Genomic DNA, 57,671 nt, shown 5'->3' with positions numbered 1-57,671 from the left:
CACGAATTCCGTAAGGATTCAAATCGATTCGCATACTCTGATTGAGCGCATCTACCGCATATTTTGAAGCACAATACACATTGCCATTCGGGTACACTTCCTTTCCCGCAATCGAACCAATGTTAATGATATGTCCAGATTCTTTAGCAATCATTTTTGGAATAATCGCTTTAGAAACATACAGCAATCCTTTGACGTTGATATCTATCATAGCGTCCCAATCGTCCATATCCCCATTTTGGATGGAGTCAAGACCGTGGGCATTTCCAGCGTTATTTACCAAAATGTCAATATCCGCAAAGGCTTCGGGTAAAGACCCAATGCTTTCAAAAACCGCTTTTTTATCGCGAACATCAAAACACAAATGCTGAACAGCAGTAAAGGCGCTCAATTCTTTTTCCAAGGCTTCCAATCGGTCTTTTCTTCGGCCACAAAGCACAATTTTAAAGTTGTTTTGAGCCAGTAGTATGGCGGTTGCTTTTCCGATACCGCTGGTAGCACCAGTGATTAAGGCAGTTTTTATCATAAAATATAAGTTGATAAGAGTTTAAGAATTTTTAGGAACAGTAACAAAGGGAATTATCAGGAGACAAAGTCCCGCTATCCGCTATATCTTTTTTTATAAACCTGACAGGTTTTTAACACCTGTCAGGTTTATAAAAAAAGGATGCCGCTCCTATCGGGGTTAAAAGGCAACAAATTACCTTTTTGGTATCATTTATACTACCACTAAGGTACTTCGTTACCCATACTTTCTGTCCAAATCGCAAACCAATCTTCTTGCGACAATTGTAATTCAGTAGCTTTCATCAACGACTGAATACGCGCCACATTTACCGTTCCAGCAATTGGAACAATATGAGCAGGGTGTTTTAAAATCCAAGCCAATAAAATCGTATCGGCACCAATTTCATATTTAGAAACCAGCGTCGCCAATAATTTACGCAAGCGGAAAGTTTGCATATTTTCTTGACGAAAAACACTTCCTAGCGGATTCCAAGACAACGGACGAATTTGGTGCAATTGCATATAATCCAAGCTGCCGTCAAGCATCGGCTGATAATCCGTAGCCGAAAATTGAATTTGGTTAAACGAAATCGGAGTTTTTTGTCGAATCAATTCCGTTTGTGAACTGGTAAAATTCGACACTCCAAAATCAATAATTTTTCCTTCGGATTTTAACTTTTCAACCGCTTCAGCAATTTCGTCGGCTTGCATCAACGGACTTGGTCGGTGCAATAAAAGGACATCAAGGTAGTCTGTCTTTAGGTTTTTCAAAGAATTTTCTACAGACCAAATAATGTAGTCTTTCGAATAATCGTAATGCTTAATGGTGTTGTTTCTTTTTTCAGCCAGCATTTGAATGCCACATTTCGAAATCAATTGAATTTGCTCTCTTTTAATTTTTGAATTCGAAAGTGCTTTTCCAAACTGAGCTTCAGTGGTATAACTGCCATAAATATCGGCGTGGTCAAAAGTGGTTATTTTGTTTTCAAAACAGATGTGGATGAGATTTTCCATCTCTTTTGTTTTGAGATTTTTGTCCCAAACGCCCCAATTCATCGCACCAGCAATAATAGGGGATAATGAAGATTTAGTCATGCTTAAAATGTGATTAAATTGTAATTTAACTTTGGAAATAAAGTAATTTTTTCAAAGTTCTTAAAATTTAATAGATAGTATCATAATTCTTACTTAAAATTCGGGAATCTTCCGAACTTTTAACCATTTTTTAACACCAAACGTCTAAAAAAAAATTCAATTTGCACCATCAAAACAAGGGACAAATATCAAAGAGAATAAAAACTAAACAATGGAAGAAAATACAACAACTTTAGACATTAGAGCAATCAATGAGAAAATAGAAAGGGAGAGTGCTTTTATAGATTTGCTTACAATGGAAATGAACAAAGTTATTGTGGGACAAAAACATATGGTAGAGCGATTGCTAATCGGGCTTTTAGGTCAAGGACACATTCTGTTAGAAGGAGTGCCAGGATTAGCCAAAACATTAGCCATCAATACCCTATCACAAGCCGTTCAAGGTTCTTTTAGCAGAATTCAATTTACCCCAGATTTATTGCCTGCCGATGTTATTGGAACAATGATTTATAACATCAAGCAAAATGAATTCTCTATTAAAAAAGGACCCATTTTTGCCAATTTTGTGCTTGCCGATGAGATTAACCGTGCACCTGCAAAAGTACAATCAGCTTTGCTAGAAGCGATGCAGGAAAAGCAAGTAACCATTGGTGATACTACCTTCAAATTAGACAAACCCTTTTTGGTATTAGCCACACAAAACCCAATTGAGCAAGAAGGAACCTACCAGTTGCCAGAAGCTCAAGTGGACCGTTTTATGCTTAAAACAGTAATTGACTATCCTAAAATGGAAGACGAACGCTATGTAATTCGTCAAAATTTAAAAGGAAGCTACGAAAAAGTAAATCCAGTAGTCTCTGTCGAACAAATTTTACGTGCTCAAGAAGCGGTTCGTGAAGTGTATATGGACGAAAAAATAGAAAAATATATCTTGGATATCATTTTTGCAACGCGTTACCCTGAAAAATATAAACTAGCCGATTTGAAACCTTTGATTGGTTTTGGAGCTTCGCCTCGTGGAAGTATCAATTTGGCCAATGCTGCTAAATGTTATGCGTTTATCAAACGTCGTGGCTATGTAATTCCAGAAGATGTTCGCGCAGTGGTTCACGATGTATTGCGTCACCGTATCGGTGTAACCTACGAAGCCGAAGCTGAAAATGTAACTTCGGTAGACATCATCAACAAAATCGTAAACGAAATCGAAGTACCCTAAAAAGTGACTAGTAACTAGTGATTAGTAATTAGCTTTTACTATTCACTAATTACTAATCACTAATCACTTAATAAATGGATACAAAAGAGCTTTTAAAAAAAGTACGAAAAATAGAAATCAAAACCAGACGATTGAGTGATCATATCTTCTCTGGTGAGTATCATACCTCTTTCAAAGGCCGCGGAATGACGTTTAGCGAAGTGCGTCAATACCAATATGGTGACGATATTCGCGCTATCGATTGGAATGTAACTGCCCGTTACAACGAAGCCCACGTAAAAGTTTTTGAAGAAGAACGCGAATTGACGATGATGTTAATGGTCGATATTTCGGGTTCTGAAAATTTTGGCTCTACAAGTCAGTTCAAGAAAGAAATTGTCATTGAAATTGCCGCTACTATGGCTTTTTCAGCCACTCAAAACAATGACAAAATAGGTTTGATTTTGTTTTCTGACGAAATAGAATTGTACATTCCACCCAAAAAAGGACGTTCTCACGTTTTGCGTCTGATACGTGAACTAATCGAATTTGAGCCTAAAAGCCATAAAACGGATATTGCTCAAGCCTTGAAATTTCTATCAAGCACTCAAAAAAAGAAAGCGATTGTGTTTATGATTTCTGATTTTATGTGTGAAAACTACGAGCAAACCCTGAAGATTGCTTCCAAAAAGCACGATATTACTGGAATACGAGTGTACGATATTCGCGAAGAAAAAATGCCCAATTTAGGAATGGTGACGATGCTCGATGCCGAAACAGGACGAACTCAATTGATAAATACTGGTTCAAAAACAGTTCGAATGAATTATGAAAAACATTATCAAGATAAAGTAAATTATTTCAAAGAATCTTTTCGTAAGTCAGGCTCAGGAGTAGTTAATACAAGAGTCGATGAAAGTTATGTGACCAAATTATTAAGTTACTTTAAATCTCGTTAAACTAGCTTTTTCAGTCTTTTAAATCGTTGAAAAAGTTAAAGTTAAAAACCAATGAAAATTAAACTTTACCTATTATTTATTGTTCTATCGACTTCTCTTTTTGCTCAGCAAAAACAAGTACTGACGTCTATAGACACCACCAAAAATAAAATTGGTGCCGAGTTTAAATTGACCCTAAAGACCACCGTAAAGGCCACTTCTAAGGTTACTTTTCCTAACCTAAAAAATGTAGGACCACTTGAAGTAATCGAATCTTATCCAATTGACACCGTTAAAAAAAATGATCAATTGGAGTTGGTCAAAAAATATGGTTTGACTCAGTTTGATTCTGGAAAATACACGATTCCTTCGGTTAAAATTTTAATTGATAAAAAGCCTTTTTTCTCGGATTCTATTAAAGTGGAAGTAGCCAATGTTGCTGTTGATACTTTGAAACAAAAAATGTACGATATCAAAGGCATCATCAAAGCGCAAGATTCGTGGGGCAATTGGTGGTTGTACCTTTTGATAGCTCTTGTTATCATTGGGGCAGTAGCCTATTGGTACTTCAAAATTCGTAAAAAAACAGTGGTATCAGAAGTTGTCGTTTACAAAACGCCTATCGAAAAAGCCACGAGTTTATTGAATACTTTAGAGCAAAAAGAGCTTTGGCAAAAAGGCGATGTAAAAGCGTATTATAGCGAATTGACGGATATTGCTAGAAATTATATTGAAGAAGCCATTGCCATTCCAGCGATGGAAAGTACCACAGCGGAATTAGTTGCGGGATTAAAAGCGGCTTCTCAGAAAAAGAAAATGAAGTTATCTCAAGAAACGATTGAGAATTTAGAGCGTGTTTTAAAACAAGCGGATTTGGTAAAATTTGCCAAATCAAAACCCCTAGATTTCGAAATTACCGAAGATAGAAACAAAATTCAGAAAGCCATTTTAACCTTAGATAATGCAATACCTGTTGTAGTTGAATCTGAAGAGGAAAATGTGTTGAACGAAGCACAAAAACAAAAACAATTGCAACTGCAATTAGAAAAAGAACGCAAAGCTAAAATTAGGACTTATGTTGGTGTTGGTGTAGGAATCGTAGTTGGAGTATTCTTGTTTTTTGTAGTGACCAAAGGACTTATGTACACGGTACACTCTATTATCGGACATCAAACCAAAGAATTATTGGAAGGAGAATGGGTGAAAAGTCAATACGGAAACCCAGGTGTAATCATTGAAACTCCAGAAGTATTGACGCGTGTCGATTTGAAAAAAGCATTACCAAAAGAAGGTTTGGCCTTAATTAAAGATATGCAATCCTTTGGTTATGGAAGCTTTTTAGGAGATTTCTATTTGATGGTGTCTACTTATAGTTTCAAACAAGAAAATGCCCTTGATTTGTCAAAAGCCCTCGAAGGTTCTATAAAAATGATGGAATTACAAGGCGCTCAAAATATGCTCGTTAAACAAGAGGATTTTGAAACTCCTGAAGGATTAAAGGGTATTAAAGGGTACGGAACATTCTCCAAAGTTGACGATAAATCCAATAGCAGTACTAAATTGTATTATGAGATATTATTGTTTAGTCAAAATGGCGGATTGCAACAAATTATGATTTTGCACGAAGAAGGAGATGAGTACGCTATAAAAATAGCAGAACGTATATTGAATTCTGTTGAATTAAAACTAACAAGGAACTAATGGAAAAAATCACTTTTTTAAATCCTGAGTTTTTTTGGTTGTTCTTGTTACTACCAGTAGTTATTGCTTGGTTGTTTTGGAAAAAGAACCAGCAAGTGGCCTCGCTTAAAGTGAGTTCTACAGCAGGTTTTCAAGGCAAAAAATCATTTTGGGTGTTGTTGAAACCGTACTTAAGTGTGTTTAGAATTTTGGCTTTAGCGTCGCTGATTATCGCAATGGCAAGACCAAGAACAGTCGATGTAAGCAATAGAACCAAAACCACCAAAGGAATTGATATTGTTATGGCAATAGACGTTTCAGGAAGTATGTTGGCCAAAGATTTAAAGCCCAACCGAATGGAAGCCCTAAAACGTGTGGCAGCCAGTTTCGTTGACGAAAGACCCAATGACCGTATTGGATTGGTAGTGTATGCTGCCGAATCCTACACTAAAACTCCTGTGACTAGTGATAAAGCGATTGTTCAAGAAGCTATCAAAAGCATAAAATACGACAACGTTTTGCAAGACGGAACTGGAATTGGAATGGGATTGGCGACAGCTGTAAACCGTTTGAAAGACAGCAAAGCTAAAAGTAAAGTCATTATTCTCTTGACCGATGGTGTAAACAATGCTGGTTTTATTGAACCAGAAACCGCTTCAGATATTGCCAGACAATACGGAATCAAAGTCTACACTATCGGAATTGGAACAAACGGAATGGCAATGTTTCCTTATGCAATCGCACCGAATGGAGGCTTTTTGTTCCAAATGATGAAAGTAGAAATCGACGAGCAATTGATGAAAAACATAGCCCGAAAAACCGATGGTAAATATTTTAGAGCGACGAGTAATGACAAACTAGCACAGATTTACAACGAAATCAACAAACTCGAAACCACAGAAATAGAAGAGTTAAAATTCTATGACTATGATGAAAAGTTCAGATTTTTTGTGTTGCTAGCAGGACTATTGTTGCTCATTGAAGTTGGTTTGAGAAATACAGTGTACAGAAGTTTTATTTAAAATATTGATTTAAATAAAACAAAAATCAATTTTTAAAACTCCAAATTCCAATGGATGGGATTTATTTCGGAGTAGTTACACTCCCAATTGGAATTTGGGATTTAATTTTTGGAATTTAAATAAAAAATGGAATTAGACGAAAAAAAATATTTATACCTACTCATCTTATTGCCTCTTTTGGTAGTGGTTTTCTTGTACAATTTGTATTGGAAAAGAAAAAAACAACGCGAATTTGGTTCGGTTGAAATGGTGCAAAAGTTGAGTCCAGATAGCTCTAGTTTTAAATCGGTATTGAAACTAATTGTTTTAGTATTGGCTTTTGCATCCTTGATTTTAGGCTTGGTGAATCCTAAAATTGGCACCAAAATGGAAACGGTGAAGCGTGAAGGTATTGATATTGTTTTCGCGGTCGATGTTTCTAAAAGTATGCTGGCAGAGGATATCGCGCCAAGTCGTTTAGAAAAAAGTAAGCAAATTGTATCGCAAATCATCAACCAACTCGGCAGTGACCGCATTGGTATTGTTGCTTATGCTGGAAGTGCTTTTCCAGTGTTGCCAATCACCTCAGATTACGGTGTGGCGAAAATGTTTTTACAAAGTATGAATACCGACATTGTTTCGTCTCAAGGAACTTCTTTGGACGAAGCGATTAAATTATCGGCTACTTATTTTGATGAAAAAAGCAAAACAAGCAAGTTGATGATTATGATTTCGGATGGAGAAGACCATTCTGAAGGATCCGAAAGCGCCGCCGAAGAAGCCAATAAAATTGGGATGAAAATCATTACGATTGGTGTTGGTACTGAGAAGGGTGGTACGATTCCTTTGCGCCGAAACGGTGTGATTGAAAGCTATAAAAGAGATAAAGACAATCAAATCGTTATCACAAAGTTGAATCCAGAAAGCTTAAAAAGCATTGCAAAGGCGACGAATGGAAATTATGTAAACGGCGCCAATACTAAAGAAGTGTTAGAGTTTGTAAAAAACACTTTGGATAAAATCCAAAAAACAGAATTCGAAGCGACTGAAATGGCAGAGTATCAATCTCAATTTCAATGGTTTTTAGCCATTGGTTTTCTGCTGCTTTTGGTAGATGTTTTTCTGTTAGAACGCAAAACAAGTTGGGTGAAAAAATTGAATTTGTTTAACGAGAAATAAAGTTTTCTAACCTCCCAATGTGAAGTTGATAAATGTACTTGAAAGTGATAAAATACAAAATTACAAATGATTAAAAAATATTTCATATTCCTTTTCTTGTTTTCCCTTTTGGGGCTAGGAGGTCTATTTGCTCAACAAAAAGACAAAGCATTACCAAAAGCGAATGAAGAATTTGCAGAAAAAAAGTTTGTAGAAGCGGAAGCAAATTATAGAGTTTCACAATCTAAATTCCCTAACCGAACGGTAGCTCCTTACAATTTAGGAAATGCAATTTACAAGCAAAATCAAAATGCCGAAGCACAATACGCCTATGTTGAAGCATTACGCAAAGCAAAAATAAAATCTCAAAAGCACAAAATATTGCACAATTTGGGCAATACTTTTATGAAAGATAAAAATTATGAAGCCGCAGTTGATGCCTACAAAAACGCTTTACGTTCTAATCCCGAAGACGAGGAAACACGTTACAATTATGCTTTGGCCAAAAAAATGCTAAAAGACAATCCACCGAAAAACGATAAGGATAATAAAAAAGACAAAGACAAGGATAAAGATAAGAAGGACGACAAGAAAGACGGCGATAAAGACAAAGACAAAAAAGACGATAAAGGCGATCAGGACAAAAAACAAGATCCTAATCAAAACGAGCAAAAAAACAGCAAAAATCAAGACCAAAAAGGACAACCCAAACCCAAACCTGGAGACATTTCTAAAGATCGTTTAGAAAACCTTTTGGATGCTGTAAACAACGAAGAAAAGAAAATTCAAGATAAAGTAAAAGCCAAACAAGGCCAAGGAAAACCAGTTCAAACCGAAAAAGATTGGTAATTCAAAAACCGCATTTTAAAATGAAAAAATTTATTGCAGTTGCACTTTTTATAATTGCTAACCCACTTCTGGCTCAAGTTCAGTTCGAGACACGAGTGAGTAAAAACACTTTGGCACTAAACGAACGCCTTCGTGTTGACTTTATTATGAATGTAGATGGTGATAATTTTATTCAACCTTCTTTCGATGGTTTCCGAATCATCGCTGGACCTAGCCAACAAGTGAGTCAATCGTGGGTGAACGGAAGAAGTTCTTTTGAAAAAGTCTATTCTTATTTTTTGGTACCCGCTAAAAAAGGAGCTTTAGTGATTAAACAAGCCGCCATTGAGTTCAATGGCCAGGTATACAAAACTTCTCCTGTAAAGATTACTGTGACCAATGCTGTACAACAAAGTCAAGAAGAGAATGACGGCCAAATTTCTGCCGATAATAATTTGTATTTAGTAGCCGATGTTTCTAAAACCAATCCGTATATAAACGAGCCAATTACCGTTGTATATAAATTGTATTTCAGCTACAATATCGGAATTGGGGTAAATTGGGAAGAAAAGAGTAAACCAAAATACAATGATTTTTGGAGCCAAAATATTGATATCAAGCAATTGGTTCCTGAAGAGGGAATGTTTAGAGGGGAACGTTTTAGGTATGTAGTCCTTCGCAAAACAGTTTTGTATCCTCAAAAATCAGGGAAATTAGTGATAGAGCCACTTTCATTAGATATACCTGTTCAATTGCCTACCAATAGAAGAGATATGTTTGGGCAATTTATTGTAAAAGATGTAACTAAGAATGTAACTACAGGAGCAAAAACTATTGCGGTGAAAGGATTGCCAGAATCGGGTAAGCCAGCAGATTTTTCAGGTGCCGTGGGAAGTTTTGATTTTAAAGTTACGCCAAGCAAAACAACGCTTCACAATGGAGAAAGTTTAGAATTGGTAGTTAGCGCCGCTGGAAAAGGAAATCTTAAATTATTTACCTTGCCTAAACCAGTTGTTCCAAACGCACTAGAAATGTATGATCCTGTTCATACGGAATCCGTAAATACGCCACTTTCTGGAATGGCAGGTAAAATTTCGGATAGTTATACCATTATTCCGCAGTTCAAAGGAACCTATCCGATTAAGCCTATGCAGTTCTCTTATTTTGATTTGAATTCGGGCAGCTACAAAACGATTACTTCACCAGAAATTTTAGTGACTGTTTTAGATGGTCCGACTGCTACAGACAGTACCGCAGTGGCGAGCACGGCTAAAAATAAAATCAGCAATTTGGAGCAATTCAAGTTCATTAAGCTTAAAACAGAACTTGAAGATGTTCACGGAAAGGATTTCTTAGGCTCCAATAGCTTTTATGCGTTGTTATTACTTCCTTTTGGAATAATTCCTTTGATTGTGATTTTCAAAAAGAAAAAGGAAGCCATAGATAGCGATGTCTTTGGTAACCGAATCAAAATGAATAATAAATTGGCTAAAAAATATTTGTCGGAAGCCAAAAAACAAATTGCGAACAAAGAGTTGTTCTATGTGGCACTCGAAAAAGCGATGCATAATTTCTTAAAAGCCAAATTACACATCGAAACCTCAGAAATGAGTAAGGATAACATTCAAGAGTTGTTGTTGTCTAGAAAAGCCAATCCTGAAGCTGTAAACGATTTTATTACCTTGACAGAAAATTGTGAGATTGCTCGTTATGCGCCTTCTTCTAGTGCTTCAATTCAACAGGATTTTGATAAAGCTGTCGAAATTATTTCGGGATTAGAAAAACAAATTGTGTGAACCACAAAGAACAGAAGTGTAATCAAGAAAAATTAAATGAGCACTTTAAAATAGTGGTCTTAGTGCTTTCTTTGTGATCTTTGTGTTTAAAATTAAATCAACAAATGAAAAATATAGTTTATTTATTATTGTTTATAACCAGTGTTTTAACTGCTCAAAATGGTTTTGAATCAGGGAATGCATTGTACAAAAAAGGGCAGTATGAACAAGCCATTCAGGCCTATGAATCGGTGGTGCAAACGGATAAAAAAGAATCGGCTGATTTGTATTTCAATTTGGGTAATTGTTATTACAAGCTCAATCAGGTAGCGCCAGCGATTTATAATTATGAAAAAGCTTTGGTCTTAAAACCTAATGATACAGAAATTCTAAACAATTTGAAATTTGCCCAAAAGAAAACCATTGATGAGATTAAAGTGGTTCCCAAAGTAGGTTTTGAGAAACTAGTACACGATTTTACCGCTTTCTTTCATTATGATACTTGGGGATGGATTGCGATTGGTTTTGCTGTGGTAGTGCTATTACTTTTTTTAGGGTATTACTTTACTCAAACTTCTTTAGCGAAACGAGTTTTTTTCTTTGGGATGTTTTTTGGATTGCTACTCGTTTTGATAAGCGTTTTTGCGGGTTATTTTGAACAAAGTCATTTTAAAAATGATCGACCAGCCATTCTTTTTGCTGCTATGACGGAAGTCAAAAGCGAGCCGCAGAACTCCAGCCCAGCTGTTATAATGCTTCACGAAGGCGCCAAAGTCTATGTGTTGGAAAATTTAGAGCAATGGAGAAAAGTGCAACTTACCGATGGGACTGAGGGGTGGCTCAATGCTAGTGCGATAAAAGAAGTAAAGTAATTAATGATTATATACAAAAGCGCCCTTGAAATTCAATATTCCAAGGGCGCTTTTGTATACTTTAAATAAAGAATCTTATTTTTTAGCTTTATCGTATAGCTTTTCTAGTGAAGGAAAAATAAAAGCAGAAGTTTTTTGTATCGGATTAAAAAATAGTGATTTATCCAAGGTCTCTTTTTTAGCTAAGAAATTATGGTAATTGATTTTTTCGAAAATGGTCAAAAATACACTGATAATTAGTACAAATTTCAACACTCGAAATACGCCACCACCTACTTTATTGATCCAACCTAGATAAGCAAAATCGGCTAGACCTGTAAAAAATTTACTAAGCATATAGATACCCACGACCACCACAATGAAGGTGAGTATAAAAGCCACTATTTGTATTGTATACGGATTCCATTTTACAATACTTGAGATTATGGATGCCATAAGTGCTGAGAATTTTACCGCTACGTAAATTCCAATTAACAAAGAAACTAAAGAAGCCAATTCGGCAAAAAGTCCGTTTTGAATGCCTTTGAACAAGGCATACGCCAATAAACCACCGATTAAAAGATCAAAAAAAGTCATATTTTTAGGGTAAAAATTAAAACGGCAAATATAAAAGAAATAGGCGATACCGTAACTCAATTTTCAAGTGCTTATCTTTGCCGAAAATTATTTAGCATTAAATGATGGTATTTGTTCTCAAATCCTAATTTTTTTAATCCTAATTCCTAAATTTTAAATAATGTCTAGAGATATACAGTTAAAAGAACGTTGGGAACGCTTGGTTTCCTTATTGTCAGATCGATTTTCGCAAGGTGAAGATTTGGATTTAGACGCTATAATTTACCTTATCGGGGTTCAGGAGTTGGGGCAAGTGCACCGCGAGTTTAAGAAAGATGAAAAGGTAAACCTGATGCACATTGCTATTTGCAGATTGCTGGAACCTTATGGATTTTATGAATTCGATTTTTTTGATGAAGAAGGTTGGCCACATTACAAAGTCAAGGAAGAGTTACCACCTTTGAAAGCCGGTGAACAAACCGTTTTGATGAAAGAAGCCATTGTGAATTATTTTGTAGAACGCGAGGTGATTGAATAAATGTACCCTAAAAAGCAATTGGCTTCTCTTTAGCCCCGATTACTATGATATATACAAACTAAAAATTTATTTATTTTTTAGTTTAAAAAAAAGACATAACAAGCCTTCGAATAAGAATTACACGAAGGTTTGTTGTGCCTTTCATAAGTTATTTTTATTCGTAAACATCATAAATTTATCAAGATAGGTTTCTTTNATGTTTGTGATAAATAGACTTTATTAACTCTTTTATTACTTGATATTTATCGACTGATTTTACTTTTTTTTGATGATAATAAAAATTGCTGCGTGCCATATTGGTTTGCTTTAAAAGTAAATTCAAATCAAACTCATGCCTTAATTCCATTATGGCTTGCGCTTTCTGGCTTTCTCTTCTGCTTGAATTAAGGCTTGCAACTTTTTTAGCAATTCGTTCTCACAACGCAATGCTTCATTCTCTAATAGAAGTTCTTCTTCCCTAGTTAAGGGTTTGTCTGATTTTCGCTTTTTTCTTTTATTGGTGTCCATAAATGTTGGTCTGCCTCTAGTTTTTGGTTGTAAGCCTACTAAGCCAAAAGTAGTGAAATCCTTCTTCCATTTAACAATAATACTAGTGTCAGGTATATTAAACTTAACACTGGCGGCTCTCAAAGACAATGAGTTGTTATTAATTGCTTTTAATACTTTCAATTTAAAAGCAACCGAATAACTTTGGTTTTTTCTTGGCAGTAAACCAATACTGCCATATTGCTTATAAAATCGAACCCATTTACGAATATTAGACTCATTTAGACCTTTTTGATTAGAAACATAATTACACGAATAATGTTTTTCTAATACTAATTTTACGCATTCAAGTTTAAATGCAGCATCATATCTGACTTTTCTTTCCATAAAAATACCCCCAAATAGTGTCTAACTTTTTGGGGGCAGTCTACAAGTGCTTTGAAAGGGTTTTTCTTTTACAGATAGATTGGTTAATCGTTTAACTGATTAACTGTTTAAACTTTGTGCGGTTAAGTTTTTTACCACCAAGAAACACGAAGAAGTCACGAAGCTACACAAAGGAATACTCTTGAAATTTGCGTCCTTTGCGTAAATCTTTGCGAACATTGCGGTTAAATTTTCACCACAAAGCAAAACAAAGAAGTCACGAAGCTACACAAAGTAAAAGAGTTTTATTTTATAGGAATCAGCTAAAAACTTCTATGTCCTTATTTGTCTTATATGGTTTAAAACACGGAGCTTATTCTCAAAAAAACTTCTTTGACTTAAATGTTTTTTCTTATAAACTTCTTGCGGTTAAATTTTTTCGGTGTCTTTTATGGCTTTTTCGTTTTTGTAATCAATCCATGCCTGTCCTTTGACTTTTCTCATAATGCTATCAAAATAGCGCATAAAGAAAACATTATAAACTGCTTTTGATAGATTGTTAAGTCTTCTAGGAAAGGCTCTTAAACTCATTGAAAATCCAGGAGTCAAGTATTTCATATAGTGCCAATAGCCTTCAGGCATATAAAGCATTTCACCATGATTCAGGGTTGTAATTAGTCCTTGTGCCTTTTTTAAAGCTGGAAATTTTTCAAAATCAGGATTGTCAAAATCGATGTCTTCTCTAGCTATAAGTGCATGAGGGACTTTGTATAGAAAGGGAGTTTGGTCTGGAGCAAAAAGCATGCATTGTTTTTTTCCATGAAAATGAAAATGTAAAATATTGGAATAATCAATATCGTAATGCATAAACACCTTAGAATTTTCTCCTCCAAAAAACAACATGGGCAATTGTTTTACTAAACGTAGCCCTATTTTAGGCCATTTAAAGTCATTTTGAAGCACAGGGACTTCTTTCATTAAGTCGTATAGAAAAATGCGATAATTTGTGGGTTTTGATTGTAAAAGGTCGATGTAGTCGGCCATTTTCATAGTGGCGTGCGCTGCGTTGAAGCCATCCTTATGAGAAACTGGACGATCATCATACAATGGAACAATTTTGTCGCCAGCAATAGTTTTGATGTAATTGAGGTTCCACTTTTCGTAAGCGGGCCAGTCTTTGGTCAATTTTTGGATTACTAAGGGTTTTTGTTTTTTAATGTAGTGCTTATAAAAATCCTCTTTTGAAATAGTTTCAACACGTTCAATTTCAGTAAGATTCAGTTTCATAGAAGGAAATTAAAAATTAAAAAAAAAGCTCTTAGTTTTTTGGACTAAGAGCAAAGTTAATAAAGCTTTAATTTATGGTAAAATATTTTCTACTTATTCTTACTACTAGCTTCTACATTTCTTTCGATAGTATGACCTGGTCTAGACCATTTTGGTTTTTCTCCAAGTGCATTATACTGAGAGTCTTCTGCTTCTACCGTTTCAGGTTGCATGATTTTTATAAATGGTTTTTGCGGTTGCAATCCTAACATTTCAAACATTTTCATGTCTTCGTTCACATCGGGATTTGGTGTAGTTAGCAATTTATCTCCAGCAAAAATAGAGTTTGCTCCAGCAAAGAAGCACAAAGCTTGTCCTTCTCTACTCATATTCATTCTTCCAGCAGATAAACGAACTTGGGTTTCTGGCATTACGATTCTTGTTGTGGCAACCATTCGAATCATTTCCCAAATTTCAACCGGTTTCTCTTCCTCCATTGGAGTTCCTTCAACGGCAACTAAAGCATTGATTGGCACAGATTCTGGTTGTGGATTTAAAGTAGAAAGTGATACCAACATTCCTGCACGATCTTCGATACTTTCTCCCATTCCAATAATTCCTCCACTACAAACGGTAACATTTGTTTTTCGAACATTTTCTATAGTTTGTAAACGATCTTCAAAACCACGTGTAGAGATAACTTCTTTATAGTATTCTTCAGAAGTGTCTAAATTATGGTTGTAAGCATACAAACCAGCTTCGGCTAATCTTTTGGCTTGATTTTCTGTAAGCATACCCAAAGTACAGCATACTTCCATATCCAGTTTGTTGATGGTACGAACCATTTCTAGTACTTGATCAAATTCAGGACCGTCTTTTACATTTCGCCAAGCGGCTCCCATACAAACTCTTGAAGATCCTCCAGATTTTGCTCTTAAAGCTTGTGCTTTTACTTGGCTTACAGACATCAAATCATTTCCTTCAATTTCTGTATGGTATCTTGCTGCTTGTGGACAGTATCCGCAATCCTCAGGACATCCTCCAGTTTTTATAGATAGCAAAGTAGAAACTTGTACGACATTCGGGTCATGGTTTGTTCTGTGAATAGATGCTGCTTCATAAAGCAAATCCATTAATGGTTTATTATATATCGCAATGATTTCTTCTCTGGTCCAATTGTGTTTTGTACTGCTCATAGGTGCATTTTTAGTGCCACAAAAGTAATCAATTTGTTTTGAAGTAACAATCTAGGCAGGCTAAAAGCGGTATTATTTGGCGAGAAGTTAGTCCGTTACCAATCTATTGTTCCAATATAATAGAAGTAGCATTGTTACTACAACGGTTGAGGCAATTCCTTCAAATAACAAACAAATACTATAGGTCATCACAGAAGGATTTCCGCCAAAAAGAAATGTTTTAGAGAGTGATTGTACGTATTGATCTCCTCCTTGCAAATAGCTAAAAACAATCAATCCTATAATGCTGAGGAAAACGCCAATTAGTGAAGTTTTCATGGCTGATTTTGCATTGTTAGCCAAAAATACTTCCCCATCGTGAATGTTCATCATAATTGATCGATTCACACCATACAATACAAAAAGAGTGTTGAATAAACGCAGGTAGAAAACATCCGATAGGCCAACTAAGTTCATCAACAAAAAATAAATGGCAATACCCAAAAAAATGAGAAAGCCGTTCTGAAATTCTTTTGAAATTTTCATAATGTAGTTTTTTAAGTTAGAGTTTAGTATATTGAAAATGAATTCAATAGCCATAAAGTTACTCAAAAAAACTACTGTAATTTTATTTTAAGAAAGATTAACTTTTGTTAATCGTCTGATGGGTAGCGATGTATTCTCTTGTTGTGTTTTCATCAAGTGCTAATTGCGCTTTTAGAAAATCAATGTTTTGAAATTTCTGTTCAGAACGCAAACGATGCAAAATGGAAATTTTAACGGATTGATTGTATAAATCTTTGTTGAAATCTAAGAAATGAACTTCTATGCTTTGTTTTTCGCCTCCTACTGTCGGATTGGTTCCAATGTTCATCATTCCATAAACCAGTTCTTCGTTTATGAAACTGCTTACAACGTATACTCCGTTTTTTGGAATTAATTTAAAATCTTCTGCTATGGCAATATTTGCTGTAGGGAAGCCAAGGGTTCTACCTAGCTGTTTTCCTTGAATAACCTGACCTGAAATAGGATAAGGATATTCTAAATAGGCGTTGGCTAACTCTATTTCACCTTCTAAGATGGCAGTTCTTATCTTGGTTGAACTAACAGAAATTGCATTGATTTCTTGAGCTGTGATTTGTTCAACTTCGAAGTTATACGTTTTACCATAGGTAATCAAGTCATTAATATCGGCGGTTCTATTTCTGCCAAAACGATGGTCATATCCAATAATGATTTTTTGAATATTGAAACGATTGACTAAAAAATCTCTAACAAATTCCTCGGCAGTTAATTGTGAAAAGGTTGTGTCAAAAGGATGAATGATCAAATTTTCGATACCTAAGTGCTCCAATAATTCTATTTTTTCAGCAATAGTGTTTAACAATTTTATACCCGATTTTTCTTGGAGTACCATTCTTGGATGTGGAAAAAAAGTAAGTACTACACTTTCGTAGTTTCCATTCATCGTACCTTGTGTTACTTTTTTCAAAATGGTTTTGTGCCCAAAATGAACGCCGTCAAAAGTGCCTAAAGTTAGAATCGTTTTTTTGGTAGCAACAAATTCGTTTATGGAGTGAAAAATCTTCAAAATGACTAATTTATAAAGCTGCAAATTTATACTATCTATTTTGAAAAGCGGCAATGTTAAAGCATGATTTTGAAATAAGATAGAAAGGATTTTTGATTCTATTTATCGCTCAAGATTACTATTTTTTTGAATTAATTGGATTAGAGCATAACAAGATTTTTTAATTGTTTTGTTTAGTAGGATTTTTTTACTTTGGGTTATAGGGAATATTTTTGTTAAAATTGTTTACTTTTTTCAAAAAAATACACAACAATTTGCAATGTTTCTATTCGAAAGGTAGTGGGTATAAAAATAAAAATAGTAACTTTAATGTCTCAAAACCATCATTTAATGAAAAAAAAGATACTTTTTTTGGTTTTATTTTGTGTTTCAACTCTTGTTCAAGCTCAAGATAAAGTTTTTTGGAAACGTGTTTCGACGGCTGCAATTTCTAGTAGAACATTAGCCACAGATCAAAGATCCAATGAAGGGTTGTATGAATTGAATGTTGAAAATTTGAAGGCAACTTTGGCAATAACCAAAGGAAAAAAAGAAGAAGTAGCTAAAGAAATAATTAGTTTTCCTAATGCTGATGGTACAATGGAACGTTTTTTAATTTGGGAAACTTCCAATTTTGATCCTATTTTGCAAGCTAAATTCCCAACGGTTCAATCGTTTAGCGGAAAAGGAATTACAGACCCTAATGCCACAATTTATTTCAGTACTTCAGAAAAAGGGATACAAACTATGGTTTTGCGAAGCAATGGCCAACCAGCTGAGTTTATGGAACCGATAAAAGGGGAGACTCAAAAATATGTTTTGTACCGATCGGATAAAAAAGCCAAAGGAGAATTGCCTTTGAATTGTACCACTGATGAAAAAGAAATAGCATCTAATTTATCTGAAAAAGCGTTTAATACAAAATCTAGTGATCGTGTTTTTCGTACGATGCGTTTGGCCTTGTCTTGTACTGGTGAGTATACTGCTTATCACGGAAAAAGTGTCCAAGGTGCTTTGGCGGCTATGAATGCTACAATGACTAGAGTCAATGGGGTTTTTAATAGGGATTTGGCTTTAAAATTGATTATTATCGCTGATTACGACAAAGTTATTTTTACTGATGCTGCCACAGATCCTTATACAGCGGTAACTGGAGGTAAAGCGCCTACTGCTTGGAATCAAGAACTTCAAACTACTTTGACGAATACTATTGGTGAAGGAAGTTATGATATAGGTCATTTGTTTGGCGCTTCTGGAGGAGGAGGAAATGCTGGTTGTATAGGTTGTGTGTGTGATACAGGTAAAGGAAGTGCTTATACTTCTCCATCGAATGATAAACCCGAGGGAGATACTTTTGATATTGATTTTGTTGCACATGAGTTTGGGCATCAATTGGGGGCTACCCACACTTTTTCGCATGAAATTGAAGATACGGGAACTAATGTTGAACCTGGAAGTGGTTCAACCATTATGGGGTATGCAGGTATTACAGATTATGATGTTCAATCCAATTCGGATGATTATTTTGCTTATGCTAGTATTGCTCAAATTCAACAAAATTTAGCTCCGAAAGAATGTCCAGTTCCAACAGCTATAACCAATGCTGTATTTGGCGTAAATGCGGGATCAGATTATACCATTCCTAAAAGTACTCCATTTGTATTGAAAGGAACTACAAGTGGAACTGTCAACGGTTCTTTTACCTATGTTTGGGAACAAAATGATTCAGCAGTCACAACAGCTGGGGCGAATAGTATAGCTATTCCAGATAAGGCTGATGGTCCATTATTTCGTTCTTTTCCTCCAACAGCCTCGTTGACTCGTTATTTTCCAGCTTATAATAACGTTTTGATTAATAGATTCAATAGTACATGGGAATCCTTAAGCAGTATTGCAAGAACAATGACATTTGTCTTTACTGCTAGAGATAATGCTGCTTTAGGTTCGGGTCAAACAGCTTCTGATGAGATGTTGGTAACTGTGAGTGGTACTGCAGGCCCCTTTGAAGTAACTTCTCAAGCGAGTACCGACTTAAGTTGGACTCAAGGGGCTACGCAAACCGTTACTTGGAATGTAAATGATACTAATATATTATCTGGTGCAGCCAATGTGAACATTAAATTGTCTACTGATGGAGGTCTTACGTTTCCAATTACCTTGGTTAGTAACACGCCAAACGATGGTTCGCAATCAATTGTAGTGCCTAATGTAACTGCTTTGAAATGTAGGATTTTGGTAGAGCCTACCAATTCTATTTTTTATTCAATGAATCCTACTCCATTTGCTATTGGATATACTACTGTTTCTGCTTGTAATACCTATACTTTTACAACTCCAATTACTATTCCTGATGGGGTAAGTAGTTATACGACAAGACAAATTGTAGTTCCTGCAGATTTGGGTAGTATCATTAATGTTGATGTTGAGGTTGCATTGTCTCACACTTATATGTCTGATGTAGAATTGGAAATTGTAAGTCCACAGAATACGACGGTGCGATTGCTGCAAAGGGTTTGCGGTAGTTCAACAATTCCACTTACTTTAAAAATTGATGACAGTGGAAATGTTGTGGATTGTGCCAATAGTGCTTTCCAAATCATCACACCAACTGATTTATTGAGTGGTTTTAACTCCCAAGAGCCAGCTGGGACATGGACTTTACGAGTTAGAGATGCTTATGTCAATGATAGTGGAACAATTAGTTCGGCTTCAGTGACGATTTGTACTCAAAAAGCAACTTTGGGAACAGAGCAATTGGGTATTGCCGATTTTAAATTATTCCCTAATCCTTCGGATGGTAATTTTAAAATTGAATTTTCTAGTGTGACTAGTTCGCCAGTTGTGGTTTCGGTAGTGGATGTGTTAGGGCGAAAAGTATTCCAAAAACAATACGAAAACGCGTCTAATTTTAGTGAAACTTTAGATTTGAAAAAGATAATGGCAGGAGTTTATGTAGTCACTGTTGAAGATGGTGACAGAAAAGAAGTGAAAAAAATAGTTGTTCAATAACTGTTATTTAGGTCTTTATAAAAACAGAAAAGGGAAACAAAATAATGTTTCCCTTTTTTTATTTTCCATTGAAGCTATTCATCGTATTGTTAAGTCCAGCGGTGCCAAACGATTTGATAATTTCGGTGCTTATTTCTAATCGTTCAGGAAGCGCTGCTTTTTCTTGTTCGTCCCATTCGCCCAAAACATAATCTACTTGTTGGCCTTTTTTGAATTGGTCGCTTATGCCAAAACGGAAACGCGTATAATTTTGGGTATTTAGAACAAGGTTGATGTTTTTTAATCCGTTGTGGCCGCCATCGCTTCCTTTGCCTTTGATACGAATAGTTCCAAAGGAAAGATTAAGGTCGTCCGTAATTACCAAAATGTTTTCTAGTGGAATGTTTACTTGGTCCATCCAGTATTTTACGGCTTTGCCACTCAAATTCATATAGGTATTGGGTTTCAAAAGCAAGAAAGTTCGCCCTTTGAACTTGTATTCTGCCAAAGCCCCAAGTTTTACGGTTTGAAAATCTAGACTTTCTTTTTTAGCCAAAAAGTCGAGTACTTTGAAACCGATGTTGTGACGGGTATTGACATATTCGGCGCCAATGTTGCCTAATCCTACTATTAAAAACTTTTTACTCACTTTCTCAATATTTTTTTTGGTGTTTGTGAACCACCAGTTTTATTATGCTTTGTATCACTGCTTTTTTAGTGATGGAAACAAAACTTGAATCTATTTTATGATGCTGCAAAAATAGTGTATTTGGTGCAGAAGTTAAATTGAAAGTCTATAATTGTTATGGAAAGGAGTCGTGTAGTGTAGCCCTGATGGGAGCGGCATCCTTTGCTGACGGGGTTCGGCAGTAAAGATATAGCGGACAGCAGGAGGATTCGTGATTGATAGAAGAGAGGTGTGCTTCTTATTTGAATCATAGAATCTGAAACAAGTTCAGATTAAAACAAGTTCAGAATAAAAAAAAGCGCCAGTTGTGTAACTGACGCTTTGATATAATGATTGAAAAAAATTATTTTTTCTTTCCTTTTGCAGGAGCTTTTGCTGCTTTTGCTGCTTCTTGAGCTGCTTTCATAGCCGCACGAGAGATCTTCACTTGACAAATTACTGTATTGTCTGGGTGCATGATTTTGAAGTTTGGTGTAGGTACTTTAGTAACGTACAATTTGTTACCCATTTCAAGTGGAGTAATGTCAGCTTCAACAAAATCTGGAAGATTTTTTGGTAATGCTTTTACTTTTAATTTACGGTTGTTCATACGTAAATCACCACCAGCCATAACACCTTTAGAGTTACCAATAACTTTTACAGGTACTTCCATTGTAATTTCTTTATCCTCGTGGATTTGGAAAAAGTCAATGTGTAAAATTTTGTCAGATACTGGGTGTACTTGAATGTCTTGTAACACAGCATTGAAAGATTTACCATTTCCAAGTTCAATCACAACTGTGTGTGCGTTTGGAGTGTAAACCAAGTTTTTGAATGCAATAACTTCTGCTGAGAAATGCACTGCTTGATTTCCTCCGTATAATACGCAAGGAACCAATCCAGCATTACGTAAGGCTTTAGTTGACACTTTGCCCACGCTTTCTCTTTCTGATCCTTTAATTGTAATCGATTTCATTGTAAATATTTAAATAGTTATTAATTAAACTCTTCTTTATAGTCCTTAGTGGTAAGTTTTTAGTTCTTAGAAGTCGACTAATCACTAAGGACTAATCACTCGGAACTAAAAAATTTACATTATAAACTTCCCACTAATGGAATTGTTGTGGTGCACCATGTGCATTACTTCTGCAAAAAGTGGTGCACAACTCAACACTTTTATTTTATTAGATTCTTTTCTTAAAGGAATAGAATCTGAAACGATTAACTCGCTTAATTTTGAATTCTCAATTTTTTCGTAAGCCTCTCCTGATAAAATGGCATGAGTACAAATGGCTCTTACGCTCAAAGCACCTTTTTCGATCATCAAATCGGCTGCTTTTGCCAGTGTTCCTCCAGTGTCAATCATGTCGTCTACTAGAATTACATTTCTTCCTTTTACTTCACCAATCAATTCCATTGTGTCAATTACGTTAGCCATTTTTCTTTGTTTGTAACAAATAACAACGTCTGATTCTAGGAATTTAGAATACGCATAAGCTCTTTTTGAACCTCCCATATCTGGAGAAGCGATGGTCAAGTTTTCTAATCCTAGACTTTTTACATAAGGTAAAAAGATTGTAGAAGCGAATAAATGATCTACTGGTTTTTCAAAGAAACCTTGAATTTGATCTGCGTGCAAATCCATGGTCATAATTCGGGTTGCCCCTGCAGCATCTAATAAATTAGCTACTAGTTTGGCTCCAATTGGAACTCTTGGTTTGTCTTTTCGGTCTTGTCTTGCCCAACCAAAATAAGGAATTACTGCTGTAATGTGTCTTGCTGAAGCTCTTTTGGCTGCGTCAATCATCATTAATAATTCCATCAAATTGTCTGCCGTTGGGAATGTAGAACAAACAATAAATACACGTAATCCTCTAATTGACTCTTCGTAAGAAGGTTGAAATTCTCCGTCGCTGTACTTAGCTAGGGTAACTTTTCCCAAAGGAATTCCGTAATTTTTTGCAATTTGCTCTGCAAGATATACACTTTGTGAACAAGCAAAAATTTTAGCTTCAGGTTCTAGGTGTGACATTTAATTTGTTGTTTAATTCCGATGGTTACTACAATTGATCTTAAAAAAAATATTTAAAAGGTTATTGTATTTACCTCGGGTGTAGTTAGTTAGTGTGTGTCGTTTTAACGAGGTGCAAATTTAGAAAATTTATTCAAGACTGAAAGGAAAAATTTAAGTATTTTTAGTTGAACATTTAATTTTATTTTTTACATTTGCACCGTGTTAAAGAAAAAAGATATTTAGCTACCACTAATTATCTCTTTATTGCGAGAAATAACTGTTGTTATTTCAGTCTGCTAAGCCCGGATGGCGGAATTGGTAGACGCGCTGGTCTCAAACACCTGTGGGAAACCGTGCCGGTTCGACTCCGGCTCCGGGTACAGAACCGCTTCGAAAGAAGCGGTTTTTTTGTTTCTAGACTTTTTTCTAAATAAAACACAATCAACCTTCTAAATTTTACAGCCAATCGCTATTTTAACTCCTTTTTTTGTTGTAAACTTGTAAGTGTAATAAAAACACTTAAAAAATGAAACAAGTTCTCACTTTAGGAATAGTACTGTTGTTTTTCACTTCGTTTACGGTGAAATCCAGTCCTCATATTTTGGTCAACGCTGATAAAACTATCGAAGTAGCGTTTGAGTTGTCTCCTGAAAAAACAGCTATTTATCGGGTTTTCTATAAAAATAAATTGGTAATCAATACCTCGCAATTAGGCATTATCCGTGAAGATGCCAATTTTTACTCGGATTTAAAAGTTGTTGCAATTTCTAGGGCTAAAAAAGTAAATGATCATTATACCATGCTTCAGGGCAAACGAAATGAAATTTCTTATTCGGCCAATCAATACATTGTAAGTCTTGTAAATGGCAAAGGCGAACCGATGGAGATCATTTTTCAACTTTCGAAAGATGGCGTGGCTTTTCGTTATTATTTTCCTTCCCATTCTAAGGATATTAAAAAAATAATTGAAGAAAAAACGACCTACAATTTCGATTCTACTACCAAATCTTGGTTGCAACCTATGGCCAAGGCCAAGACGGGATGGAAAGAAACCAACCCATCTTACGAGGAACATTATGCCATGGGAGTCCCTGTACTTACTCAACCAGAGATAGGCGAGGGATGGGTGTATCCAGCACTTTTTGAAACTAATGCTGCATGGGTGTTACTTTCAGAAACTGGACTACACGATAAATACTGTGGTTCAAGATTGGTTTATAACGACAATGCACAGGCATTGCAGGTTACTTTTCCACAAAAACAAGAAGTTTTTCCTAATGGTGCGCTACAACCTGAATCTGTTTTGCCTTGGCGCACCCCTTGGCGTCTCATAACTATTGGTACTTTAAGCACAATTACCGAAAGTACTTTGGGAACCGATCTGGCCGAACCAGCTATCAAAATGGACACTTCTTTCATAAAAGGAGGACTAGCTTCATGGAGTTGGGTGCTATTGAAAGACGAATCGGTTAATTATGCTATTACGCGTCAGTTTATAGATTATGCGGCGAGTATGAATTGGCCTTACTGTTTGATAGATGCTGATTGGGATACCCGAATTGGCGTTGATAAACTCAAAGAATTGGTTGAATATGGAAAAACCAAGAAAGTAAAATTACTAGTTTGGTACAATTCTTCTGGGAGTTGGAACGGAACAGAATACCATCCTAAAAGTAAACTCTTGACGCCAGAAAGTAGAGCCGCTGAATTTGGAAGGTTGAAAGAAATAGGCATTGCGGGAGTCAAAATAGATTTCTTTGGAGGCGACGGCCAATCGATGATTGCTTATTATCACGAACTACTGAAAGCTACAGCTAAATACCAGTTGTTGGTTAATTTTCACGGAGCTACACTTCCTAGAGGTTGGCAGCGTACCTATCCTCACTTGTTGACTACTGAGGCCATCAAAGGGGAGGAGTTTATTACTTTTGGACAACCCGATGCCGACAAACAGCCGACACATTGTGCTACCATTCCGTTTACACGTAATGTTTTTGACCCTATGGATTTTACTCCCATGGTACTCGATGCGATACCTGGAATCACGCGTAAAACAACTCCTGCCTTTGAACTGGCACTTCCTGTTTTGTTCTTGTCGGGAATCCAACACATAGCCGAAATTCCTGAAGGAATGGCCAAAATGCCTAGTTATGTTGTAGATTATTTAAAAGATATACCAACGAATTGGGAGGACTCCAAATTTATTGAAGGCTATCCTGGAAAGTATATCGTAATGGCAAGAAAGAAAAATAACATCTGGCATATTGTGGGCATCAATGCCGAAAACGTAGCTAAAACAATAACAATCGATTTGTCATTCGTAACCCAAACAAACGGCTTTTTAATTACTGATGGTGAGAATGGTTTTGAAAAGCTTCCTGTTACTAAGGCAAAGCCACTTTCGGTAACCATACAACCCAACGGCGGATTTGTGGTAAAAATATAATCGCAATGAGGATTGTATAATTTATGATAAAACAAATTTGGTTGGTTTTTCTTCAGGATCTTTGCTAATGTTCTTATGAACATCCTTTTGATTTTGAATAAGAACCAACCAATTTTTCTTTAAAATAGTAACGAACTTCTTCGATAGGAATTAGAATTTAAATCAATAAAAAACCCCGAAAGTATAACTCTCGGGGTACTAACTAATACCATAATTACAAGCAATAACCAGTTGACTTATTTATGTGTAGAAAAATTCAATCTATAATTAGTTAGGGTTTTTTTTGATAGGTTGTTCTGATTTCGATGATTGTATTTACTAAATAGATGTATTCAAAAAATCAACTTTACTTATCGAACCCAGATTATTTATTTTATTATTTAACCGAAAACTTAAAAGTGGTTTTTGTTTTATAGTTTTCCCCAGGATTTAAGACTGTTGTTGGGAAATCTTTTTGATTCGGCGAATCTGGATAATGTTGTGTTTCCAAGCAAAATCCAGTTCTATGTGCATAGGTACCGCCGTTTCTCATTGGCAAAGTTCCATCCAAAAAGTTACCAGAGTAGAACTGAATTCCAGGTTGGTCTGTGTACACTTCTAATACTCTTCCGCTTGTAGCATGATAAGCTGAGGCTACTAATCGTTCTCCTTTGTTTTGGTTGTTCAAGACCCAGCAATGGTCATAACCCAATCCGTTTTTCAATTGTTCGTCTTTGGCTTCTATTGCTGCACCAACCAATTTCGGTTTTCTAAAGTCAAATGGAGTATTGGTAACATCCGTCAACTGTCCAGTTGGAATCAAAGTTGCAGCTACAGGAACCAATTTGTCTGCATCAATCATGATTTCGTGGTCTAAAATAGGTTTAGAAAAATCAGCAGACAGATTGAAATACGAATGTTGTGTTAGGTTTACGATCGTTTTTTTATCGGTAGTGGCTTCATACAAAACATCCAAAGCATTGTCTTTATTCAAAGTATAGGTTACAAAAACCGTCAAGTTGCCAGGATAACCTTCTTCCATGTCTTTGGCTACATACTTCAATTTTAGCGAAGCAGTATCGCCTCCTTTGGCTTCTTCGGCAGTCCAAACCACTCGGTGAAATCCTTCAGGACCTCCGTGCAAGGCATTTGGGGTGTTGTTGATCGCCAAGGAATATTGTTTTCCATCCAAAGTAAATTTACCTTTTGCAATACGGTTGCCATATCTTCCGATAAGTGCTCCAAAATACGGATTAGGCTTCATGTATTGTTCCAATGAGTTAAAACCAAGTACCACTTCCTCGGATTTCCCCGCTTTGTTAGGCACTTTTAGAGAAGAAATAATCCCACCAAAAGTGATGATGTCAACTTCCATTCCTTTTTGGTTTTTCAATGTATAGCGGTCTATTTGTACCCCTTTATCTGTTTTACCATACATTGTTTTGGCTATAGATACAGCATCTGTAGCTTTCGTTTCAAGTGCAGTTTCCGCTGCATCTGTTTTTTTTTCTCCTTTGCATTGCACATTCATACTCGCTAAACTTAAAATGGAAATTCCATAAATACAACGTTTTACTAGATTCATATATTTGTTTTTTTGGTTTTTAGAAATAACTATAAACAAAAATTTTTGTTGGGCGTGCCCCTCCGTCTCGTCGGAAAAGACGAGACAGAGGGTCGTGCTGTACGTTCCCGCTTTTTTTTGATTCCGAAAAAACGGAATCAAAAAAAGAGCTCCACTGCCATCACTCACGCAGACAGTGCTAACCTACACTTTTTTCTTTTTACAAGCCATGTTGAAACAAATGAAAGTATGCTTCATTAGCATTAAGCTTGTCTTTAAAGTCTCTTATTGTTGTTTTTTCATCAATTACCAATAATTCGATACCAGCAATATCTGCAAAATCTTCCATAAATTCGGTAGTTACTGCTTGGCTATAAACCGTATGATGCGCCCCACCAGCAAGAATCCAAGCCGTAGCTGCAATATCAAGGTTTGGTTTACAATCCCATACGACACGCGCCACAGGAAGTTTTGGTAAATCAGCCATTGGTTTTACAACCGTTACTTCATTTACAATCAGTCTAAAACGAGTACCCATATCTACCAAAGATACGTTGATGGCATCGCCAGCTGGAGAATTAAACACCAAACGGGCTGGATCTTCTTTCCCACCAATGCCTAACGGATGAACTTCACAAGAAGGTTTTCCATCTGCAATGGAAGGACAAATTTCTAACATATGTGATCCTAAAACATACGATTTTTGTGGAGTGAAGTGGTAGGTATAATCTTCCATGAACGAGGTTCCTCCTTCAAGGCCTACATTCATAACTTTCAACGCTCTAACCATTGCAGCTGTTTTCCAATCGCCTTCGCCACCAAAACCGTAGCCATCGGCCATCAAACGTTGGGTTGCAATTCCAGGTAATTGTTTCCAAACGCCTAAATTTTCAAACGTATCCGTAAAGGCTCCAAAACCACCTTCTTCCAAGAAAGCTCTTAGTCCTAATTCTATTTTTGCGGCATCTACTAGTGATTGTCTTTGTGCTCCACCTTCTTTCAAAGAAGGAGTCAAAGTATAAGAGGCTTCATAAACCGCCAATAAATCGTTCAGTTGTTTGTCGGTTACTTTCTCGATATGTTTGGTCACATCCGATGAGTCATAACCATTTACAGATACTCCAAAACGTATTTGAGCTTCTACTTTATCCCCTTCGGTAACGGCAACTTCTCGCATATTGTCGCCAATACGAGCTACTTTTAGGTTTTGCAATTCATTCCAGCCTAAGGCTACTCTTGTCCAATTGCCTAATTTGGTTTGTACTCTTTCGTCCTCCCAATGACCTACCACTACTTTGCGTTTTTTGCGCATTCTAGACATGATAAATCCAAACTCTCGGTCTCCATGAGCGGATTGGTTCAAGTTCATAAAATCCATATCAATACTAGCCCAAGGGATTTCGGCATTGAATTGAGTGTGTAAATGGCATAAAGGTTTGTTCAAAATACTCAAACCACCAATCCACATTTTGGCTGGAGAGAAGGTATGCATCCAAGCGATGATTCCAATACAGTTTTTGTTGGTATTCGCTTCTAAGCACACATTCGTAATTTGTGCAGGAGATTTTACAACATCTTTATAAATTAATTTAACAGGTAACTTTGCAGAAGCATCTAGTCCTTTTGCAATAATTTGTGAATGTTCGGCTACTTTTCTCAGGGTTTCTTCACCGTATAATTCTTGGCTTCCTACTACAAACCAAATTTCTTTTTGAGAGATATCTATCATTATAATATTTTTTTAAAATTGTTTAAAGTTTAAAATTGTTTAAAGGTTTGTTTTAGTTTAAACAACTGTAAACCAAAGAAACCTTACACTAAAATTACTGACCGTAATACGAATCTTTTCCGTGCTTGCGCTCGTAATGTTTTTTGATTAAAGAATCCTTCAATCTAGGGGCGTTTGGATTGATTTGTAAAGTCAGATACGCCATTTCGGCAACTACTTCAAGTACTTTGCTGTTGTAAACCGCTTTGGCAGCGTTTTTTCCCCAAGCAAAAGGTCCGTGGTTGCCTATCAATACCATTTCCACTTCTTCATAAGAAAGATTTTTTTCTTTGAAACAATCCAAAATTTGGATTCCTGTATTGTGTTCGTAATTTCCTTCAATAAGTGAATCGGCCATTGGTGGCGCACAAGGGATATCAGCCGTTAAATGATCGGCGTGAGTGGTTCCAAAAATCGGAATATCGAGTTGCGATTGAGCCCAGGCTACAGAGTAAGTTGCGTGGGTATGCGCTACTCCGCCAATGTTAGGCCATTTTTTATACAAATAAGCATGCGTTTTGGTGTCCGATGACGGACGCATAGTTCCTTCGATGATATTGTTGTCAAAGTCAAGTATCACCATATCTTCGGGTTTTAAGTCTTCATAAGGTACACCACTTGGTTTGATGGCAAAAACCCCTTTTTCTCGATCTACTGCACTTACATTGCCAAAAGTATAAACTACCAAGTTCAAAGCATTCAGCTGCATATTGGCTTCATAGCATTCTTGTTTCAGGTCTTTATATAGCGTGCTCATAGTGTTGGTTTTTTAGAGATGGATCGGCAAATTGACTTAATTGTTCGTAGGCTAATAGCAGTTTATTGTAAGCGGCTACTTTGTCTAGCTGTGGTAAATATTCGCTTTCGAAATCGCTTCCCATTTTTTGACTGGCTTCGATTACGTTGGGGTAAATACCTGCGGCAACAGCGGCATAAATAGCGGCTCCCAAAGCCGGAGTTTGATCTGAAGCAGCCACTTTGATGGGTTTGTTCAGCACATTTGCCAAAGTTTGCATGATAAAAGGCGATTTTCTTGCTACACCACCAATACCAATAACGCTATTGATTTTTACGCCTTCTTCTTCAAAGCGATCTACAATTTTTTTAGAACCAAAACAGATGGCATTCACTAATGATTTAAATAAATGTGGGGCTTTGGTACCCAACGATAAATTGGATAGCGCACTTTTCAATTCTTGATTGGCATCGGGAGTTCGTCTTCCGTTAATCCAGTCTAAAGCAATGGGCACACTTTCGGATAATGGAATTTTTTCTGCTTCGGCAGTTAGTTCTATAATAAGTTTGTCACTGATTTCTGTTCTTAACGCATCTTTTTGCGAAGGTGTCAAAAGGGTAGAAGAGGCCAACACTTTTTCTGTAGGCCACATTAGTAATTCTTTGTACCAAGCCAATAAGTCACCAAAGGCAGATTGTCCTGCTTCTAGCCCAATAAATCCTGGGATTACAGAGCCATCTACTTGTCCGCAAATCCCACGAACAGTTTTGGAACCTATTGATGCCTTGGTATCTACAATGATATCACAAGTTGAGGTTCCCATAACGCGTACCAAAGTATGTTCTTCGATTTTTGCACCTACTGCTCCAGAGTGCGCATCAAATGTTCCAACCGCAATGAGTGTATCAGTGGTAAGTCCCAATCGAGTTGCCCATTCTTGACTTAGATTTCCAGCTACTACATCCGAAGTATAGGTTTCGTCGTAGAGTTTCCCTCTCAAAGAGGCCAAATAGGGATCTAATTTTGCCAAGAAGTCTTCTGGTGGAAGGCCGTTCCAGTCTTCATGCCACATTGCTTTATGTCCGGCGGCACAACGAGAGCGTTTGAATGTTTTTAAATCTTTGGAATCAATTAGTAAATAAGTCATCAAATCACAGTGTTCCATCCAAGTATAGGTGGCATTTTTTACGGCTTCATCTTGACGAGCAATATGTAAAATTTTGGCCCAAAACCATTCCGAAGAATAAATTCCCCCTTCGTATTTGGTGAAATTTTCTCCTCCCCAGTTGGCCGCTAGTTCATTGATTTCGTTGGCTTCATTTATGGCAGTGTGGTCTTTCCAGAGAATCATCATGGCATTAGGATTTTCCTCAAAACCTTTGGTAAGCGCAAGAGGAGTACCGTCTTGAGCTACTGGAATTGGTGAAGAACCTGTGGTGTCAATGCAAATACTTTTGATTTGTGAAGGCGATACATTTTCTGAAGCAACTACTTGTTTTATAGTGTTTTCTAATCCTTCGATATGATCCAAAGGATGTTGGCGAAATTGGTTGATTGCAGCGTTACAATATTGTTTGTTTTTCCATCTTTGATAATAATGAACATTAGACGCTATTTCTTGCCCGTTATCAGTATCAATCAATACTGCACGAACAGAATCTGTTCCATAATCAAGACCTATTACATAGTTTTTCATTGTCATATTCTTTAAATCTGATAACAAATATACTCTTTTTTATTTTATAAGTGTACAATAAACACTTAATAATTTGTGACGATTATCTTTTTATTAAATGCTAAGTAAATCAACGTTTTTTGAGGTAAAGCCTATGCTTTTTATAACCTACTCTTTGATTTACTACGATTATTTCATCTTTATTTTTACTACGGTTACCGAGTAAGCCGCTAGATTTAAATTGGCATTAGTTCCGTTAAGGGTAAGTGTGCTTGTAATGGGGCTAATTTTCTTAGGTGCTGCAAATGAGTTTTCATCATTTAATTGATCTCCTTTTAAGGTGATTAGTTGTCCTTTTGATTCCAATTTGGCATTTTTGAAGTTCAAATTCACTTTTTGAGGGGTATCTTTGGTATTGACAATTTTTACGATTACCTCTTTGGTATTGATATCTTTCACTGCCGATGCAAACAGGTCGTTTTGACCTGTAATGGCTTTTCCTTTTTCGGTAATGGTAATTAAGTCTGTTCCTTTATTATTCGAGAACAATTGTTGTACATAATAATTTGGTGTTCCAAAAGATTCTAAGTTGTTGAACCAGATCATATCGGGTGTCCATTGCCATCCTTCTTCGTGAGCCAATAGTGGTGCATAGGAGGTAAGGTGAACTACTTCGGCATTGCGCTCCATACCCGTTATAAAAGCAGCTTCAGAGAAAGCACATTCCCAATTGTTTTTATTGTCAGGACTAGCAATTTCTACACTTTGTGCAGCATATTCTCCAGCGAATATTTTGGGTCCTTTGCGGTCATAGCTGTCATAACGAGTAGCATTTTTTCGGAACCATTCTGGACTTTTGTAATAATGCTCATCCACAATTTCGGCATTAAGTTTTTTGAGTTCAGAATGAGCGTAGTCAAAATAATCTCCTTCGGGAAAAGGACCAGAGCCAGAAACAATAATGATACTAGGGTATTTAGCTTTGATAGCCTTTTCGAAAACTTTAAAGCGCTCGATATAATCAGGTCCCCATTGCTCGTTACCAACTCCAATATGTTTTAGATTAAAGGGTTTGGGGTGTCCCATCTCTGAACGGATTTTTCCCCAAGGAGTAGTTACATCGCCATTGGCAAACTCGATGAGGTCTAAGGCGTCTTGTACATAAGGGTCTAATTTTTCCATTGGAACTAATTCACCAGTATTAAACTGACAGGCCATACCACAACTTAAGATAGGTAGTGGTGCGGCTCCAATATCTTCTGAAAGGAGAAAGTATTCATAAAATCCAAGACCAAAACTTTGAAAATAGTCTGGTGTTGGTTTGTGAGCAAACTCGGTATTCCATCTGTTGATTAAAGTTTCTCTTTTTGCTACTTCGCCTACGGTTTTTTTCCATTGATAGCGTTGTGCTAGTGTTCTTCCCTCTACAATACAACCGCCAGGAAAACGAAGAAAACCAGGTTTTAGATCGTATAAAAGTTGCACTAAATCTTTACGCATTCCGTTTTTTCTTCCCTTCCAAGTATCTTCTGGGAAAAGAGAAATCATGTCTAAATCTAGTACGCCAGTTCCTTCAAAAGTTATTTTGAGTCGGGCTTTGGCTTCTGTTTTTGTAGCAATTAGTTGGGTGGTATAATTGGTCCAATTGGATGCAGTAGGAGTGATAGAGGATTCTCCGAGAACAGTATTGTTTTTGTCAATGAATTGGATTTTTATTCTGGAAATATTCCCTGATTCTTTGGCTGCATTGAGCGATATATTGTATCGGGCGTCTTTTTTAATTCCCATTCCTCTAAATCCCTCATTGATCAGTTCGTACCCTTTGGGCTCGTTGATAGTCACACGACAATAGCTATGATTGGTGCCTTCGGTAGCGTATTTTACGATTTTCGCAATTCCCGAGTTTGTGTTTAACTTGTGTCGGTCGCTGTTAGGTTCTTGCCAGCCCATAAAAGGCAGTTCAAATTCGAAGGAACGGTTTTTGATCATTTCGGCATACAAACCACCATCGGCGGCGAAGTTGATGTCTTCAAAAAATACTCCGTACATAGTGGGCTGAATTTTGGTGACCGATTTTCCAACTTCTATCTCAAATGTATTGGTTTGTCCCATGCCATATACACCACTTAGTAAAAGACCGCATAGGGTTATTTTTGTGATTAGCTTTGATTTCATATTTTGTTACTTTATTTCTATTTTTTATAAATAATCTAAGATTCTCAGGTACTCTTTTTATTTCTTATCTATCCAAACTTTCATTTTTCCAACCCCTCTATTGGACCATGAGTAGTAAGGAATGGCTTTCAGGTTTGAGTTTTCAATTACATTAATTCCGTTGAGCAAACTAGGGTTGTATTCTACTTTAAAAGTTTCTGATGGATTGATTTTTATAGTATCGAAGTTGTGTTTATTGTCCATTTCTTCCAATGCGTATACAATTGGGCCATATTCTAGTGCTACTTTATCTTTGTTGGTCACTACTTTTTCATTGGTGATAACTTTTTGAACTTCCATTGGAAAATCTATTGCAATAGCATCGTTTTTTTTCCATTTTCGATGGATGCTTATGTATCCATTATTTTCGTCGCCTTCAAAAGGAATTCCATTTATAGTTATCATAGTTTTTGCAGTAGAAGCGGAGCTATAGTGATACAAATCTCCTGGCAGTACTTGATTCCTTGCCCATCCTGGAATTCGTAATTTGAGGGTAAATGTTGCTGTGTTTTTTGGAGTAATAGTCAGTGTAATTTTTCCATTCCAAGGGTAATTGGTTTGTTGACTAATCTCTAATTCGGTTTTTTCTAGTGTTACTTTGGCGGTATTCGAAGCGTATAAATTTACATAAAGGGTATTTTTGCTTTGGGAATAAATCAATCCAGGAATCGAGGGAATAAAACGAATCAAGTTCGTAGGACAGCATGAACAATCAAACCATGATTGACGAGTGCAGGACCCTCTGTTGTTTTTGTGTATTCCATCAGACTCTAAAGCATTGGGATAGAAAAATTGTTTTCCATCTAGGGATATTCCAGAGATTAATCCGTTGTATAAAGAGCGTTCAATTACATCGAAATAATCCGATTTTCCAGTTAAGTTGTGCAATCTGTGATTCCAATATACATCACCAATAGCAGCACAAGTTTCATTGTAAGCAGTAAGATTGGGCAATTCGTAGTTTTCACCAAAAGCTTCTCCATCATGTTTGGCTCCAATACCACCAGTGAGGTACATTTTTTTGTTAACCATGTTTGTCCATAAATTATTTACCGCATTCAAGTAGTTTTTGTCGTTATATATTGCAGCAATATCAGTCATTCCTGCATACATATAAACAGCTCTTACTGCGTGACCTACTGCTTCTTTTTGTTGTATTACTGGAATATCATCTTGGGAATAAGCCCCATATAGTTTGTGGTTTTTTGGATTTCCTCTATTGTCAAGATAGTATTTCGCTAGTTTTAGATAGGCTTTGTTTTTGGTAATTTGATATAGATTCACTAGTCCAGTTTCTACAATTTGATGGCCAGGTACGCCATGCACTTGATTGGGTTGGTCTCCAAAAGTTTGTACTAGTAGGTTTGCATTTTTAATCGCAATATCCAAAAAGTTTCTTTTGCCAGTGGCTTTATAATGGACAACCGCAGCTTCAATCATATGTCCAGAATTGTATAATTCATGACTGATTTGTAATGATTCCCAACGTTTACCTTCTATAACAGGTACCCATGTACAAGGGGGTTTGGCTGGGTTTATGGTTCTCCAAGTTGTGAGATAGCCATCTTTTTCTTGACCTACTTTGATGATAGCAATCAAAGCATCTAGTTGTTTTTCTAATTTTGGATTGGGTTCGCTAATCAATGTGTTTGAGGCACCTTCAATAATTTTGTACACATCCGTATCATCAAAAGGCATTTGTCCTTTTACTTCGCCTTTCATTTGTCCGCCAGCAATCAAAAAGTTGTCCAAACGTCCTTCTTCTTTGCACTTTTGAACGGCATATTCAATGGTTACTTCTTGCACTCTTTTAATGATGGGTAACCAAAAAGCATCTGTTAGTTGTACCTGCTGAATGTTGACAGGCGTTATTGCATATCCTTTAGTAGGAAGTGCTTTGTTTTTTTTTGGTGGAATTGCTTTCCATGAAGCGAAAACTATTGGCAATACCAATAGAAAGCTCACAGATGATATCAATTTTTTCATTTCTTTTTATTTTAAAGAAGGCCAATTTTCAGTGTCCCAGAGTAGTTCTTTTATAATTAATTTTGGAGCGCCGTTGGATTTTTTTTCATAGCCATGGTAAAAAATATAGTCTTTGTTGTCAAAAGTATAGACGCTGTTGTGGCCTACGCCAAAATAGTTTTCGTTTCCTTCTACCACCAAACTACCGCCTCCTTCATTGAGCGATTTTCCAGTTTTGTCTACATAAGGACCAGTTGGGTTTTTGGATCTTCCTACTACGACTTTGTATGTGCTTTTGTCTCCTCTACAGCACAAATCCCATGAAAGAAATAGATAGTAATATCCTTTTTTCTTAAAGATAAATGGCGCTTCGAGTGCAGCATCTCCGGGATCGGTGTCGGGTAAATCAAAAGAGCGTTTGCGTTTGGCAATGGTGTGCCATTCTTGTGGGTTAGCAATAGATTTCAAATCTGGATTAAGTTTCACCATTTTTAGTCCTTCCCAAAAAGAGCCAAAAGTTAACCAAGGGGTGTTGCTATCGTCAAAAACCAAATTGGGATCAATGGGATTCCACATGTCGCGATTCGGTTGTGACTGAATCACAATACCATGGTCAATCCATTTGTAGGCGGGGTCTTTGGGGTTCAAGGTTGTATTAGTAGCTACACCAATAGCAGATGTGTTTTTGGCGAAAGCCGAGACAGAGTAATACAAGTAATATGTATTATTATGAAAAGAGATATCAGGTGCCCAAATATGGTTGTCAAAATTGGGTACCACGACATCTACCCAGTGCGGTTTTTCTTTAAAGATGGAAGGTTCTGGTTGCCAGTTTTTTAAATCTTTGGAACTTAAAACACTGATGCCTTTGCCCGTACAGTACAGATAGTAGGTGTCTTTTTGTTTGATTACCACAGGATCATGAACCATATTATTTTGTGCCAATGATACAATAGTCATCAGTAGTACAAGTGAAGTCGCTATTTTTTTGTAAAATTTCATTGCTTTATATTTTCTAGACTAAAACTGGGTTTCTATTGAATGCCTTCGGTGGTCATCATTACCCGTTTCATAGTTCCATCTTTGTTGTAGAACAATTGATCTACACAAACCGATCTTCTAAAACTACCTCCGTTGGGTTGAATCGCTCCATTGTGATAAATGAAATAATCTTTCCCTTTAAATGAAATAATCGCTTGATGATTTGTGTTTGAGTTACCAGCAAGTTCATTTAGAATGCCTTTGAATTCCCATGGTCCGTTGATAGATTTGCTCATGGCATAGGCTATTTTTTCAGGAAATTGATATGCGTAGGATAAATAATACCATTGTTTATGTTTGTGAATCCAAGGAGCTTCGGTGAAATGAGGCAAGGAAATGGTTTGAATAGGCCCGTCCATTTCGAGCATGTTCTCTTTCAGTTTAGTGTAATGGCAAACGGAATTTCCCCAAAACAAATAAGCTTGACCATCTGTATCAATAAATACGGTTGGGTCGATATCGTCCCAATCAATTTTAGTTTGGGTGGTCATATCATTGGTTATAAGTGCTTTTCCTAAGGCATCTTTGAACGGACCTGTAGGAGTATCAGCAACAGCAATGCCTATGGCTTTACCGTTAATGGTTTTATGAGAAACGGTGACATACCAATAGAATTTCCCATTTCTTTCTATGACTTGCGAGGCCCAAGCATCTCCAGAGGCCCATTCAAAATCGGTTACTTTGAGAGGTACAGGATGTTCTTGCCATTGCTTCATATCTGAAGAAGAATAAACCAACCATTCATTCATTTTATAAAAATTGAAATCGTTTGGTGCCTCATCATGACCTGCATAAAGATATACTTTGTCTTTGTATACCAATGCGGCAGGATCCCCAGTATACTTTTCGGTGATTATTGGGTTGTTCTCTTTCTTAATCTCAGCGGCTTTTGTAGCCTTGTTTTGTGCTGAGATTATGGCAATAGTGCCGATAAGAGAAGCTACAATTAAAAGAACTTTCTTCATTGGTGTTCTTGTTTGGTTCTTATATTAATTTGATTTTTTGCCCCAAAGTGATTGCCCACCAGAATTTAATCCAGTAAACGTTAACGTCACTTTTCGGGTGGAGGCCTCCCAATCCCATGCATCTTTTACAATGCATTTGTTTCCATTAAAAGTTAATATTTTGGTACTACTATCATATGCCCAAGTACCGGTTACCCCACCGCTAACTTTTTTGTCAGCAGTCATATAAACAGTTACTGCTTTTTGCATGGTTTTGTATTGATAATTCATAGTGATAAATTCCCATGTTCCAATGATATTAGCTTCCGTTATGCTTGTTTTTGGAACACCAGCATAGCGTTCTGGAGTTACTACAGGCCATCCATCTGGAGTCCATTCTATTTCGCGTACGTGTCCCATCATTACAGCATTCGAAACCGCTATTCCCGCTACACCCTCCGGCAGTCTTGCCTGAGAGGCGTAGTACCATTGTTTTGACGTGGGGTCTTGGAATACCGCACAATGACCAAATCCTACCCAACCCGTGTGATTGTTGAATGAGTAAGGATGAGTGACTATTGGCCAAGTTTCGGCACCAGTAGTAACGCTTTGTCCGCTTATGGTAACATAAGGACCTAGAATATTTTTGGAACGAGCTACACGAGTATTGTAGGCTACCGAAAGTTCATCGTAGGCTAGAAATAAATAGTAATATTGTGTGTCTGGATTATAGATAATTTCTGGACCTTCTAGCGCTTGCCAACGATTGGTGTTTACATTGCCACGACCAGCAATTCGAACACCATAATCATCTATTGTTTTGAGTTGAAATGGTTTTCCAGTAGCTGGATTTAGTTTTACAGCAGCAATTCCTGAGTGCCAAGAACCATAAACAAGGTATTGTTCGCCTTCGGGAGTTTGAATAAAACTTGGATCGATAGCATTAAATTTGAAATAGGCATCCCAATCATTTCCACCATTTCTAACATAACTTTTTACACCATCGGGTTCTGAACAAACGACCATACCTTTATCGGTCCAATTATTAGAGGCCAAATCACTTGTTTCGGCAAGGCCAATAAAAGCACGCTCTGTCCAAGAGGTATTGGTATCAGTACCAACAATTGGATTGGTTACGACTATACTATAATACATTCGGTACACATTGCCTACCTTTCTTACACATGGTGCCCAAAATCCATAACTTGGATTGGTAATTGCCGGTAAAGCGGGATTCATTCTAGCTCTTTTGTTGTTTAAGGAATCCTTTACCCAAGCAGGAGCTTGTGTCATTGCTGCACCCATAAATTCCCAATTGATCAAATCTTTGGAACGTCTGTAAAAAAAGTGACCATTGCCTTCGTGTGCATTTCCATAGGAAGCATCGGTTTGGTACATATAATAGTATTCTCCACTTTTCTCTACTGATGGATCATGTACATTGGCCAAGTTCCATTGTAAACGATTGCCCCATGAAGCGTTTGCCGTATAATTATCTGGGTAAGTAGGACCAGCAAATGTAGATGGCGTAGGATTTGGTGTAGGCGTAGGAGTTGTCGATGGATCCGTTGTTGTGGGATCATCTTTAGAGCAACTAACCATAGTTATGATTAGTATAAACAGGCCTAGTTGAATGGTGTTTTTTACAAATGCAGTTGCTTTCTTCATGACTTTCAGCTTTTATTTTCCTTCTAAAACCACTACAGCGAATGGAGGAATGGTGATTTGAAGTTTTCCATTTTTGTTTTCGAACCCTTTGAATGTATTGGTAGTAATTTTATTTGGAGTATCAAAACTGTTATAGTCTTGTAATTTAGCGGAGCTTAGTATCGTTCCTGTGAAGTTTTTTACTCCAAGTTCATTTACTGCAATTTCAATGGTATTTTTGTTCTTAGTGTCTAGATTTACTAGCGAAATATGAATAGTACCGTTGTTGTTTTTTGAAGCCGATACGGATACTGCAGGAAGGGATTCTCCATTGAAAGTATAGTTTGGTGATTGAAATGTTACAGGTATCAATTTAGCTTCTTGGTGTACGCTATACATTTTCATTACGTGATAGGTAGGCGTTAAAATCATTTTGGCCTTATCTGTTAGGATCACAGCTTGTAATACATTGACACATTGGGCTAAGTTGGCCATACGTACTCTATCGGCATGATTGTTAAAAATATTAAGGGTAGCTCCAGCTAAAACAGCATCTCGCATTGTGTTTTGTTGGTACAAGAATCCAGGATTGGTTCCTTTTTCTACCTCGTACCAAGCTCCCCACTCATCAACCATAATGGCTACTTTTTTCTCAGGATCGTATTTGTCCATAATAGCGCCATGTTTGGTCACTAATTCTTCCATTTTTAGTGCCGATTTCATGGTTTGGAAATATTGATTTTCTGTAAAATCAACACCGTCTCCTTTTTTATTCCAATCGATTACTGCATAGTGATGAACACCTACTCCGCCAAGCATATTCAGTGGGATGTTTTTCATTAAAACTTCAGTCCAATTATAATCGGCACTATTGGAGCCAGAGGCAATACGTGTAATGCCTCCAGTATTTTCCCAATCAGACATAAAGGTGGCATACTTTCTATATTCACCTGCATAATATTCAGCGGTCATATTACCACCACAACCCCATGCTTCATTACCTATTCCCCAAAATTTAACTTTCCAAGGGGCTGTTCTACCATTTTTTTGACGCAAATCACTCATCGGGCTTTTTCCGCTAAAGTTGGTGTATTGTACCCAATCTGCTAATTCTTGGACAGTACCACTTCCTACATTACCAGAAAGATAGGGTTCTGCTCCAAGTGCTTCACATAGGTTGAGGAAATCGTGAGTTCCAAAGCTATTGTCTTCGGTAGTGCCTCCCCACCATTTATTAACAATGGTAGGTCTTTGTTCTTTTGGACCAATACCATCTTTCCAGTGGTAGGTATCAGCAAAACAACCGCCAGGCCATCTTAAATTTGGAATTTGAAGTTCTTTTAAGGCTTTTATAATATCATTTCTAACTCCGTTAGTATTTGGTATTTTGGACGTGTCGCCAACAAAAAAACCACCATAAATGGATCGTCCTAGGTGCTCTGCAAAATGACCATAAATGTGTTTGCTAATTGTAGGTGATTCTTTGGTGTTTTGTAATGTAACGACAGTCACTTTATTTTGTGCCAAAACAAAGGAACTAGATAGGGTAAGGGCAAAAAGTAGTACTAATGATTTTTTCATGGTAATAGGCTTTATGAAGAATGGAGGCTTTGGGTTTCTTCTGAATTTAATAAGAAAGTGTTGGCCAACCTCCTGACCAAGTAAAATAAACAATTTCAAGTTTTGGATTTCCGCTGTCTGCACCATCGTAATAATGAACTGAGCCTTTTTGAGTTCCAACAATTCTAGACAAATGACCTGGGCCAATATAATTGCCTTGAGTGGCTAAAACAGTAGTGCCGCCTCCGTTTTTTAAAGAGACTCCATTTTTGTCAACAAATGGGCCAAATGGACTCGTAGAACGGCCTACAACAATGTAGTAAGTGCTGTTTACTCCGTTACAGCATGAACCTCTATTTACAAATAAATAATAATAACTTCCTTCTTTGATTAAGCAAGGAGCTTCCCAGCTGGCACCGTTTCCTCCTGCAACAATTGTTCTGCTACCAGTTGTTTTACCTGTCGAAGGATTAATTTGAATCACTCCAATACCCGCATGCCATGAACCATAAGCCATATACACATTTGAACCATCTACTAAAATCGATGGATCTATTGCATTGACATCCGAAGAAGAGGAAGAAGCAACCACCATACCTCTATCGGTCCATTTTGTTCCAGCACTTTGTGAAATAGAAGGCGCTGTTACTAATCCGATTGCTGAAGTGGCTGAACCAAATGTAGAGCACGAATAGTACATGTTCCAACGGTTATTAAACCAAGCAACATCGGGAGCCCAAAAAGTTTTGGTAAATCCTGGAACATAGCTTGTAATCCAACTTGGAGTACTCGTAAAAACAGAAGTTCCCCATGTCCAATTGGTTAAATTGGTAGAGTAGGTCATAGGAATGTTGTCTCCTGTAGTAAACACATAATAATTTACCCCGCTTTTTACGATGGTACTTGGGTCGTGTGAGGGCACCGTTCCGCTAACTGTTTTGGCTGTTAGGTTTTGATTTGGTGCTTTTGGATTTGGTACAATGGCTTCACTTTGGGATGTTGGTGAATTTATTTCTTCGTTTTGGCAATTGGTTACTAAAAATCCAAATAGGATAATGAATGCAATTTTGTTTACTTTTTTCATATGGCTCCTTATTTTGTTTGTAACAGTTTGTTTGGAATTTATTTAAAGGTATAAAATCATATGGTAACGGTCATTGTTACCATATGATTTTCAAAACTCAACTAACTCAAAATTATACGTATATACTAGTAACCATCATTTTGTAGGGTTCCAGGATTGTTGTCCATTTCTAATTGTGGAATTGGGAAGTACTCTCTACCAGAAGTGTAAGTGTTAAACTCAGCATCTCTAGATTTTAACCAAGCAAGTTTTGCTGGGTCTTGTAGCCAACCCCATCTACGAATGTCATCAAATCGGTGGCCTTCAAGAGGGAATTCTAAGAAGCGTTCATGAGCGATTTGATCTCTCATTTGTGCTTGGGTCATACCTGGTTTTGTAGTTGCTAAATTAGGAAGTCCAACGCGTGATCTAACCATTTGAATGTAAGTGTAAGCCCCAGGTGTATCCCCTGTTTCGTTCAAACACTCGGCGTACATCAACAATACATCGGCATAGCGCAAAAGACGCTCGTTGATTCCAGATCTCCAGTCATATTCGTTGGCAAATTGTCCATCAGAATTTTGGTATTTTCTGCAAAATAAGTCGTTCAAATCTGCTGGACTTTTGCTGTAAAAAGTAGCAAAATCTTGACCGTATAATTGCATACCTCCCGGTTTGTTGTAAAACATCGTTGCGTCTAAACGTGGATCTACAGCTCCAGATGTTGTTTTCTCTATTTGATAATCATTATACAAAGCCCAAGTAGGTTGTACGTCTGTCCATCCGAAAGCTCTTGGTCCATAAGTAATAGCTCTGGCCGATGTTTTTCCCCATCCAGAGGCAGGAGCACCGCCCCAACCTAAATCTACACCACCAGCTTCTCTGCTAAATTGTACTTCAAAAAGCGACTCAGAATTGTTTTCATTGGTAGTTGTAAAGTTATCACGATAGTTGCTAACTAATGCATATACTCCCAAATCGATTACTTGTTTGAAAGCAGTTTTAGCATTGTTAAAATCTTTAGTAAATAGATATGCTTTTCCTAAATAGCCAAGTGCAGCACCTTTGGTGGCACGTCCTTTTTCACCTGCGTCTAATCCAGTAACATTGTTATATGTTACAGGTAGTAAATCTGCAGCTTGTTTAAAATCAGCAATTACTTGTGCCCAACCATCTGCTTGTGTTTTTTGAGGATAAAAAGTGGCAATATCCGTTGGAACTGGTACATTTTTGAACATATTTACTGCGTGAAATAAATACAATCCTCTCAAAAAGTACGCTTGTCCAAGTACTCTGTCTTTTAAACCTTTATCGGCCATGTCTATGTTTGGTACATTTTTGATGACTTGATTGGCTCTATAAATTCCTTGATAGTAGGTTTCATAAGCCCATCCGTAGATCGCTGCATTAGAAACATTAGAATTGAAGCGACCTACATTGTACATTGCATCCCATGGGCTGTTACTGCGGGTATCATCACCTTTCAGGTCTAATAAAAGTGGAGTACTTCTCATGTAAGTTCCATCTGTTAATAAGCTACTATAAGCGGCATTAATTCCTTCAATAGCATCCTGATCTGTTTTCCAGAAAGAGCCTGATGTCTCTACGTTTGGATCTACTTGTAATAAATCTTCATTGTCTACACAGCTGGTCATCACTACAGATAGTGTAAAGAAGACTGTTAGATAATTATATATTTTATATTTCATTTTTATATTTTTTATGGGTTAGCTAATATTAAAACTCAACTTCAATTCCTAATGAAACGGTTCTAGGATTTGGGAAGGAACCTGCGTCATAACCTCTTGAAAATAATCCATCGTTACTATTAAAATCAGGATCGTACCCTTTGTATTTACTTAAGATCAATAAGTTTTGTCCGTTGGCAAATATTTTTGCTTTTTGAATGAATTTAATGCCTTCTAAAGGAATTTGATAACCAATTTGCATGGTTTGTAATTTGATATAATCTCCTTTTTCGATAAATCTATTAGAGTCTCTTGAGTTGGCATTAGGATCACCAATTACTGGTCTTGGTACATTAGTATTGGTATTTGTTGGTGTCCAATAATTCAACATATCAGTATGATGGTTTCCATATTGTCCTACCATTAGGTTGCGATACATTGCATTGAACACTTTATGTCCACCAGCACCTTGCCAGAACATAGACAGATCCCAATTTTTGTATGAAGCACTAAAGTTCAAACCATAACTATATTTTGGAATGGTAACGCCTTGATAAGTTCTATCTAAGTCAGAAATCATTCCGTCTCCGTTTACATCTTTGAATTTTACATCTCCAGGTGCAGCATTTACTTGCGTTGGTGAAGCAGCTATATCAGCAGCATCTTTAAAAATTCCTACAGTTTGGTAAGCATAAATTTCACCAATAGAACGACCTACTTCTGTTTTTGACGCTGCTCCATAAATTGGATTTCCGTCTAAACCAATTTGTAATACTTTGTTTTTCATTGTACCTAAGTTCGCTGAAATAGTATACTTAAATTCATTTTTATTATTGTTGTATGAAGCTGTAAATTCTAAACCATTATTTTTTACTGCTCCAGCATTTGTAACTACGCTTGCAGGGAAAGCTCCTGTAGAGAAAGGTAGTGGTACGCCAATCAATAAATCTGTTGATTTTTTCTCGTAATATTCTGCTGTAAACTGAAGGGCATTGTCTAAAAATCCTAATTCAAGTGCCACGTTGGTTGTTTTGGTTTCTTCCCAATGAACATTTGGGTCAATGGCACTAACTACTGTTGTTCCAGGCGCCAATTCATTGTTGAAGTTATAGCCTGCAAACGCGTTAATTGTTGGTGAATAGGCATAAGGGCCGATGGTGTTGTTTCCTAAGATTCCATAACCACCTCTTAGTTTGATATTGCTTACCCATTCTGGTAATTTTAGGAATTTCTCGTTGCTAATTTTCCATCCAGCAGAGAAAGAGTAAAAGTTACCGGTGTTGTTTTCTTCACTAAACAAAGAGGTTTTATCTTGTCTGAAGTTTACGGTTAACAAATAACGATCGTCATAAGCATAGTTCAATCTGCTTAAGTATGAAATATTGGTTACTGTATTTTCATATTCTCCAGCACTTGTTGCATCAGCATATTCTAAGTGACTGATTTCTCCTGGTAAATAGCCAACACCTCTTGACCAGTGGTTGTAATTATCATTGCGTTCTTGAACCCATCCTGCCAAAGCATCTATTTTATGTTTATTGATATCAACGTTATACGTTAATAAGTTGTTTAAGAAAGTTCTAGTTTGGCTTCCTGTAGAAACGTCTAATGAAGCTTCGTCATTTGTGGTAATATAATACCATCCTAAATCACTTGGTGGAACGAATTTTCTGTTTTGCCAATTTAAGATATCAAAACTTGCATCAATTTTGTATTTCAATCCTTTGATGATTTCATATTCTCCCCAAATGTCACCTACAAAACGGTTACGTTTGCTGTTGTTTGTAATAAGACTATTGTATCCAATTACGTTCATCGAAATTGCTCTTTGGGTTAGGTTATCAGTACCACCATAACCTCCTAGACGATTTGGATCACGAACTGGCATAGTAGGTACCGCTCCTAATAAATCTGAGATAGGCGTTTGACCACCGTTGTATTCATTAAAGTTTTCTTTGTCAGATTGTGTAAAGGCAATTTTTGATCCGTATTTGAAGTTTCCTTTTTTGCCGTGTAAATTCAAAGTAGTAGAATATCTAGTATAATCTTGCGGTGTGTTTACATATCCTTTGTTTTTGAAATAATCAACATTCAAGTTGTATCCTAAACTTTCGGCACCACCATTAAAGGTTAATGAGTGATTTTCGATGATTCCTGTTCCAAAAGCGGCATCTTGCCAGTTTGTATTTACGTTATTAATATAAGAGGCGCTATTAGGATCATTACCTGGTGCTATTGTTAATCCCGCATTTACTTCCGCTGCGCTTGTAACTTTTTGGTATCCTAATCGATCTGTCAATGACCATTTTTTGGCTACATTTTGAAAACCTATTAATGATTTGTATTTAATGTCGAGTTTGCCTAGTTTTCCTTTTTTGGTTGTAATAATTACTACACCATTGGCTCCTCTAACTCCGTAGATAGCAGCAGATGAAGCGTCTTTTAATACTTGCATTGACTCGATCTCGCCAGTAGCAAAATCATAAGGACTGTCTACGATCATACCGTCTATTACAAATAACGGATTGTTGTTGCTAAAAGAATTGATACCACGAATTTTGATGTTTACAAAACCTCCAGGTTCTCCAGAAGATTGTACTGTAACACCAGCTACTTGACCTTGCATCATCTTAGCAACATCATAAGTAACGGTTTTTTTGGCATCTTCCATTTTTACAACACTCACCGCACCGGTTAAATCGGATTTCTTTTGTGTTCCGTAGCCTACCACTACTACTTCGTTAAGAGAATTTACATCTTCTCTTAGCGTTACTTTCAAATACGTATTTGATCCTACTTGTACCTCTTGGTTTTTAAATCCTACAAATGAGAATACTAATACGTCATTAGAAGAGGCTTTGATGGTAAACTCTCCGTCAAAACCGGTAGAAGTTACTCCTTTTGCACCCTTCAAGGCTACATTCACTCCTACCAAAGGGAGGTTGTCTGTGCCAGACGTTACGATTCCCTTTATTTCATTAAGCTGTTGCGCAGATACTGTATAAGAAGAGAACAGTATGATTAGTAACGCCACTAGCCATTCTTTTTTTAACAATAATGAATTGTTGAAAAAAAACAATCTTTGGTTTGTTATCATATTGGGTTAAATTAATTAGTTTGTTTAATAAGTGTTATTTTTACATTTGTAAATATAATTAAAAAAAATTGTTGTAAACAAATATATTTGACAAAAAAAAGTTGATAAAAAAACAGATTTTTTAATTTTGCGTACTTATTTAAGATTTCCTTTTGAAGTTTGTTTTAAAAAAGTGTCTTTTTTAATTAATTATTTGTGTAAAATATACACTTTTTAATAAAAAGCTGTTTTTCTTTTACGAAAATCGTTTTCGTAATTTTTTTAAAAAAAGCTATAACGTTTTCGAAATTTCGTTTCCAAAGCCTTTTAAAATCTATTTATTATAAGGTATTTCTTAATTATTTTATTTAATTTTACAACTTAGGTACTTATAAAAAGCTTCATAATTATGATTTTAGCTTTCAGAAGTAGGTAGAATTTACAAAAGACAAAATAATAAGTGTTTTTTTGACATTAATTATTTCACTAAAAACAAATAGAAGTTTATATATTTACCAAAAAAAAGAATTATGCTCAACAAGTATAGTGATACCGATAAAATTTTAGTAGCAGTAGATTGTATCATTTTTGGTTTTGATGCCGAAGGGTTAAAGATACTTTTGATCAAAAGAGACTTTGAACCTGAGAAAGGGAAGTGGTCTTTGATAGGGGGATTTTTAAAAAATGATGAGGTTTTGGATTCAGCGGCCATCCGTATTTTGAATACTTATACAGGACTGAATGATATTTATATGGAGCAATTGTACGCTTACAGCGAAATTGACCGTGATCCTGTTGAGCGAACAATTTCTGTATCGTATTATGCTTTGATCAATATAGAAAATCATAACAAAGAGTTGATTAAAAATTATCATGCTCAATGGTTTAGCATGGCCGAAGCTCCAAAATTAATTTTTGACCACGACAAAATGTTGCGTAATGCCATCCGAAGATTGCGTTATCGAACTTCGATAAAACCTATAGGTTTTGAACTTTTGCCAGAAAAGTTTACGATGCGACAATTGTTAGAATTGTATGAAGCGATTTTGAGTAAAGAACTCGATAAGCGTAATTTTATAAGTAAAATTAATTCGCTTGATATATTGATAAAACTGGATGAAAAAGACATGCAATCTTCACGAAAAGGTTCTTACTTGTATCGTTTTGATAAAGAAAAGTATGAAGAAAAACTCCTGAATGATTTTGTTCTTAATCTATAAAAAAAGCCCTGACAAAAAAAACGTCAGGGCTTTTTCAATTAAAACCAAAAATTAAACTTCTATATTTTCTAGTTTAGCTATTGCCTTTTTGATAATCAGCCAAAAAGGTAGCTAGTCCAATGTCGGTTAAGGGGTGTTTTAATAATCCCTCAATGGCACTCAATGGTCCTGTAATTACATCGGCTCCTGTTTTTGCACAATTTACAATGTGCATTACGTTGCGAACGGAGGCTGCTAAAATTTGAGTTTCAAAGCCGTAGTTGTCATAAATTAATCGGATATCTTCAATTAAAGTCATACCGTCTGTAGAGACATCATCTAAGCGTCCTATGAAAGGAGAAACGTACGTTGCACCAGCTTTTGCCGCTAACAGAGCTTGTCCTGCAGAGAAGACCAAGGTGCAATTGGTCTTTATTCCTTTATTTGTAAAGTATTTTATAGCTTTGATTCCTTCTTTGATCATCGGAATTTTTACTACTATTTGAGGATGCAAAGCGGCTAACTTTTCGCCTTCGGCAACCATGCCTTCAAAATCTGTGGCAATAACTTCGGCACTTACATCGCCATCTACTAATTCACAAATTTTTACATAGTGAGCCAAGATGTTTTCCGCTCCTGTAATTCCTTCTTTGGCCATCAATGATGGATTAGTGGTTACCCCATCTAAAATGCCAAGATCGTTGGCTTCTTTAATATCTTTTAGATTGGCAGTATCAATAAAAAATTTCATAATCTTTATTTTTGAGTTGAATAATTTTGTTCTGATAAATAGTTTTTGATTTCGTTAGCAATATTTTGGCTTGTGAACCCGAATTTCTCGTCCAATACTTGGGCAGGAGCCGAATAGCCAAAGTGTTCTAAACCAAAGACTTTTCCTCTTGATCCGACCAATGCTTGAAGATTTACGGGAAGACCAGCGGTTAATCCAAAAGTTAATTGATTGCTTGGAAGAATGCTTTCTTGATATTCGATGGATTGGTTTCTAAAAAGTCCTTCAGAAATGACTGAGGCTACATTGATTTTAAGAGCAGTCTCTTTTTCAAGAATAGTAGCGGCGTCTAGTAGAGTTGCTACTTCTGAACCATTTGCAACCAATGTTATATCGGGTTGGCTTACCTTTTTTACCAAATAGCCTCCTTTTTTTGCTTGACTTGCTGCTGCGTATGAGTCGCCTTGGGTTGGAATACTGCTAATTTCTTGTCGTGATAAAATTAATCCAGTTGGGCTAGTGGTGTTTTGCATCGCCATTTCCCAAGCTACTGATGTTTCTATAGCATCTGCAGGACGTAAGGCTAGAAAACTTTGACGACCTGAATGGTTTTTTATTTTTTCAACTAATCGTATCTGAGCTTCTTGTTCGATAGGTTGATGGGTTGGTCCATCTTCACCAACCCTAAAGGAATCGTGAGTCCAAACATATTTTACAGGTAGTTCTTGAATAGCCGATAGTCGAATGGCAGGTTTCATATAATCGGAAAACACAAAAAAAGTTGCTACTACTGGAATCACACCTCCATGCAAAGCCATACCATTTGCGATAGCAGCCATTGTTAATTCGGCTACTCCAGCTTGTAAAAAGGCACCTTTGAAATTGTTTTTTTGCAGTACAGTTGTTTTTTTCAAAAAGCCATCCGTTTTATCACTGTTGGATAAATCGGCTGAGGATACAATCATGTTTTCTACCTTTTCTGCTAAATAACTCAGTACTGCTGCCGAGGCGTCTCTAGTAGCTGCATTGTTTTTTTGAATGATACTGCCAAAATCGAGTTCAGGTGTTTTTCCCGAAAAGAATGCGTTAAGTTTTTGAGCCAAAGCAGGGTTTTGGTTTTCCCAATTTTTATAGGCTTCTTTTTTTGTAGCGGCTTCTTGTCTTTTTTCGGCAAGGACGGTTTGGTAGTAAGCGTCTACGGCTTCGAATTTTGCAAAAGGATCTTCGGGATTGGCTCCAAGATTTAGTAATGTTTTGGTAAAATCGGCTTTGGTTGCACCAATTGGTTTTCCGTGCAGTTCGCATTCTCCTTCATACATTTCACCTTGGGCTGTTACACAACCTTTCCCCATAATGGTGTTACCAATAATCAGTGTAGGTTTTTCGGTTTGAGCATTGGCAAAGTCTAGTGCTTTTTTGATTTCGATATAATTATGTGCATCGATTGTTAGTACATTCCATCCCCAGGCTTCATATTTTTTGGCGGTATCTTCTGTTGTAACTTCATCAGTCATAGACGACAGTTGAACATTATTAGAATCATAGAACATAATGAAATTATTCAGGCCTAAGTGTCCAGCAATTCTTCCTGCGCCCTGTGAAATTTCCTCTTGTATGCCACCATCAGTAATGAAACCGTAAATTTTATGATCAAAAAGGCCTGTAAATCGTGCTGCTAGGAATTTTGCGGCAATGGCGGCTCCAATTCCCATAACGTGTCCTTGTCCTAGTGGTCCAGAGGTGTTTTCTATGCCTCTTTTTACATCAACTTCTGGATGACCAGGTGTAACAGATTTCCATTGTCTAAAATTTTCCAAATCCGATTTTTCGTAGTGGCCTAGTAAATAGTATTGTGCATATAATAAAGCGGAAAGATGACCTGCATCCATAAAAAAGCGATCTCTAAAGATCCATTCCATATCGCTAGGGTCAAACTTTATATATTCTGTATATAAGACGTGCAAAAAATCGGCTCCACCCATAGCTCCTCCTGGATGACCTGATTTGGCCTTTTCGACCATTGCTATCGCTAGTGCTCGAATGTTATCGGCAGCTTTTTTTTCAATATTATGATTCATAGTAAATGATATTAAATTACGTGTCTTTTTTCAACGACAGTTTTTATATAGAATATTCTAAAGGACTTGTTTCGTTGCGTTTAATAATAAGTGTAAAAAATACATTTACAAATGAAGCAAATTTAATTCACATAACCAAGGAAATTATATTTATATTTTTTTATTAGTTTTTATACGGATATGATAATATGGTTGCTTTAAAAATCGTAATTTGATAAAAAAGAAAAAGGACCAAAACAAGTAAGATCCTTTCCTTAAAAATTCAATTCTTTTGGTTTATTCTAAAGCGAACTTCTCAATAGCAATTTACATGTGTTTTCTATTTGTTCCTTTCGCCCTTTCAAAATCATTTCTGCTAAAATTTTACCCATTTGTTCAAAATCAGTGGAGATGGTCGTAATGCCGTTTTCGACAATTTTCTTTAGTGGCGTTTCATTATACGAAATGATTCCGTAGTCTTGACCTATAGTAAGCTGTTGTGATTTTGCCTTTTCAATTACCCTTACCAAATCGCGATCACTTGGAATGACGTAGACTTCACCAGGCGTGATGCTTCGGTGTTTGAACTCTGTAATTACTTCATCCTCAAATCCAAAGTCCTTGCAAAAGTTTAAAAAGCCGATTTTCATACCCAGCGGTTCTCTAAATCCCGGGAAGATGATAATGAGCTTTTTGTACTTATCCAATCTAGATTTTCCTTCCAAAAGGCCATCATAAATGTTTTGAATAAAGTTTTGATGAATTGAAGGGTAGGAAAATAAATCAGAATTGGTTTGATCTAATATATAGACATCATTTACTGGTAGGTTTTTTATTGTGGTATGCGCTTCTTCAAAAGCGGTGGGCATAATAATATATTTGGTGTAGTTGCCATTATTTTCTGCGATGACTTTTTGAAAAAATTGAAAATTAAAATGATGAAAAAAAATGTCAACCTGAACGTTTTTTCCGATATTTTCTAAAAATGAATTGTACAAATCTTCCTTGAAAATATTCAATTCGTCAAAGAGTAAAAATATTTTTTGTTTGATATTTATTTCCACACTTTTTATGTAATAACCTTTGCCAGGTATAGCAAATACAATGCCTCGCTTCTTTAATTCATCATAAGCTTGTAGTACAGTGTCTCGAGACAAATCGTGTGCTAAACACACTTTATTTACCGAAGGCAGTTGATCTCCTTTGACTAATTTTTCCGATTCGATGGCTTTCTCAATCGATTGAATTATTTGTTTGTATTTGGGTACGCCTTGGTTGTTTTGGACAGTGATGTATTTCATAGGTTGGTAATTTATTTTTCGCAATATACAAAAAAACTGGTAGGTACTGGTATGTAAAACATAATCCTTCGTATAATTTTGGATTTTAATATTTCACAAAAAAAATAGAAAAATAAAACGTTTTTGTTACAAAAAACATAAAAAATTAGGATTATCATTTTTTAGCAACCAAAACTAGGATAAACTAATTTTTTGATTCAGAAACGGTTCTGTTGCTTTTTTGGAATATTCAAAAAAATAATAACTAACAAATCAATTTAATGAAAACAAAAAGTTTGAAAACAATGCATTTCAGATTGTTCTTTTTACTGCTCCTTGTTCCGTTTTTTGTTCAGGCACAAAACAAATTGTCTGGAACGGTGGTTGATAATACAACCAAACAACCAATTCCTGGAGCCAATCTAGTTGTTAAGGGTTCTAAAGTTAGTACGTCTACTGATTTTTCTGGAGCTTTTCAGCTGTCTAGTGTGAGTAAAGGAGATCAAATCGTAGTGTCGTTTGTGGGTTTTAAATCACAAACCGTGATTTATTCTGGACAAAGTTCGCTTACTGTTCTTTTGCAAGAACAAGACAATGAACTTAAGGAGGTAGTAGTGCAAGTAGGATATGGTTCTGTAAAAAGAAAAGATGCTACAGGTTCTGTAACTACTTTGGCTACCAAAGATTTTAACAAAGGGGTAAACGTTTCTACCGAAAATATGCTTACTGGTAGAGTAGCAGGTTTGTCTATCAATTCATCAGGAGCACCTGGTTCTTTATCCGAAATTAGAATTAGAGGGGGAAGTTCGTTATTTGCAAGTAATGACCCATTGATTGTTATTGATGGTTTGCCTCTTGAAAACACGACCAACACGGGTTCAGCTTCATTTTTGGCTTCTTTGAATCCAAGTACAGTTGAGTCGATGACGGTTTTGAAAGATGCTTCGGCAACTGCTATTTACGGTTCACGTGCATCAAACGGGGTAATTATTATCACGACTAAAAAGGGAAGCAAAACCCTTTCTGTAGACTACAATGTGCAGTTTGGTGCAGGTGAGTTGGTTAATACCGTTGATGTATTGAGCCCAACAGCTTTTAGAAATACCATCGCTCAAGTACGTCCACAAGATTTAGATAAATTAGGCACAGCCAATACCAACTGGCAAGAGGCAATTTACCGCAATACTGGTTTAGTAGATCAAAATCTAGCGGTTAGAGGAAGTCTTTTCGGTGTGATTCCAACAAGTTTAACTTTAGGAAATACCGATCAACAAGGGTTGCGTATTACCAATGAGTTCAAAAGAAATACGGTAGGTTTGGTTATGAACCCGTCTTTTTTTGAAAATCATTTAAAGGTGAAACTTTCTGCTAATTATGCCAATGAAAGAAACCGTTTTACAGATGCAGTTGAAGGTGCCGCTATTGGTTTTGATCCTACACAACCCATTCGTGTTGAAGGTGCTCCTTATGGTGGGTTTTTTGAGTATACTTCTGGTGTAGATGCCAACGGAAATTATCCGTTAATTGCTATTGCAGCAAGAAACCCTGTAGCGCAGTTGCTTCAAACGAATGATCGTGGAAAGAGCAATAGACTTTTTGGGAATTTTGAAATCGATTATAAATTTCACTTTTTGCCTTCATTGAGAGCTGTGGTGAATCTTGGTTTTGATGAATCGAATGGAGAAAGACGTCGTTTGGTAAGTGCCAATGCTGGTTCGGCCCCATCCAATAATAATATTCCTTTCGGAACAGATGAGTACTCTGAATCTACAAGAAGAAATAAGTTGATCGATGCCTATTTTGTGTATAATAAGACTTTTAATGATTTTAATGTTGAACTAACAGGCGGACATTCGTATCAAAAATTCGAATCCAATCGATTCGATACCGGTAACATCTTAAACCCAGATCTACCCTCGACTTTCCCTGAAACTACTTTGAATACGGATGTCGTACTGTTAGGCTTTTTTGGAAGATCCAACATTAATTTCAAAAACAAATATTTATTGACCTTGTCTTATCGTCGTGACGGTTCTTCTCGATTTGAAAAAGAAAGCCGTTGGGGGAATTTCCCTTCTGCTGCTTTTGCTTGGAAAGTAAAAGAAGATTTCTTTAAAGACAGTAATGTGGTTTCCGATTTGAAATTGCGTTTGAGCTATGGTATTACTGGACAACAAGATATTCCTGATCCAAATGGTTATTTAGAGAAATACGATTTAGGTGGAGGTAATTCACAATACCAATTTGGTAATGCTTATTTTCCAATTGCTTTGCCAAGCAAACGTACCAAAAACTTAAAATGGGAGGAAACCGTTTCGTACAACGCGGGTCTTGATTTTGGGGTATTCAACAATGTAATCACGGGTGCGGTAGATGTGTTTTATAAAGAAGCCAAAGATTTATTGGTAAATGCGGCTATCTCTGACGGAAGTAATTTCTCTAACCGTGTGTACCAAAACGTAGGTTCATTCACAACCAAAGGAATTGAGTTTACCTTGAACGCTAGTCCGATTAAAACAGAAAATTTCAATTGGAATGTCAATTTTAATGCAAGTAAATTCGAGCGAAGAATCAAAGATTTAGTGTACGGAACAGATATTTATGTAGGCGATAACATTGCAGGAACGGGAACACCAGGTCAGATTTTTAGAGAAGGATATACGCCGTATTCTTTTTATGTGTACAAACAATTGTATGATACCAACGGAAAAGCTATTGAAGGTGCTTTTGCTGATTTGAATGGAGATAACATCAAAAATGATTCAGACCGCTACATCTATAACAACCCAGATCCAGATGTGACCTTAGGCTTTGCTTCTACAATGAATTACAAAGACATTGATTTCTCTTTCAACTTAAGAGCGAGTATAGGAAACCGAATTTTCAACGCAGTAGACGCTTCTAGAGCGCAATATGAGGCGATGGAAAATGGTGGAATTTTAAGCAATGTTCCTTCTTCTATTTTAGATACAAATTTCCAAACCACTTCAAATGTATTGTTGTCTGATATTTATATCGAAAATGCTTCCTACCTGAAAATGGATAACGTAACCTTAGGCTATACTTTTAGAAAAATAATGAACGAAAGCACTAGTTTGAGAATGTTTACAGGAGTTCAAAATGTTTTTGTCTTGACAAAATACAGTGGTTTAGACCCTGAGATTACTAATAATGGCGTCGATAAAACCATTTATCCTAGACAGCGTACTATTCTATTTGGTCTTAATCTTAAATTTTAATAAACGATGAAGAAATATATAATTATATCCTTTTTAGCTTTGGCTACTTTGTTTCAATCGTGTACCGATGATTTGAATGTAGTGTCAGAAGATGACGATGTATTGGCTTCGGATGCTGTCTATAAAGATGCAGCTGGATACAAAAATGCCTTGGCAGGTGTATACGGAAATTTATCGCTTACGAGTACTTGGGGCCCAGATGCTTCTTCGCTTGAAGGAGTAGATGCAGGAACAAGTCAGTTTAGTAGATGTTTGTTGTATTTACAAGAGCTTACTACCGATGAGTTAGTGTGGAGTTATGAAAATGACGGTGGAACAGCCGAGTTGCAACGCAATATTTGGACACCAGCCAATCCAATTCTTTTGGGAATGTACTCACGAACTATGGCTTCTGTGGCTTATGCTAATGAATTTTTGCGCCAAAGTACTCCTGAAAAATTGAAATCACGCAACATTACTAATGCCGAAGATTTGGCAGCAATCGAATTGTACCGAAATGAAGTGAAGGTTTTGCGTGCGTATGCCTACTATAATATGATGGATTTGTTTGGGAAAGCAGCTATGTATACAGAAGCTGATCCTATCAACTTCAAAGGACCTGAGTTTACAAGACAACAATTGTTTGATTTTGTGGAAACAGAATTAAAAGCCGCGCTTCCTAACTTGAAAGCCGCAAGAACCAATGAATACGGACGCGTTGATCAAGGAATGGCAAAAATGATTTTAGCTAAAATTTACTTGAACGCAGAAGTGTATACCAAAACTAAGCGTTACGGCGATTGTATTACGATGTGTAATGATCTTATTGCAGCGGGTTATTCTTTGAAAACGAATTATTTGGACAATTTCAAAGCTGATAATCATACTTCGCCTGAAATGATTTTCACCATTCAATCTGATGGTGCCAAAACTCAAAACTGGGGAGCCACTACAGTATTGACCAATGGACAAATTGGTGTATGGGAAAATAATGGAGCTGATTTTGGTATTGGTGGATGGAGTGGAGCCTTGAGAATTAGAAAAGAATTTGCTCAAAAATTTGATGGTACCAAATTCAACCAAGATACTCGTAAAACAATAGGAACTGGCGTAGCTGGAAGTGCTTCTAAACAAAGAACGATTGATATTGCAGATATTGGAGTTAAAACTCAAGGGTACATTTTGTCTAAATTTTCTAACAAAACATCTACGGGACAAAATGGAACAAGTTCAACTTTTGCCGATACTGATTTTCCATTATTCCGTTTGGCCGATGTATACCTGATGTATGCTGAAGCTACTTTGCGCGGAGGAGCTGGAGGAGATATTACCAAAGCATTAGACTATGCGAATGCACTTAGAAGAAGAGCCAATAACAATACCACAGTTGGTAATATTGTCCCTGCTGATTTGACTCTTGATTTTGTTTTAGACGAAAGAGCTCGAGAATTACACTGGGAAGCACACCGCAGACAAGACTTAATCCGTTTTGGGAAATTCTCTGGCGGTTCTTACAATTGGGCTTGGAAAGGCAATGCTTCTACTGGAGTTTCTATTCCGGCTTTTATGGATTTGTTTCCAATTCCTGCGGGTTCTTTGGGATCAAATAGCAACCTAACTCAAAACCTTGGATACTAAAAAAATAACCACTTTACACTAAAGAAATGAAAAATACATATAAACTATTAGTTGCTTTTGTAGCTATTTTAGGATTTTGGTCCTGTGATAACGAAACTGATTTGATGATTCTTGAACCACAAGAAGCTGATTTTGCTATTATTACTCCAGATGCGGGTTCGAAAGTAATTTTGAACAAAGCCACACCAGATAATACGGCACTTACTTTAACTTGGGAAAAAGTATCTTATGGCACGCCAACTATCGTAACCTATACGGTGGAGTTTGCCAAAAGCGGAACTGATTTTGCTGCACCAGTCGAAATCAATGCAACATCAAATTCTTTTGCTACTATTAAAGTGTCGGAGCTAAACACCAAAGCGTTGGATTTTGGATTAATTCCAGAGGTAGAGGGAACTATTGATATTCGTATCAAATCTACTGTAGGTACTACTGGCTCTCAACCTAAATATTCTAATGCAATAAGTATTGTAGTAACACCTTACAGAGGCGTTTTTCCTAAAGTGGATTTGTATCAAGTAGGTCCTGCGACAATCGCGGGTTGGGATGTGAATAAAGGGAATATGCCTATTTTTAGAGACACAAAAGACAACGCTAAGTTTTACTACACAGGATACTTCAATGCTGGCGGATTCAAATTAATTGAGCAATTAGGTTTCTGGGCTCCTATGTATGGTGTTGATGGAGGCAAAGTAAAATACAGAGCGAATGATAGCGCACCAGACCCAGCCGTTTTTCCTACAGATAAAGCAGGATACTATTATTTTGAATTGAATTTGGAATCATTAACCTATACTTTGACGCCTTACACTGGGCCTATGACTACCTATGCAACGGTTGGATTAGTTGGAGATGCTTTGCCTAGCGGATGGGATGTGAGTGTGCCAATGGTACAATCTACTTTTGATGCCCATATGTGGAAGATTACTCAAACGCTTACTGATGGTAAGATGAAATTCAGAGCCAATAACAGTTGGGATGTGAATTGGGGAGATAATGGAGGTGATATTATCGTAACAGCAGGTAAATACGATATTTGGTTCAATGATTTAGATGGGCGTTACACGTTCATTGTAGCACAGTAATAAATTTTGGTTTTTTATACTTTTCAATCCTCGGTAGTTTTTGCTATCGGGGGTTGTTTTTTTACAGCCGTTTTAATTTTTTAAGTTGCTTAATAGAGCAATTTTAGTAGGTTGATTTTTATTATTCTAACTGTTTTTCGGAAGTTTAAAAAACTGGTAGGTACTGGTATGTTTTAGTTGTTTTTTTGTATACATTTGAATTTCACATTTGATAAAAAATAAGCCCAAATAAAATAAATTTCTCAAATTATGACACTCTCCATCAACAAATCATATGGTATTTTGCCTAACGGTGAGGAAGTCCAAGCGGTTCTATTAACCAATAAAAACGGCATGCAAGTCCATGTGATAAGTTATGGGGCTACAGTAACATCTGTAAAAATACCTTTGGCAAATCACAAAAAAGTAGATGTAGTTTTGGGAT

At 36.5% G+C, this 57,671-nt stretch carries 43 protein-coding genes and 1 tRNA gene (2 of these 44 cut by a window edge); 17 read left to right on the top strand and 27 right to left on the bottom strand.

The annotated features are described in order from the left end of the window. Window positions 1–526: the 5' portion of an SDR family NAD(P)-dependent oxidoreductase gene (locus tag FLAVO9AF_RS11385; RefSeq protein ID WP_159688630.1), read on the bottom strand. 227 nt of this gene lie to the left of the window's left edge; only the first 526 of its 753 coding nucleotides appear in the window; the start codon lies at window positions 524–526; its stop codon lies beyond the left edge, outside the window. A 203-nt stretch (window positions 527–729) separates the two neighbouring features. Beyond that, window positions 730–1,602: an aldo/keto reductase family oxidoreductase gene (locus FLAVO9AF_RS11380; protein WP_159688627.1), complete on the bottom strand. Its 873-nt coding sequence runs from the start codon at window positions 1,600–1,602 to the stop codon at window positions 730–732. Between the two features lie 211 nt (window positions 1,603–1,813). On the opposite strand from FLAVO9AF_RS11380, the gene FLAVO9AF_RS11375 reads away from it, so the two are divergent. The 8 genes from FLAVO9AF_RS11375 to FLAVO9AF_RS11340 all read left to right on the top strand — a co-directional run bounded on the left by FLAVO9AF_RS11375 (window position 1,814) and on the right by FLAVO9AF_RS11340 (window position 11,049). After that, entirely contained in the window at window positions 1,814–2,818 is a 1,005-nt protein-coding gene (locus FLAVO9AF_RS11375; protein WP_159688622.1) for a MoxR family ATPase, read from the top strand. 74 nt (window positions 2,819–2,892) lie between these two features. Beyond that, complete coding sequence (locus FLAVO9AF_RS11370; RefSeq protein WP_159688619.1) at window positions 2,893–3,756, top strand: DUF58 domain-containing protein; 864 nt, start codon at window positions 2,893–2,895, stop codon at window positions 3,754–3,756. A gap of 51 nt (window positions 3,757–3,807) precedes the next feature. After that, window positions 3,808–5,436, top strand: a complete 1,629-nt coding sequence (locus tag FLAVO9AF_RS11365; RefSeq protein WP_159688616.1) for a hypothetical protein — start codon at window positions 3,808–3,810, stop codon at window positions 5,434–5,436. Further along, the gene (locus FLAVO9AF_RS11360) at window positions 5,436–6,437 is read left to right on the top strand and encodes a VWA domain-containing protein (protein WP_159688611.1); all 1,002 of its coding nucleotides are present in this window, start codon (window positions 5,436–5,438) and stop codon (window positions 6,435–6,437) included. Before FLAVO9AF_RS11365 ends, FLAVO9AF_RS11360 begins: the two co-directional genes overlap by 1 nt. Window positions 6,438–6,563: 126 nt before the next feature. After that, the gene (locus tag FLAVO9AF_RS11355) at window positions 6,564–7,595 is read left to right on the top strand and encodes a VWA domain-containing protein (RefSeq protein WP_159688607.1); all 1,032 of its coding nucleotides are present in this window, start codon (window positions 6,564–6,566) and stop codon (window positions 7,593–7,595) included. 66 nt (window positions 7,596–7,661) lie between these two features. Beyond that, window positions 7,662–8,423: a tetratricopeptide repeat protein gene (locus FLAVO9AF_RS11350; RefSeq protein ID WP_159688604.1), complete on the top strand. Its 762-nt coding sequence runs from the start codon at window positions 7,662–7,664 to the stop codon at window positions 8,421–8,423. Between the two features lie 20 nt (window positions 8,424–8,443). Continuing rightward, complete coding sequence (locus FLAVO9AF_RS11345; protein ID WP_159688601.1) at window positions 8,444–10,198, top strand: BatD family protein; 1,755 nt, start codon at window positions 8,444–8,446, stop codon at window positions 10,196–10,198. Window positions 10,199–10,302: 104 nt separating this feature from the next. Next, the gene (locus tag FLAVO9AF_RS11340; protein ID WP_159688598.1) at window positions 10,303–11,049 is read left to right on the top strand and encodes a tetratricopeptide repeat protein; all 747 of its coding nucleotides are present in this window, start codon (window positions 10,303–10,305) and stop codon (window positions 11,047–11,049) included. Window positions 11,050–11,124: 75 nt separating this feature from the next. On the opposite strand, the gene FLAVO9AF_RS11335 is transcribed toward FLAVO9AF_RS11340, so the two are convergent. Beyond that, a complete protein-coding gene (locus tag FLAVO9AF_RS11335; RefSeq protein ID WP_159688593.1) occupies window positions 11,125–11,625 on the bottom strand; it encodes a CvpA family protein in 501 nt (166 codons plus the stop codon). Between the two features lie 160 nt (window positions 11,626–11,785). Here FLAVO9AF_RS11335 and FLAVO9AF_RS11330 point away from each other — a divergent pair, with 160 nt between their 5' ends. Further along, entirely contained in the window at window positions 11,786–12,142 is a 357-nt protein-coding gene (locus FLAVO9AF_RS11330) for a hypothetical protein (protein ID WP_159688590.1), read from the top strand. A 345-nt stretch (window positions 12,143–12,487) separates the two neighbouring features. Here FLAVO9AF_RS11330 and FLAVO9AF_RS11325 read toward each other — a convergent pair whose 3' ends face one another. The 5 genes from FLAVO9AF_RS11325 to FLAVO9AF_RS11305 all read right to left on the bottom strand — a co-directional run bounded on the left by FLAVO9AF_RS11325 (window position 12,488) and on the right by FLAVO9AF_RS11305 (window position 17,026). Next, the gene (locus FLAVO9AF_RS11325; RefSeq protein WP_159688586.1) at window positions 12,488–13,015 is read right to left on the bottom strand and encodes a helix-turn-helix domain-containing protein; all 528 of its coding nucleotides are present in this window, start codon (window positions 13,013–13,015) and stop codon (window positions 12,488–12,490) included. 408 nt (window positions 13,016–13,423) lie between these two features. Then, the gene (locus tag FLAVO9AF_RS11320; protein WP_159688583.1) at window positions 13,424–14,281 is read right to left on the bottom strand and encodes a cupin-like domain-containing protein; all 858 of its coding nucleotides are present in this window, start codon (window positions 14,279–14,281) and stop codon (window positions 13,424–13,426) included. A gap of 89 nt (window positions 14,282–14,370) precedes the next feature. Continuing rightward, on the bottom strand, window positions 14,371–15,456 hold the full coding sequence (bioB, locus tag FLAVO9AF_RS11315; protein ID WP_159688580.1) for a biotin synthase BioB: 1,086 nt from the start codon (window positions 15,454–15,456) through the stop codon (window positions 14,371–14,373). Window positions 15,457–15,543: 87 nt separating this feature from the next. Further along, window positions 15,544–15,981: a hypothetical protein gene (locus FLAVO9AF_RS11310; RefSeq protein ID WP_159688578.1), complete on the bottom strand. Its 438-nt coding sequence runs from the start codon at window positions 15,979–15,981 to the stop codon at window positions 15,544–15,546. A 97-nt stretch (window positions 15,982–16,078) separates the two neighbouring features. Beyond that, complete coding sequence (locus tag FLAVO9AF_RS11305; protein ID WP_159688575.1) at window positions 16,079–17,026, bottom strand: bifunctional riboflavin kinase/FAD synthetase; 948 nt, start codon at window positions 17,024–17,026, stop codon at window positions 16,079–16,081. A 330-nt stretch (window positions 17,027–17,356) separates the two neighbouring features. Here FLAVO9AF_RS11305 and FLAVO9AF_RS11300 point away from each other — a divergent pair, with 330 nt between their 5' ends. Next, window positions 17,357–20,014, top strand: coding sequence for a reprolysin-like metallopeptidase (locus FLAVO9AF_RS11300; RefSeq protein WP_159688573.1), 2,658 nt, complete (start codon window positions 17,357–17,359; stop codon window positions 20,012–20,014). A gap of 58 nt (window positions 20,015–20,072) precedes the next feature. Here the strand turns inward: FLAVO9AF_RS11300 and pth are convergent, their stop codons facing one another. From pth to FLAVO9AF_RS11285, 3 genes are all read right to left on the bottom strand, one after another. After that, window positions 20,073–20,642, bottom strand: coding sequence for an aminoacyl-tRNA hydrolase (gene pth / locus FLAVO9AF_RS11295; RefSeq protein ID WP_370516460.1), 570 nt, complete (start codon window positions 20,640–20,642; stop codon window positions 20,073–20,075). A 382-nt stretch (window positions 20,643–21,024) separates the two neighbouring features. Continuing rightward, a complete protein-coding gene (locus tag FLAVO9AF_RS11290) occupies window positions 21,025–21,636 on the bottom strand; it encodes a 50S ribosomal protein L25/general stress protein Ctc (protein WP_159688570.1) in 612 nt (203 codons plus the stop codon). A gap of 114 nt (window positions 21,637–21,750) precedes the next feature. Further along, on the bottom strand, window positions 21,751–22,692 hold the full coding sequence (locus tag FLAVO9AF_RS11285; protein ID WP_159688568.1) for a ribose-phosphate pyrophosphokinase: 942 nt from the start codon (window positions 22,690–22,692) through the stop codon (window positions 21,751–21,753). A gap of 282 nt (window positions 22,693–22,974) precedes the next feature. Here FLAVO9AF_RS11285 and FLAVO9AF_RS11280 point away from each other — a divergent pair. Both FLAVO9AF_RS11280 and FLAVO9AF_RS11275 read left to right on the top strand, forming a co-directional pair. After that, window positions 22,975–23,054, top strand: a tRNA-Leu gene (locus tag FLAVO9AF_RS11280). A gap of 146 nt (window positions 23,055–23,200) precedes the next feature. Beyond that, window positions 23,201–25,120, top strand: coding sequence for a glycoside hydrolase family 97 protein (locus tag FLAVO9AF_RS11275; protein ID WP_159688565.1), 1,920 nt, complete (start codon window positions 23,201–23,203; stop codon window positions 25,118–25,120). 376 nt (window positions 25,121–25,496) lie between these two features. Here FLAVO9AF_RS11275 and FLAVO9AF_RS11270 read toward each other — a convergent pair whose 3' ends face one another. From FLAVO9AF_RS11270 to FLAVO9AF_RS11210, 13 genes are all read right to left on the bottom strand, one after another. Beyond that, window positions 25,497–26,684 (bottom strand): aldose epimerase family protein, encoded by a 1,188-nt coding sequence (locus tag FLAVO9AF_RS11270; protein ID WP_159688563.1) that lies wholly within the window; start codon window positions 26,682–26,684, stop codon window positions 25,497–25,499. A gap of 199 nt (window positions 26,685–26,883) precedes the next feature. Then, window positions 26,884–28,392 carry an L-arabinose isomerase gene (gene araA / locus FLAVO9AF_RS11265; RefSeq protein WP_159688560.1) on the bottom strand — a complete coding sequence of 503 codons (1,509 nt, stop codon included), beginning with the start codon at window positions 28,390–28,392 and terminating at the stop codon, window positions 26,884–26,886. 94 nt (window positions 28,393–28,486) lie between these two features. Then, window positions 28,487–29,188, bottom strand: coding sequence for an L-ribulose-5-phosphate 4-epimerase (locus tag FLAVO9AF_RS11260; RefSeq protein ID WP_159688558.1), 702 nt, complete (start codon window positions 29,186–29,188; stop codon window positions 28,487–28,489). Continuing rightward, complete coding sequence (locus FLAVO9AF_RS11255) at window positions 29,172–30,863, bottom strand: ribulokinase (RefSeq protein ID WP_159688555.1); 1,692 nt, start codon at window positions 30,861–30,863, stop codon at window positions 29,172–29,174. The genes FLAVO9AF_RS11260 and FLAVO9AF_RS11255 overlap by 17 nt, the downstream gene beginning before the upstream one ends. A 168-nt stretch (window positions 30,864–31,031) precedes the next feature. Beyond that, window positions 31,032–33,017: an alpha-L-arabinofuranosidase C-terminal domain-containing protein gene (locus tag FLAVO9AF_RS11250; RefSeq protein WP_159688552.1), complete on the bottom strand. Its 1,986-nt coding sequence runs from the start codon at window positions 33,015–33,017 to the stop codon at window positions 31,032–31,034. A gap of 57 nt (window positions 33,018–33,074) precedes the next feature. Next, a complete protein-coding gene (locus tag FLAVO9AF_RS11245; protein ID WP_159688550.1) occupies window positions 33,075–35,042 on the bottom strand; it encodes a glycoside hydrolase family 127 protein in 1,968 nt (655 codons plus the stop codon). A 6-nt stretch (window positions 35,043–35,048) separates the two neighbouring features. Next, complete coding sequence (locus FLAVO9AF_RS11240) at window positions 35,049–36,023, bottom strand: arabinan endo-1,5-alpha-L-arabinosidase (protein ID WP_159688547.1); 975 nt, start codon at window positions 36,021–36,023, stop codon at window positions 35,049–35,051. 32 nt (window positions 36,024–36,055) lie between these two features. Next, window positions 36,056–37,027: a glycoside hydrolase family 43 protein gene (locus tag FLAVO9AF_RS11235; protein WP_159688544.1), complete on the bottom strand. Its 972-nt coding sequence runs from the start codon at window positions 37,025–37,027 to the stop codon at window positions 36,056–36,058. A gap of 24 nt (window positions 37,028–37,051) precedes the next feature. After that, window positions 37,052–38,674, bottom strand: coding sequence for an arabinan endo-1,5-alpha-L-arabinosidase (locus FLAVO9AF_RS11230; RefSeq protein ID WP_159688543.1), 1,623 nt, complete (start codon window positions 38,672–38,674; stop codon window positions 37,052–37,054). 12 nt (window positions 38,675–38,686) lie between these two features. Next, on the bottom strand, window positions 38,687–40,234 hold the full coding sequence (locus FLAVO9AF_RS11225; RefSeq protein WP_159688540.1) for an alpha-N-arabinofuranosidase: 1,548 nt from the start codon (window positions 40,232–40,234) through the stop codon (window positions 38,687–38,689). Window positions 40,235–40,280: 46 nt separating this feature from the next. Continuing rightward, on the bottom strand, window positions 40,281–41,297 hold the full coding sequence (locus tag FLAVO9AF_RS11220) for an arabinan endo-1,5-alpha-L-arabinosidase (protein ID WP_159688538.1): 1,017 nt from the start codon (window positions 41,295–41,297) through the stop codon (window positions 40,281–40,283). Window positions 41,298–41,422: 125 nt separating this feature from the next. After that, window positions 41,423–42,985 (bottom strand): RagB/SusD family nutrient uptake outer membrane protein, encoded by a 1,563-nt coding sequence (locus tag FLAVO9AF_RS11215; RefSeq protein WP_159688535.1) that lies wholly within the window; start codon window positions 42,983–42,985, stop codon window positions 41,423–41,425. A 28-nt stretch (window positions 42,986–43,013) separates the two neighbouring features. After that, on the bottom strand, window positions 43,014–46,061 hold the full coding sequence (locus FLAVO9AF_RS11210) for a TonB-dependent receptor (RefSeq protein WP_159688532.1): 3,048 nt from the start codon (window positions 46,059–46,061) through the stop codon (window positions 43,014–43,016). A gap of 509 nt (window positions 46,062–46,570) precedes the next feature. On the opposite strand from FLAVO9AF_RS11210, the gene FLAVO9AF_RS11205 reads away from it, so the two are divergent. Then, window positions 46,571–47,260, top strand: coding sequence for an NUDIX domain-containing protein (locus tag FLAVO9AF_RS11205; RefSeq protein ID WP_159688530.1), 690 nt, complete (start codon window positions 46,571–46,573; stop codon window positions 47,258–47,260). 73 nt (window positions 47,261–47,333) lie between these two features. On the opposite strand, the gene fsa is transcribed toward FLAVO9AF_RS11205, so the two are convergent. From fsa to FLAVO9AF_RS11190, 3 genes are all read right to left on the bottom strand, one after another. Further along, window positions 47,334–47,990 (bottom strand): fructose-6-phosphate aldolase, encoded by a 657-nt coding sequence (gene fsa / locus FLAVO9AF_RS11200; protein WP_159688527.1) that lies wholly within the window; start codon window positions 47,988–47,990, stop codon window positions 47,334–47,336. A gap of 5 nt (window positions 47,991–47,995) precedes the next feature. Continuing rightward, on the bottom strand, window positions 47,996–50,047 hold the full coding sequence (locus FLAVO9AF_RS11195; protein WP_159688524.1) for a transketolase: 2,052 nt from the start codon (window positions 50,045–50,047) through the stop codon (window positions 47,996–47,998). Between the two features lie 281 nt (window positions 50,048–50,328). Further along, window positions 50,329–51,327 (bottom strand): GntR family transcriptional regulator, encoded by a 999-nt coding sequence (locus FLAVO9AF_RS11190; RefSeq protein WP_159688521.1) that lies wholly within the window; start codon window positions 51,325–51,327, stop codon window positions 50,329–50,331. Between the two features lie 260 nt (window positions 51,328–51,587). Between FLAVO9AF_RS11190 and FLAVO9AF_RS11185 the strand changes: the two genes are divergently transcribed. The 4 genes from FLAVO9AF_RS11185 to FLAVO9AF_RS11170 form a co-directional block, all read left to right on the top strand. Beyond that, window positions 51,588–54,545, top strand: coding sequence for a SusC/RagA family TonB-linked outer membrane protein (locus FLAVO9AF_RS11185; RefSeq protein ID WP_236552314.1), 2,958 nt, complete (start codon window positions 51,588–51,590; stop codon window positions 54,543–54,545). Between the two features lie 6 nt (window positions 54,546–54,551). Then, window positions 54,552–56,162 (top strand): RagB/SusD family nutrient uptake outer membrane protein, encoded by a 1,611-nt coding sequence (locus tag FLAVO9AF_RS11180; protein ID WP_159688518.1) that lies wholly within the window; start codon window positions 54,552–54,554, stop codon window positions 56,160–56,162. A 26-nt stretch (window positions 56,163–56,188) separates the two neighbouring features. After that, the gene (locus FLAVO9AF_RS11175; protein ID WP_159688515.1) at window positions 56,189–57,247 is read left to right on the top strand and encodes a SusE domain-containing protein; all 1,059 of its coding nucleotides are present in this window, start codon (window positions 56,189–56,191) and stop codon (window positions 57,245–57,247) included. A 249-nt stretch (window positions 57,248–57,496) separates the two neighbouring features. Beyond that, window positions 57,497–57,671, top strand: partial view of an aldose epimerase family protein gene (locus tag FLAVO9AF_RS11170; RefSeq protein WP_159688512.1) — the beginning only. 857 nt of this gene lie beyond the right edge of the window; 175 of the gene's 1,032 nt are visible here — the first part of the coding sequence; the start codon lies at window positions 57,497–57,499; the stop codon falls past the right edge of the window.

The sequence above is a fragment of the Flavobacterium sp. 9R genome (assembly GCF_902506345.1).
Lineage (GTDB): Bacteria > Bacteroidota > Bacteroidia > Flavobacteriales > Flavobacteriaceae > Flavobacterium.
This window is presented reverse-complemented; position numbering and strand designations above follow the sequence as displayed.

What these genes read in the sequence shown, in the direction of transcription:
- FLAVO9AF_RS11380 (WP_159688627.1), bottom strand. Translation starts at nt 1,602, where the DNA reads ATGACTAAATCTTCATTATCCCCTATTATTGCTGGTGCGATGAATTGG.
- FLAVO9AF_RS11375 (WP_159688622.1), top strand. Translation starts at nt 1,814, where the DNA reads ATGGAAGAAAATACAACAACTTTAGACATTAGAGCAATCAATGAGAAA.
- FLAVO9AF_RS11370 (WP_159688619.1), top strand. Translation starts at nt 2,893, where the DNA reads ATGGATACAAAAGAGCTTTTAAAAAAAGTACGAAAAATAGAAATCAAA.
- FLAVO9AF_RS11365 (WP_159688616.1), top strand. Translation starts at nt 3,808, where the DNA reads ATGAAAATTAAACTTTACCTATTATTTATTGTTCTATCGACTTCTCTT.
- FLAVO9AF_RS11360 (WP_159688611.1), top strand. Translation starts at nt 5,436, where the DNA reads ATGGAAAAAATCACTTTTTTAAATCCTGAGTTTTTTTGGTTGTTCTTG.
- FLAVO9AF_RS11355 (WP_159688607.1), top strand. Translation starts at nt 6,564, where the DNA reads ATGGAATTAGACGAAAAAAAATATTTATACCTACTCATCTTATTGCCT.
- FLAVO9AF_RS11350 (WP_159688604.1), top strand. Translation starts at nt 7,662, where the DNA reads ATGATTAAAAAATATTTCATATTCCTTTTCTTGTTTTCCCTTTTGGGG.
- FLAVO9AF_RS11345 (WP_159688601.1), top strand. Translation starts at nt 8,444, where the DNA reads ATGAAAAAATTTATTGCAGTTGCACTTTTTATAATTGCTAACCCACTT.
- FLAVO9AF_RS11340 (WP_159688598.1), top strand. Translation starts at nt 10,303, where the DNA reads ATGAAAAATATAGTTTATTTATTATTGTTTATAACCAGTGTTTTAACT.
- FLAVO9AF_RS11335 (WP_159688593.1), bottom strand. Translation starts at nt 11,625, where the DNA reads ATGACTTTTTTTGATCTTTTAATCGGTGGTTTATTGGCGTATGCCTTG.
- FLAVO9AF_RS11330 (WP_159688590.1), top strand. Translation starts at nt 11,786, where the DNA reads ATGTCTAGAGATATACAGTTAAAAGAACGTTGGGAACGCTTGGTTTCC.
- FLAVO9AF_RS11325 (WP_159688586.1), bottom strand. Translation starts at nt 13,015, where the DNA reads ATGGAAAGAAAAGTCAGATATGATGCTGCATTTAAACTTGAATGCGTA.
- FLAVO9AF_RS11320 (WP_159688583.1), bottom strand. Translation starts at nt 14,281, where the DNA reads ATGAAACTGAATCTTACTGAAATTGAACGTGTTGAAACTATTTCAAAA.
- bioB (WP_159688580.1), bottom strand. Translation starts at nt 15,456, where the DNA reads ATGAGCAGTACAAAACACAATTGGACCAGAGAAGAAATCATTGCGATA.
- FLAVO9AF_RS11310 (WP_159688578.1), bottom strand. Translation starts at nt 15,981, where the DNA reads ATGAAAATTTCAAAAGAATTTCAGAACGGCTTTCTCATTTTTTTGGGT.
- FLAVO9AF_RS11300 (WP_159688573.1), top strand. Translation starts at nt 17,357, where the DNA reads ATGAAAAAAAAGATACTTTTTTTGGTTTTATTTTGTGTTTCAACTCTT.
- FLAVO9AF_RS11290 (WP_159688570.1), bottom strand. Translation starts at nt 21,636, where the DNA reads ATGAAATCGATTACAATTAAAGGATCAGAAAGAGAAAGCGTGGGCAAA.
- FLAVO9AF_RS11285 (WP_159688568.1), bottom strand. Translation starts at nt 22,692, where the DNA reads ATGTCACACCTAGAACCTGAAGCTAAAATTTTTGCTTGTTCACAAAGT.
- FLAVO9AF_RS11275 (WP_159688565.1), top strand. Translation starts at nt 23,201, where the DNA reads ATGAAACAAGTTCTCACTTTAGGAATAGTACTGTTGTTTTTCACTTCG.
- FLAVO9AF_RS11270 (WP_159688563.1), bottom strand. Translation starts at nt 26,684, where the DNA reads ATGAATCTAGTAAAACGTTGTATTTATGGAATTTCCATTTTAAGTTTA.
- araA (WP_159688560.1), bottom strand. Translation starts at nt 28,392, where the DNA reads ATGATAGATATCTCTCAAAAAGAAATTTGGTTTGTAGTAGGAAGCCAA.
- FLAVO9AF_RS11260 (WP_159688558.1), bottom strand. Translation starts at nt 29,188, where the DNA reads ATGAGCACGCTATATAAAGACCTGAAACAAGAATGCTATGAAGCCAAT.
- FLAVO9AF_RS11255 (WP_159688555.1), bottom strand. Translation starts at nt 30,863, where the DNA reads ATGAAAAACTATGTAATAGGTCTTGATTATGGAACAGATTCTGTTCGT.
- FLAVO9AF_RS11250 (WP_159688552.1), bottom strand. Translation starts at nt 33,017, where the DNA reads ATGAAATCAAAGCTAATCACAAAAATAACCCTATGCGGTCTTTTACTA.
- FLAVO9AF_RS11245 (WP_159688550.1), bottom strand. Translation starts at nt 35,042, where the DNA reads ATGAAAAAATTGATATCATCTGTGAGCTTTCTATTGGTATTGCCAATA.
- FLAVO9AF_RS11240 (WP_159688547.1), bottom strand. Translation starts at nt 36,023, where the DNA reads ATGAAATTTTACAAAAAAATAGCGACTTCACTTGTACTACTGATGACT.
- FLAVO9AF_RS11235 (WP_159688544.1), bottom strand. Translation starts at nt 37,027, where the DNA reads ATGAAGAAAGTTCTTTTAATTGTAGCTTCTCTTATCGGCACTATTGCC.
- FLAVO9AF_RS11230 (WP_159688543.1), bottom strand. Translation starts at nt 38,674, where the DNA reads ATGAAGAAAGCAACTGCATTTGTAAAAAACACCATTCAACTAGGCCTG.
- FLAVO9AF_RS11225 (WP_159688540.1), bottom strand. Translation starts at nt 40,234, where the DNA reads ATGAAAAAATCATTAGTACTACTTTTTGCCCTTACCCTATCTAGTTCC.
- FLAVO9AF_RS11220 (WP_159688538.1), bottom strand. Translation starts at nt 41,297, where the DNA reads ATGAAAAAAGTAAACAAAATTGCATTCATTATCCTATTTGGATTTTTA.
- FLAVO9AF_RS11215 (WP_159688535.1), bottom strand. Translation starts at nt 42,985, where the DNA reads ATGAAATATAAAATATATAATTATCTAACAGTCTTCTTTACACTATCT.
- FLAVO9AF_RS11210 (WP_159688532.1), bottom strand. Translation starts at nt 46,061, where the DNA reads ATGATAACAAACCAAAGATTGTTTTTTTTCAACAATTCATTATTGTTA.
- FLAVO9AF_RS11205 (WP_159688530.1), top strand. Translation starts at nt 46,571, where the DNA reads ATGCTCAACAAGTATAGTGATACCGATAAAATTTTAGTAGCAGTAGAT.
- fsa (WP_159688527.1), bottom strand. Translation starts at nt 47,990, where the DNA reads ATGAAATTTTTTATTGATACTGCCAATCTAAAAGATATTAAAGAAGCC.
- FLAVO9AF_RS11195 (WP_159688524.1), bottom strand. Translation starts at nt 50,047, where the DNA reads ATGAATCATAATATTGAAAAAAAAGCTGCCGATAACATTCGAGCACTA.
- FLAVO9AF_RS11190 (WP_159688521.1), bottom strand. Translation starts at nt 51,327, where the DNA reads ATGAAATACATCACTGTCCAAAACAACCAAGGCGTACCCAAATACAAA.
- FLAVO9AF_RS11185 (WP_236552314.1), top strand. Translation starts at nt 51,588, where the DNA reads ATGAAAACAAAAAGTTTGAAAACAATGCATTTCAGATTGTTCTTTTTA.
- FLAVO9AF_RS11180 (WP_159688518.1), top strand. Translation starts at nt 54,552, where the DNA reads ATGAAGAAATATATAATTATATCCTTTTTAGCTTTGGCTACTTTGTTT.
- FLAVO9AF_RS11175 (WP_159688515.1), top strand. Translation starts at nt 56,189, where the DNA reads ATGAAAAATACATATAAACTATTAGTTGCTTTTGTAGCTATTTTAGGA.